Origin of the sequence: Halomonas sp. DP5N14-9 (assembly GCF_019802175.1) — a bacterium.
In the GTDB taxonomy this organism is placed as follows: domain Bacteria; phylum Pseudomonadota; class Gammaproteobacteria; order Pseudomonadales; family Halomonadaceae; genus Halomonas; species Halomonas litopenaei.
In genome coordinates this window covers 569,274-625,308 of sequence record NZ_JAHVHR010000002.1, presented here as the reverse complement: position 1 = coordinate 625,308, position 56,035 = coordinate 569,274, and the positions used below count along the sequence as shown (strand labels likewise).

The following is a 56,035-nucleotide window of genomic DNA, read 5'->3' as shown; positions in this document are numbered from 1 at the left end:
CCACTGGCCTTGCGACCCGCAAGCAGGTGCTGGGCGAGGAGCACGTGGCCCGCTCCACCCACAATGCCAACAGCCTGGACACTCCGTTTCAGCAGATGATCACACGGCTGGCCTGGGGCGAGCTGTGGTCCAACGACGACCTGACGAGACGCGAGCGCAGCATGATCACCACCGGCATTCTCGCCGCCCTGGGGCGCGAGGAGCTGACCTTGCACCTGAAGACCGCCCAGCGTATCGGCCTCAGCGAGGCGGAGCTGCGTCAGGTGCTGATGCACGTGGCCATCTATGCCGGCGTGCCGGCGGCCAATCATGCCTTTGCCCTTGCCAAGGAGCTGGGTTGGGGGACGGTCGAGCCCTGAAGGTTCGTCGTCATACGTTTGATGGAAGCCACTGAATGAAGGTGACGGGGAGCCCCATGTCTGGTGATGTCGGCCTGTGTCTGGCGGCTCCTTGTTCCGGCGTCAGCATCCCCGGCGCGAGCGTGCCTGATGCCGTCGTGAAACGGTGCGGACGTCAGTTCGGCGGTCCGCATCGGCAGACCTATCGTCAGTAGGACCCCGGTACCTGGCATCGCCTTCGAGCCTGCCACTATTCGCCTGCGGCATCTCGCTCCACTTGCAGGCCCACCGCCACTTCAAGGATGAGTTCGGGACCAATGTCGCCTGCCCGTCGTGGGGCTGCTCGTCTTGGTTTTTCCCATCTTTTTTGTGTTTCGATAACAAGAGAGGACACATGTCTACTCCCTGTATTATCTGTGTCGCCATCACTGGCAGCGTGGGCCGCAAGGAACATAATCCGGCCATGCCCGTGACCATCGAAGAGCAAGTCGAAAGCACCCAGGCGGCCTTCGAGGCGGGGGCCGCCATCGCCCATTGTCATGTGCGTAACGACGATCAGTCGCCCACGTCGGATCCGGAGAAGTTTGCCAGGCTGATGGAAGGCCTGAAGACCCATTGCCCGGGCATGATCATTCAGCTTTCCACCGGCGGTCGCTCCGGGGCCGGAGAGGCGCGCGGCGGCATGCTGCGCCTGAAGCCCGACATGGCAAGCCTCTCGGTGGGCTCCAACAACTTCCCCAACCGCGTCTACGAGAATCCGCCTCAGCTGGTGGAGTGGCTCGCCGATGAAATGCTCAAGTACGACGTCAAGCCCGAGATCGAAGCGTTCGACCTGTCGCATATCCATCAGGCGGTGGCGCTGTCGAAGCAAGGCAAGATCAAGGGGCCGCTTTACGTCCAGTTCGTCATGGGCGTCAAGAACGCCATGCCGGTGGACAAGCCCACCCTCGACTTCTACGTCGAAACGCTGAATCGGCTCGCACCGGACGCCCAGTGGTGCGGCGCCGGGATCGGGCCCAACCAGGCCCTGCTCAACGAGTGGTCGATCGCTGCGGGCGGGCATACCCGCACCGGGCTCGAGGATAACGTGCGCCTCGATCGTCATACCCTGGCTCCCTCCAATGCGGCCCTGGTCGAGCGCGTCGTGACCCTGTGCGAGAAGTACGAGCGGCCGGTGGCCACCTGGCAGCAGGCCCGCCGGATGCTCGACCTGACTGAATGATCGGGAGGCATCTTCAGCCTATGGAAGGCTGGCTCTCGGACTGGAACATCCGCCATAGCTGGCGATGGCCGTCTGGGCTGCTTCCCCATCGGTTCGTCTGCTGCTGATCGAGAAGCGCCAGTATTGGGGCTCAGGCTCCCTGAAGGGCATGCGCCGGCCCTGGCCAAGGAACTGGGCTGGGGAAGCGGCGAATCATCGGCATGAGGGACATGGTTTGCCGCTTGGGGTAAAAGAGTGGTAAATAGCTGACTCACGGAGCACAGAATCCTCCAGGCAGGCAGCAAGGCTTCCTGGCCTTTGGTGACTTGCCATGCCATAGGTGGCAGGGCAACCCTGCTGCTCCATTCGTGGATCCTCGGTCAGTTGCTAGACTTGGCAAAAGGAGAAGGAGAGGATTCCGTCAGGCAGGGAGTGCCCGATGCATGCCCGTTTCGGCAGCAAGAGGTCAACTATTGATGTGGTTCAAGACGTTTGTGGCGATACTGCTCGGCACCCTGATGGCGAATACGGCGTCGGCAGAGTGGCGCTACACCCAGGCCCACCAGATGTTCGGCGACGCCCCGGCGGCGCGAGTCGATGATGGCAGCGGTCATTCTCTGGCACTGGTGTGCTGGAACGGTGTGCCCATGGTATCGGTGGCCGGTTATGCCTCCCAGATGGGCGCCGATCGGCGCAAGCCGCTGGAGGTGCTGGTGGACGGCATCGGGTATCGCCTGGAGTCACGCCACTCCCCCCACGACGGCGTGTGGTTCGCCCCGTCTCCCCTCGGTTTGACCAAGACCCTGCAAGGCGGCAACGTGGCGGTGGTCACACCCCAGGATACCCGTCCCTCACGCTTCCCGCTGAGTGGCGCCGACGAGCCCATCGAGCGCGTGCTGGCAGCCTGTCGCTAGCGCTGTCGGCGTGGTGGAGGCTGACGAGGTGCCACGCCACGGCGCCACGCTGGACACCCGTCACGTCGCCAGATCGCAGGCCACCATGCTCAATCATCGTATCAAGCTGCGCCATCTCAACGCCTTCCTCGAGGTGTCGCGCAGCCGCAGCTTCGCCCGTGCCGCCGACGCCCTGGCGATCACCCAGCCGGGCATCTCCAAGGCCATCCGTGAACTCGAGGAGATCGTTGGCGCCAGCCTGTTCGAGCGTAGCGCCCAGGGCGTCAGTCTGACCCAGGCGGGACTCACCCTGTTGCGCCACGCGGGGCCTGCGCTGCGCGCCCTGGAAGAGGGCGTGGTGGCGCTGGCCGACGGCCATGGTGGGCAGCGTTGGCTCAGGGTCGGGGCGCTGTCGACGGTGGAATCGCGGCTGCTGCCGGCGGCGATTCAGCACTTCCAGGCCTCGCCGCTGGGCCAGGAGACCAGCGTGACCGTGACCACCGGCGCCAGCGCCTTTCTGCTGTCGCGGCTGGCGCTGGGTGAGCTCGACGTGGTGGTGGGGCGTATGACCGAAGCCCGCGAGATTCGTGACCTGGCCTTCGAACATCTCTACTACGAATCGCTGCGGCTGGTGGTGCGCCAGGGGCATCCGCTGGCCACCGCCTCGCCCTGTCCTCCCGAGGTCCTGAGCGACTACCCCTGGGCCGTGCCTCCCCCTCAGACCACCTTGCGTCAGCGGGTCGACAGCTTCTGTGTGCGTCACGCCATCAGTTTGCCCGCGCCCTGTCTGGAGACCCTGTCGCTGCCGGTCAGCCGGCGCTTCACACTGGACACCGATGCCATCTGGGTGGCGCCCTTCGAGGCGGTGGCCGAGGATCTGGAAAGCGGCCAGCTGGTCGAGCTGGCACTGTCCTTCGAGCACCAGGGTGGCTCGGTAGGGCTGTGTACCAACACCTCTTTGAGCCCCAGCCTGGCGCTGGAAGGCTTCGCCGAGTCGCTGCGCCAGGCCGCCGCGGCAAGACCCCAGTAGCGGCGCCGAAATATCTGGGGGCGAAGCAGCAGGCCAGGACGTACTCGTTCCTGCGATCCGACGCCCCGCGATCCGGTCATCATAACCCCTGGGTTATGATGACCGGCCAAGGTCTCAATTGGCAGCCCGGGTGTGGCTAGTCACACTGCAATCATCGCCTCGTGTCTCGAGGCGCGTGTGAACAACCAACAATCACGCCAGGACCTCTTCCCCCATGACCCTCAATCGGAACCTCAATCGTCGCTTCGTCGAGCGGGATCGCCAGTGGCACCCCGCCGCCTACACCCCCGGCTACAAGACCTCGGTGCCGCGCTCGCCCTCCCAGGCGCTGGTCAGCCTGCAGACCCCCAGCGTGTCGGAACTCACCGGCCCCGAGTTTAGCCGCCTGCGCATGGGACCCCATGACAACGACCTGCTGTTGAACTTCCGCGATGCCGATAGCCCCGGTCTGCCGGTGGGGGAGCGGGTGATCATGTTCGGCCGGGTCGTCGACCAGTTCGGCAAGCCGGTGCCGCAGACTCTGGTGGAGATGTGGCAGGCCAATGCCGGTGGCCGCTATCGCCACAAGAAGGACAGCTATCTGGCCCCGCTGGACCCCAACTTCGGCGGCGTCGGGCGCTGCCTCACCGACGACGATGGCTGGTATCACTTCCGCACCATCAAACCCGGCCCCTATCCCTGGCCCAATGGCATCAACACCTGGCGCCCGGCGCACATTCATGTGAGCGTCATGGGCCCGGCCATCTCCACCCGGTTGATCACCCAGATGTACTTCGAGGGGGACCCGCTGATTCCGATCTGCCCCATCGTCCAGACCCTGAAGGACGAGGAGGCCGTGGGCACCATGATCGGTCGACTCGACATGGCCCGCTCGCGTCCCATGGACGCCCTGGCCTACCGCTTCGACCTGGTGGTGCGTGGTGAACTGCAGACCTATTTCGAGAATCAGTGAACAAGAACAGGAACAACAGGTGCCGTGGTGCCCGAGTCGGCTCACGGCAGCGAGGAGACCTCATGCAACAGCCAAACCTTACCCCCACCGCGAACCTGATGCTGCGCGAGACCGCGTCCCAGACCGCCGGCCCCTACGTGCACATCGGCCTGGCGCTGGCCGTCGCCGGCCTGCCCGAGCGCGACGAGGAGATCTGGAACGAACTGGCCAAGGATAACGCCGAAGGCGAGCGTATCGAGGTGGCAGGACGGGTCATCGACGGCAACGGCGACCTGGTCCGCGACGCCCTGCTGGAGGCCTGGCAGGCCGACGCCAACGGTGACTATCAGACGGCGTTCGACCTCAAGGCGCCGTTCAACAGCTTCGGGCGTACCGCGACCACCGCCGAGGGCAACAGCGAGTGGCGCTTTGTCACCGTCAAGCCCGGCGCTATCGCCCGGCCCGACGGTCGCACCATGGCCCCGCACATCAACCTGACGATCTTCGCCCGGGGCGTGAACCTGCATCTGCAGACCCGGCTCTACTTCGATGACGAGCACAAAGCCAATGCCGGTTGCCCGGTGTTGGGTGCGATCGAGTCGCCGGCCCGGCGCCAGACGCTGATCGCCCGGCGTGAAGAGGGCGGGGAAGGCGGCCTGCCACGCTATCGTCTGGATATCGTGCTGCAGGGGGATGGAGAGACGGTGTTCTTCGACTTCTGATCGCGTTCGCCTGACCACACGGACGTCGTGGCGTGAACCGCGGCGTCCGTGTCGTTATTTGCCCGCGTTTGCACCGACGCTTCCATGGCCTATGCTAGCGGTCTTTTCCGCCCTGGCTTCGAGGCACCTCCATGGATATCCACCGCATCAATCCCACCCCCCGCTGGTCCGACATCACCGTGTTCAATGGCATGGCCCACTTCGTCGAAGTCGCCGAGGCGGACACCCGCGCCGATATCACCGGCCAGGTGGAGCAGATCTTCGAACAGGCCGAGGAGTCGCTGGCCAAGGTGGCCAGCGACAAGACACGGATCATCTCGGTGACCATCTACCTGACCGACTTTGCCCACTTCGATGCCCTGAACGTCGCCTGGGAGGCCTGGTTCGAGCCCGGCACCGCCCCCAGTCGCGCCTGCGTCAAGGCCGAGCTTGCCAACCCCGAACTGCTGATCGAGATGGCCTTCGTGGCAGCGGCGGGGGAAGAGTTTCGCTAACACCGCAGCGCTATCAACGCGCCGCAGGCAGGGCCCTGGCCCTGCCGCCCCTCGATATGTTTCACGGGTACTTGCCCGTCCTACGATTCTCCACCAGCACCTCGAGGATGGCGTTGGCCGCCTGCATGGTCGCGCTGGGCGTCTCTCCCCGGCGCCGGCTGCAGACGATCGGTGAGGTGATGTGCTTCTCTGCCAGGTACAGGTAGCGAATGCCATCGCGGTTCTGTCGCTTGACCTGCTCCGGCACCAGGGTGATGCCGAAGTCCGACACCACCAGGCCCAGCGCCGTCTGCATCTCGTTGGCCTCCTGCACCACCGTGACCTTGAGCCCTCGGCGGCGAAACAGCCCCAGCACCAGGTCGGCAAGGCTCGGGCGCGGGCTCGCCGGGTACAGCACCAGCGGGTAGCGGGCGAGCTCCTCCATGGTCGGGGTGGTGCCCACCAGCGGGTGGCCCTCCGGCACCGCCGCCATCATCGGTTCCTCGAACAGCACCTCCTGTTCCACGTCGGGATCGTCGATCCTCAGGCGTCCGAAGCCGATATCGATACGTCCTGCCTTCAGCGCCTGCACCTGCTCCACCGTGGTCAATTCGGCCAGGGTCAGCTCCACCTCGTCCTTTTGTCGCAACTCGCGCACCAGCAGCGGCAGCTGCCCGTAGAACAGCGAAGGCACAAAGCCGATACCGAACATTTCCTTGTGGCTTCGAGACATACGGCGTACCGCCGCCACCGTGGTATCGAGCTTCTCGAGCATCTGCAGGGCATGCTCATGGAAGAACTTGCCGGTGGGCGTCAGGGTCAGGCCCCGGGGGCCGCGAATGAATAACTGGGCCCCCAGTTCTTCCTCCAACTGATTGATCTGCCGGGTCAAAGGGGGCTGCGCCATATGTAGCCTGGCGGCCGCCCGGGTGATGTTCAGCTCTTCCGCTGCGGCACAGAAATAGCGCAGGTGTCGAAGCTCCATGATACCTCCAGGGTATTGCAATCTACCCAGACCATATTGGTTGTGCCCCTCAAAGACAATCACACTGCACTCAATCGCCGGATCAAGCGCCTTTCCGCCGTAGGTCTCTACCGATGTCGATGGCAGTGGTGCTTCGCATCGTAAGAGAAATCTTACCAAGGTATGGCTTGATCGCTTACGAGTCGCCGAGGCTTACAGCGCTTGCGGCTTTCCTCATCACCCAGTTCGCCACCCAGATCGCCAGCCCGTGGATGACAACGAGCTGATGGTAATCGCCGGAGCCACCATGACCGCCCTGATCGAAAGCGTCGAGACCCTGCTGGTCGACCTGCCCACCATCCGACCGCACAAGCTGTCGATGGCCACCATGGCCACCCAGACGCTGGTGATCGTACGCCTCAAGTGCGCAGACGGTATCGAAGGCATTGGCGAGGCCACCACCATCGGCGGCCTGGCCTATGGCCCGGAAAGTCCGGAGAGCATGAAGGTCAACATTGACACCTACCTGGCGCCGGCGCTGGTCGGCCTGGCGGCGGACAACGTCAACCTCGCCATGGCCCGGCTCGACAAGCTGGCCAAGGGCAACGTCATCGCCAAGTCAGCGCTCGAGACCGCGCTGCTGGATGCCCAGGGCAAGCGTCTCGGGGTGCCCCTGGCGACACTGCTGGGCGGCGCCCGCCACGATCACCTGCCGGTGCTGTGGACACTGGCCAGTGGCGACACCGACAAGGATATCGAGGAGGCCAGAAAGCGGCTCGAGCAGCGTCGCCATCGCGACTTCAAGCTCAAGATCGGCGCCAACGCGGTGGATCACGACGTGCGCCACGTTGCCGCCATCAAGGCCGCCCTGGGGGATCGCGCCAGCGTCAGGGTCGACGTCAACCAGGCCTGGGACGAGGCCACCGCGGTGCGCGCCATCGCCGCCCTCGAGGAGGCCGGGGTCGACCTGATCGAGCAACCCATTCCGGCCCACGAGCGGGCAGGACTGGCGCGGCTGGCCAATCGCTTCGAGGTCACCATGCTGGCCGACGAAGGCGTCCAGGACCTGCGTTGCGGGCTGGCGCTGATCGAGTCCGGCTTCAGCGGCGCCTTCGCCCTGAAGATCGCCAAGAGCGCCGGGCCGCGCGGCGCGCTGCGCCTGGCTCATCTGGCCGACGCCGGGGGCATTGGCCTCTACGGCGGCACCATGCTCGAGGGCACCATCGGTACCGCCGCTTCGCTGCACGCCTGGGCGACCCTGCCCGAGATGGCCTGGGGCACCGAGATGTTCGGCCCCTTGCTGTTGACCGATGACATCGTCACCACCCCCCTGCGCTACGACGACTTTGGCGTGGCGCTGCCGCAAGGCCCGGGACTCGGGCTCGAACTGGACCACGACAAACTGCGCGAGTACGCGCGCAGCTAAGCGACATCGCCATCAAACCGGCCGCGCGAGCCTCCAGGGCTGCATCGACGGCCCCCGATCGAGAGGAGAATCAGGATGCTGTTTCAGGTGGAAATGACCGTCAAGCTGCCGCCGGATATGGCGCCGGAGCGCGCCGCCGAGATCAAGGCCCGCGAGAAGGACTACGCCCAGGAGCTGCAGCGCTCCGGCAAGTGGCGCCATCTGTGGCGGGTGGCCGGCAGCTATTCCAACGTCAGCGTGTTCGACGTGGCCGACAACGCCGAGCTGCAGGAGCTGGTATCGAACCTGCCGCTGTTTCCCTACATGGAGATTCGCGTCAAGCCGCTGTGCCGCCACCCGTCCTCGATCCGCGATGACGACAGCTAGGGTCTGCCCCTGGCCAGCCAGACGTCGGGGCAGGGCGAATCGCCAGGCCCCGGCCAGTACCGCCAACAACGATAACGACAAGTACGCCACACCTGAGGACCGCCAGATGAACAGTCTCAATCCCACCACCAAGTCAGTGCGCATCTTCGACACCCCGGAAGTCCAGGACTTCCTCAATACCGTCGCTGGCTTCGACAAGACCGAAGGCAACGAGCGGGCCAAGGAAATCCTGCACCGTCTGCTGTCGGACCTGTACAAGCTGATCGATGACTTCGACGTCACCCCGGAAGAATTCTGGCAGGGCGTCAGCGTGCTCAACGCGCTTGGCGCCGAGACCCAGTACGGCCTGCTGGCCCCGGGTCTGGGCTTCGATCATTACCTCGACATGCGCATGGACGCCGAGGACGCCGCCCGCGGCCTTGCCGGGGGTACCCCGCGCACCATCGAGGGGCCCCTGTACGTCGCCGGTGCCCCGGAGTCCGAGGGCGAGGCGCGCCTGGACGACGGCTCGGACACCGACGCCGAGGTAATGTGGCTGACCGGTCAGGTACGCGATACCCAGGGCCAGCCGATCTCCCGGGCCAAGGTCGAGATCTGGCACGCCGACAGCAAGGGCAACTACAGCTTCTTCGACCCGTCCCAGGCCGACTTCCACCTGCGTCGTACCATCTACACCGATGCCGATGGCCGCTATCGCGCGCGCAGCATCATCCCCTCCGGCTACGGTTGCCCCCCGGACAGCCCGACCCAGCAGGTGCTGGACCTGCTCGGTCGTCATGGCCAGCGTCCGGCGCATATCCACTTCTTTATCTCGGCGCCCGGGTACAAGCACCTGACCACCCAGATCAACCTCGCCGGCGACCCCTACACCTACGACGACTTCGCCTTCGCCACCCGCGAGGAGCTGGTGGTGGACGCCAGGCGCATCGAGGACGCCAGCGAGGCCAGCGATCGTGGCCTCGAGGGGCCCTTCACCGAGGTGGTGTTCGACATCGAGCTTGCCGCCACCAGCGAGACCGAGCTGCAGCAGCGCCACAAGCGCCCCCGCGCCCTCGAGGACGGCTGAGCCGCCTGGACTCGCGACAACCCTGAACCGACCACCGAGTGTCACGGGACTCGCTGTGATGGACAGCCCTGTGGTGGGCAGTCCCGAGGTAAATCGCGCCGCGCCAAGCCAGACCAGGCCTGCCCTGCGGGCAGGCCGCCCCAAGGGGCCGGCGGGACGAGCGACTCGAATGAGCTGTCTGTGTGAGCCGCCCGTGTGAGCGGACCGTGATAGAGAGGAGAACAACGATGAGCAACAAACTCGATCAAATCGAAGCCCGCGTGCGTGGTGCCGTCGAGGATGACCCCGAACAGGGCGTCTTTCGCTGCCACCGCAGCATGTTCACCGACCCCGAGTTCTTCGAGCTCGAGATGAAGCACATCTTCGAGGGCAACTGGCTGTTCATGGCCCACGAGAGTCAGATCGCCGAGCCCGGTGACTACTTCACCCTGAACATGGGGCGCCAGCCGGTGGTCATCACCCGCGACAAGGAGGGCGAGCTTCACGCCCTGATCAACGCCTGCGCCCACCGCGGTGCCACCCTCTGCCGTCGTAAGCAGGGCAACAAGGGCACCTTCACCTGTCCCTTCCACGGCTGGACCTTCAAGAACGACGGGCGTCTGCTCAAGGCCAAGAACGAGAAGGCCGGCGCCTACCCGGACGCCTTCAAGCAGGACGGCTCCCACGACCTCAAACGCCTGCCCAAATTCAGCAATTACAAGGGCTTCCTGTTCGGCAGCCTGAGCGACGACGTCATGCCCATCGAGGAGTACCTGGGCGAGACCATGAAGGTCATCGACAACATCGTCGACCAGGCCCCGGAAGGTCTCGAGATCCTGCGCGGCACCTCGTCCTACACCTACACCGGCAACTGGAAGCTGCAGGCCGAGAACGGCGCCGACGGCTACCACGTCAGCACCGTGCACTGGAACTACGCCTCCACCATGGACCGTCGCAACTACGACGAAGGCGGCACTAAGGCGGTGGACGCCGACGGCTGGTCCAAGTCCAAGGGCGGTTTCTACTCCTACGAGAACGGCCACATGATGCTGTGGACCCGGCTGCTCAATCCCGAGGTGCGTCCGGTCTACGAGCACAAGGAGCGTATCGAGAAGGAACTGGGCGAGGCCCGCGCCGACAACATCGTCAACCAGACCCGCAACCTGTGTCTGTACCCCAACGTCTATCTGATGGACCAGTTCTCGACCCAGATTCGGGTGCTGCGTCCGCTGGCGGTGGATCGTACCGAGGTGACCATCTACTGCTTCGCGCCCAAGGGTGAATCGGCGGAGAACCGTCGCGTGCGCATCCGCCAGTACGAGGACTTCTTCAACGTCAGCGGTATGGGCACGCCGGATGACCTGGAAGAGTTCCGCGGCTGCCAGAACGGCTACAACGGTGCCCTGGCCGAGTGGAATGACCTGTCGCGTGGCGCCAAGCAATGGATCGATGGTCCCGACGAAGACGCCAGCGCCATCGACATGAAGCCGCTGAAGAGCGGTGCCTCGCCGGAGGACGAAGGCCTCTACGTGCTGCACCACCAGCACTGGGTCGAGGAAATGCTGCGCGCCATCGACAAGGAACGCAGCCAGTTCATCGCCACGGCCTCAGCCTGAATCCTGCGGAAAGGAGACGAATCATGAGCATCAGCTATCACGACATCCAGGCCTTTCTTTATCGCGAAGCACGCCTTCTGGACGAACGCGAGTGGGACGAGTGGCTGACCCTGTACCACAAGAAAGCCGAGTTCTGGATGCCCTGCTGGGACGACGACGACACCCTGACCGGCGACCCGAACAGCGAGATCTCGCTGATCTACTACCCCAATCGGGAAGGGCTCGAGGATCGCGTCTATCGGATCAAGACCGAGCGCAGTGGCGCCAGCACGCCGGAGCCGCGCACCACCCACCAGATCACCAATATCGAGGTGATGAAGGAGGAGGGCGACAGCCTGGAGGTGCGCTTCAACTGGCACACCCTGAGCCACCGCTACAAGCAGACCGACAGCTACTTCGGGGTGTCTTTCTACACCCTGGACGTGTCCGGCGACAGCCCGCTTATCACGCGCAAGAAGGTGCAGCTCAATAACGATTATATCCACCAGGTCATCGACGTTTATCACATTTAAGTCGGTGAAGGAGAACGACCATGAGCTTCACCATCGCGCTCAACTTCGAAGACGGGGTGTCGCGCTTTATCGACTGCAACGAGGGCGAGACCGTCCTCGATGCGGCCTACCGCAACAAGGTCAACCTGCCGATGGACTGCTCCGACGGCGTCTGCGGCACCTGCAAGTGCCACTGCGACCAGGGCGAGTTCGAGCTGGGTAACGAGTACATCGATGAGGCGTTGTCCGACGAGGAGCTGCACGAGGGGCAGGTGCTGACCTGCCAGATGGTGCCGTCCTCTGACTGCGTGCTGTCGGTGCCGGTGGCCTCGACCGTATGCAAGACCGAGGTCGACAGCCGTGCCTCCACGGTGGTCCACGTCGAACCCTTGTCCGAGGACTCCATCGAGCTTGCCATCGATATCGAAGGCGAGCCGCTGAACTTCCTGCCGGGGCAGTACGTGCACCTGGAGGTACCGGGCTGTGGTGAGCACAGAAGCTATTCGTTCAGCTCGCTGCCGGGGGAATCCCGCGCCAGCTTCCTGATCCGCAATGTGCCGGACGGGCTGATGAGCGGCTATCTGGCGGACAAGGCCAAGGCCGGTGACGCCATGGCGGTGACCGGCCCCATGGGCAGCTTCTACCTGCGCGCCATCCAGCGCCCGATCCTGATGCTGGCCGGCGGCACCGGGCTTGCTCCCTTCCTGTCGATGCTCAAGCAGCTTGCCGCGCTCGAGGCCCAGGGCGAGGGAGCAGGCCAGCCGATCCACATGATCTATGGCGTGACCAAGGACGATCATCTGGTCAAGTGCGAAGAGCTCGACGCGGCGGTCGAGGCGCTGCCCGACTTCGACTACCTGACGGTGGTCGCCGACGAGGACAGCAGCCACGAGCGCAAGGGCTACGTCACCCATCACATGGACCCGCAGAAGCTGCATGACGGCGACGTCGACGTCTACCTGTGCGGCCCGCCCCCGATGGTGGACGCGGTGCTAAAGCACTTCGACCAGCAGGGCATCAAGCCGGCGAGCTTTCACTACGAAAAGTTCACGCCCAACTGACGCGTCCTGCCCGGAACCAGATTCGGCGAGGGAGACCTTTCGCCCTTGCCGACAAGAGACAGCCGTCAGCCGACAACAGACAGCCGCAGGCCGGGGCGTCCGGTCGACCGAGAGCCCCGCAATCTCATAACGATAATCACAACCTGACGAGACATGATCATGGCCAAGCTCACTATCGATAAAAACCTCAATACCGATAACACGCCCAGCACCGATAACACGCCCATCACCGATAACACGTACAGCCGCCGCCAGGCTTCCCTGTCATCCCGGCGCCCTGGCCCGCTTGCACGTTCGCTGCAGGCCGCGACCCTGGCGCTGGCCGGCGCCGCCCTGTCCACCCAGGCCCTGGCCGAGCACGACGTCAAGCTCGGGCTGATGCTGCCGTACTCCGGCACCTACGCGGCACTGGGCGAGTCCATCACCAATGGGCTGAAGCTCGCCATCGAGCAGGAGGGCGGCAGCCTCGGTGGTCATGGCGTCGAGTACGTGACCCTGGACTCCGAGGCCAACCCCTCCAAGGCGCCCCAGAACATGAGCCGCCTGGTCAAGGGTGATGGCGTCGACGTGGTCATCGGTCCGGTCCACTCCGGCGTCGCCATGGGCATGCTGCGGGTGGCCAAGCAGACCGGCGCCATCACCATCATTCCCAACGCCGGACTCGAGGCGGCCACCAACCAGCTGTGCATGCCCAACGTCTTTCGCACCTCGTTCAGCATGTGGCAGAACAGCTATCCCATGGGGCAGGTGGCCTATGATCAGGGCCATCGCAAGATCGTCACCATCACCTGGGACTACGCCGGCGGCAAGGAAGACCTGGCCGGCTTCGAGCAGGCCTTCACCGATGCCGGTGGCGAGATCGTCGAGCAGATCCTGGTGCCGTTTCCGAGCACCGAGTTCCAGACCTACCTGGCGCAGATCGCCAGCATCGCCCCTGACGCCGTCTACACTTTCTTCGCCGGTGGCGGCGGGGTCGGCTTCGTGCGGGACTACGCCGCCGCTGGACTCAACGACAGCATTCCGCTGTATGGCTCGGGCTTCTTGACCGACGGCAACCTGGGGGCTTTGGGTGAGGCCGCCAACGGCGTGCAGACCACCATGCACTACGCCGAGACCCTGGACACCCCCCAGAACCAGGCCTTCGTCTCGGCCTACCAGGAAGCCTACGGCGAGGCCCCGGACACCTACGCGGTGCAGGGCTACGACGCCGGCAAGCTGCTGGCCCAGGCCTACGCATCGATTGACGGCGAGCCCGACCGCGAGGCGCTGATCGCGGCGCTGGAAGCGGTAGAGCTCGACAGCCCGCGCGGCCCGGTGAGCTTCTCGGCCTCCCACCACCCGATCCAGAACGTCTACCTGCGCGAGGTCAGGGACGGCGAGCACCACGTCACCTCGATCGCCAGCGAGCAGCTGGAAGTTCCCGATAGCGCCTGCCCGATGAAGAGCTGAGGCGACCTTCGTTCACCGCGTCAATGACCTCGCCGAGGCGCGCGCGAATACCGGGCGCTCTCGGGCGGGCCAACGCCAAAGGAGTTCTTCATGGACCTTGCCTTCTTCGGGGTGCAGCTGCTCAACGGCTTTCAGTACGGGCTGTTGCTGTTCCTCATCGCCAGCGGCCTGACGCTGATCTTCGGCATCATGGGCATCATCAACCTGGCCCACGGCGCCATGTACATGATCGGCGCCTACCTGGCCTTCGACCTGACCCAGCGCCTCGGCAACTTCTGGCTGGCGATCCTGATCGCGGTGCCCATCGCGGTGCTGCTGGGGCTGGTCATCGAGCGGCTGTTTCTCGACACCTTGTACAAGCGTGACCACCTCTACCAGGTACTTTTGACCTTCGGCCTGATCCTGGTGCTCAACGAGGCCCAGCGCATCATCTGGGGTGGCGACGTCCACTCGGTGGCGCTGCCGGAGCCCTTTACCGGCGCCATCGCCCTGACCGACAACCTGCAGTACCCGGTCTATCGGCTGTTCGTGGCGGCGGTGTGCCTGGTACTGGCGGGGGCCATCTACTGGATCATCCGCCACACCCGGCTCGGTATCGTGATCCGCGCCGGCGCCGTCAATCGCGAGATGGTCGAAGGGCTCGGCATCAATATCCGCACCCTGTTCACCTTGATCTTCAGTGTCGGCGTGGCCCTGGCGGCCTTCGCCGGGATGATGGCGGCGCCGCTGTCGTCGATCACGCCGGGCATGGGTGACTCGATCTTGATCACCTGCTTTGTGGTGGTGGTCATCGGCGGCATCGGCTCGATCAAGGGGGCCTTCTTCGGCGCGCTGTTGATCGGCATGGCCGAGACCTTCGGTCCGGTGCTGATCCCGAGTCTCGCCAGCATGCTGATCTACCTGATCATGGCGCTGGTGCTGTTGATCAAGCCGCGCGGCCTGTTCGCCTGAGACCCGACGACAATCACCCTCCGCTCGGGCATCCCTTGCCGCCTGATCGGACCCCTTTGCAGACGGGACACCCGTCTGGAGGAGAAACACCATGTTGCATCGATATCCCAAGCGCGTGACGGTCCTGCTGCTGGCGGGCCTGGCGCTGCTGATCGCCTATCCGGCCTGGGGGCCGGCGGTATTCGGGGAGTCCAGCGCCTTCTTCATGGAGAAGCTGACCCTGATGCTGATCTTCGCCCTGTTCGCCGTCAGTCTCGACCTGCTGGTCGGTATCCTTGGCCTGGTCAGCCTGGGCCATGCGCTGTTCTTCGGCCTGGGGGCCTACACCCTGGCGATGGCCAGCCCCGACTTCAGCGCCGCCTCGCTGTGGTGGATGCTGCCGCTGGTGATGCTGGTCTCCGGCCTGGTCGCCGCCATCGTCGGCCTGCTGGTGCTGCGTACCAAGGGCATCTTCTTCATCATGACCACCCTGGCCTTCGGCCAGATGCTGTTCTACACCGTCAGCACCTCCAGCATGACCGGCGGTACCGACGGCGTCTTCATCATGTTCCGCCCGAGCCTTGCCATGGGCGAGACGCCGCTGATCGACCTCGACAACCCGCTGACGTTCTTCTACTTCTGCCTGGCGCTCCTGGTGGCGGTCTACCTTATCCTGCGCGCCCTGACCCGTTCCCACTTCGGCCAGGTGCTCGATGGCATCCACGACAACGAGCACCGCATGCAGGCGCTGGGCTACGCCACCACCGGCTACAAGCTGATCGCCTTCGTGGTCTCGGCGATGATCGCCGGCGTCGCCGGCATGCTGGCGGCCATGCAGTACGGCTTCGCCAACCCGGCCCAGCTTGGCTGGCACCACTCCGGCGAGGTGTTGATGATGGTCATCCTCGGCGGCATGGGCACCATCTTCGGGCCGATCCTCGGCGCCTTCGCCTACGAACTGCTGCTGTACTTCTACGAGCACCTGACCAACCACTGGCCGATCCTGATGGGCCTGACCATCATCGTCGCGGTGCTGGTGCTGCCCAAGGGCATCGCCGGGCTGCTGCTCGACCCGCCGGGGCGAAAGGCCTCGCTGCTGGGGCGGCTTGGCGGTGGCAAGGACAATTTGGCGACGGGCAGACAGACTTCCGCCTCCGACAGCGACGGCAAGAACGTCGGCAAAAGTGCCGGGGGGGTGTCCTCATGAGCAGCATGCTCAAGACCCGCGGGCTGACCCGCAGCTTCGGTGGCCTGCTGGCGGTCAATGACGTCGACTTCGAGGTCGAGCAGGGCGAGATCCACGCCATCCTCGGTCCCAACGGTGCCGGCAAGAGCACCCTGATCAACCTGCTGTCCGGCGAGATTCCGCCGACCCGCGGCGAGATCGAGTATCGCGGCAGCGCGATCCAGGGCAAGAAGGCCCACCAGGTCGCCCGACTCGGTATCGGTCGCAGCCACCAGAAGACCAACATCTTTCCGCGCCTGAGCTGTCTGCAGAACTGCCAGCTGGCCGCGCGTATCCACCACGGTGGCGTCATCGGCAGCTGGCGCTCGCGCCGGCGGGCCCGCGAAGTCGATGAGCGGGCGCTGGCCGCGCTGGACACCTGTGGTCTGGTGACCCGGGCCCATACGGTGTCCTCCGGCATGAGCTACGGCGAGCAGCGCCAGCTGCAGATCGCCATGGTGCTGGCGACCCAGCCACAGCTGATGCTGCTGGACGAGCCGATGGCCGGCATGGGCCGGGAGGAGACCGACCAGGTCGCCGACCTGCTCAAGCGGCTGTCTCGCGACTACACCATCGTGTTGATCGAACACGACATGGACTCGGTGTTCCGCCTGGCCGATAGCATCACCGTGATGGTCGACGGTTGCGTACTGGAAAGCGGCGACACCGAGAGCATTCGTGCAAGCGAAACGGTGCGTGACGTCTATCTGGGACGTCACGACAGCAGCGAGGAAAGTCGCCCCAGCGATAGCGTCGATATCGGCAACGGCTCCAGCAATAGCGAGGTGACGTCATGAACGTGGCGATCAAGGAGGCAGGAACGCAACGGGTGGACGCTGCCGAGGATGTCGAGTCGCCGTTGATCGAGGCCACCGGCCTGCACACCTTCTACGGCGAAAGCCATGTGCTGCACGGGGTGGACCTGACCCTCAGGGCCGGCGAGACGCTGAGCCTGCTCGGTCGCAACGGGATGGGCAAGACCACCACCTTGAAGTCGATCCTCGGCTTCGTGCCGCCGCGCCATGGCGAGGTGCGGATCATGGGGGTGGATACCCGCAAGCGCCGTCCCTGGCAGATCATCCGTCAGGGCATCGGCTACGTGCCGGAAGGGCGGGGCATCTTTCCCGGTATCAGCGTGCGCGAGCATCTGGTGATGGCTGCACGTCCGGGGACTGACGGCAGTACCGACTGGGATATCGAGCGGGTGCTGGACACCTTTCCCCGGCTCAAGGAGCGCATCGGCCACGATGGTTCGCTGCTGTCCGGCGGCGAGCAGCAGATGCTGTCGATCGGTCGCGCGCTGATGCTCAACCCGCGGCTGTTGATCCTCGACGAGGCTACCGAAGGGCTGGCGCCGCTGATCCGCGACGAGATCTGGTCGATCCTGCGCACCATCAAGGCCTCGGGCATCGCCAGCATCATCGTCGACAAGAACATCGACAACCTGCTCGAGGTGGGCGACCGCCACCTGTTGATCGTCAAAGGCAAGGTGGTGTTCGACGGTGACAGCCAGGCGCTGAGGGCCGACCCCTCGATCCTTGATACCCACCTCGGTGTGGGCTGAGGCCACGCCGTGGCCACTTCACCCACCGCATCCGACAGCAGAAGGACAGCAACATGAAGCGATTCGAAGGACAGGTGATGCTGATCACCGGCGCCGCCCAGGGGATCGGGCGGCGTCTGGCCGAGCGGGCCGGTGACGAGGGCGCTGCCCTGGTGCTGGTCGATCGTGCCGAACATGTCCACCAGGTGGCCCGCGAGCTTGGCGAGCAGGGAGTCGAGGTCCTTGCCCTGAACGCCGATCTGGAGACCTGGGAGGGCGCCGAGAGCGCCATCAAGAGCGCCATCGAGCGCTTCGGGCGACTGGACGTACTGGTCAACAACGTCGGCGGGACCATCTGGGCCAAGCCCTACAGCCACTACAGCCCGGAGCAGGTCGAGGCCGAGGTGCGTCGCTCGCTGTTTCCGACGCTGTGGTGCTGTCGTGCGGCGCTGCCTCACCTGATCGATAGCGGCGGCAATATCGTCAATGTCTCCTCGGTGGCCACCCGCGGGGTCAATCGGGTGCCCTACGCTTCGGCCAAGGGCGGGGTGAACGCCATGACCGTGGCGCTGGCCATCGAGATGGCCGAGCACGGCGTACGGGTCAACGCCACCGCCCCCGGCGGCACCGAGGCGCCGCCCCGGCTGACGCCGCGCAACGCCGAGCCCCAGAGCGAACAGGACAAACGGTGGTACCAGCAGTTGATCGACCAGACCCTGGCGTCGAGCCTGATGCACCGCTACGGCACCCTGGACGAGCAGGTCGGGCCGATCCTGTTTCTGGCCTCCCGCGACGCCAGCTATATCACCGGCACGGTGGTGCCGGTGGCCGGCGGCGACCTGGGCTAGCCGGTTGATGCCGCGTGACGTGGACCCAGCTTGCATCCCGCTGTACCTGCGGGCACCGGGACGGCGTGGTGAATCTTGTATCCTCCTTGGCCTGGCCGCGTGCCGGGCCTTTTTTGTCTTCCGTCGACGTCGCCAGGGGACCCACCAGCTGACATTCCTGGCCGGACATCGACGCCATCATCAAGGAGCCAGCCCATGCGCCGGACCGACTCCGATACCGTAACCGCACCCCAAGGGGCGGCTGCGGGGTCGTCCCTTTTTCGTGACCTGTCGCTGTCGGCGGTGACGGCAGGCTTTGTCGCGGTGCTGATTTCCTACTCGGGGCCGCTGGCGATCTTCTTCCAGGCCGGTGCGGCGGCGGATATCTCACCCGAGATGATGACCTCCTGGGTGTGGGCCATTTCGTTGGGGGCGGCGGTGTCGGGCATCGTCCTGAGCCTGTGGCTCAGGGTGCCGGTGGTGACGGCCTGGTCGGCGCCGGGGACGGCGCTGCTGATCACCCTGTTCCCGGAGCTGTCGCTGGGCGAGGCGGTAGGCGCCTACCTGACGGCGGCGGTGCTGATGCTGATCATCGGTGTCACCGGCAGCTTCGACCGATTGATGGCGCTGATTCCGTCGGGTGTGGCCGCCGGCATGATGGCGGGCATCCTGTTCCAGTTTGGCCTGGGCGCCTTTGCGGCCATCGAGACCTCGCCCTGGCTCGCCGTCGGCATGTTGCTGGCCTATCTGGTGTTCAAGCGGCTGGCGCCGCGCTATTGCCTGATCCTGTTGCTGATCACCGGTGTGGTGCTCGCCGTGGTGCTGGAAGGCGCGAGTCTCGCCGGCGTCGGTGTGCACCTGGCGATTCCCCGCTTTATCGCTCCCGAGTGGACCATCACCAGCACCCTGAGCCTGGCGTTGCCGCTGGTGGTGGTGAGCCTGACCGGCCAGTTCCTGCCGGGAATGGCGATCCTGCATGCGGCGGGCTATCGCACCAGGGCTCGGCCGATCCTGACGGTGGCCAGCCTGACCTCCTTCGCCACCGCCTGCTTTGGCGGCATCACCACGGTGATCGCGGCCATCACCGCCGCGCTGTGCACCGGCAAGGATGCCCACCAGGACCCGGGTCGTCGCTACGTCGCCGGGGTCGCCAACGGCGTCTTCTATCTGGTCGGCGGGCTGTTCGCCGGCACTATTGTGGCGCTCTTCACTTCCTTGCCCGGCGCCTTTGTGGCGGTACTGGCGGGGCTTGCCTTGATCGGTGCGATCACCAGCAATCTGGCCGCCATGATCGCCGCCGAGGGCCACCGCGAGGCCTCGGTGATCGCCTTTATGGTGACGGCCTCGGGCATGAGTCTGTTCGGTCTTGGCGCGGCCTTCTGGGGGGTGGTGATCGGCATGCTGGCGGTCAGGTTGCTGCATGGTGGACGCGCCGCAGCCTGACGATGGCGGTGATGCATGGTCCCAGGCCGGATGGCGCTCGAGCGTCGCGAATTCATCGATGTCAGCACCGTCGGTGAGCCTGACCTGCGGCCGTCTGATACCGTCGGATTAGTGTGCTGAAACGATCGCGGCGTCAGGGTGGGAGCGCGGGGTGACAAAGTTGCCGGCTATCATCGGCGGAGCCCTATTTGGGCGCTGTCCGAAAAGTCGACGAGCGAAGGTTAGACAAGGCAAAAATCGGTGAGAAAGCGCAGTTTACGGAGTGTAAATGAGCATTTTGATCCGATTTTTAACGCCGTATTACCGAGTGCAGGCACTTTTCAGACAAGCCCTAGGCAAAGATGTCCGCTGTACTCGCTCGAATCACCAGGAAACCGCCGTGACCCCGTATTCAAGAAGTGCTCTCGCCTGCCATGCGCTGGCGACCCTGATTCTGATCGCCTTTGGTCTGGTCTATCTCGGCCGCAGCGAATTCATGCCCTACCATGCCGCCGCCATGGGGCTCGACTGGGAGTCGGTCGCTCCAGGCACCCGGCAGGTCCTGCTGGCGCTGATGCACGCCCTGGGGGGCGCCTGTCTCAGCGTGGCGATGCTGGTCGGTGTGCTGCTGTGGGGGCCGTTTCGGCGGGGGGCCGACTGGGCGACCTGGACGGTGCCGCTGGCCGGCTTTGTGCTGTGTGCGACCTCGCTCTACGCTCAGATCGGGGTCGCCCTCAGGACACCGGCGTCGCCTCCCATGCTGCCGGTCATCGCCGCCGGTGTCTTGCTGGCGCTGGGGCTGTGGCGGTCACGGCGCTGGCGCCAACGCGACGTCCCGTTGAATACCCGGTCGGACTCACGCTAGCGCACCGTACTGACGGTAACCGCAGGGTCAGTCTCCCTCCCACTTCTCCAGCAGCCGGTCATGATAGCGCCCCAGCTCAAGAAGCCGACTGGCACCTCGCCCGCTTTCGCCAAGCCGTGCGCGCAGAAGGCGCAGGCGTTTCTCGCAAGCGCTTCGCTCGGCGGCTTCCTGTGTCTGCGCCAGCAGGTCTTCCACCTCACGAATCTCGCGCTGAAGCTGAAGCTCCGGGGGCAGATAGCCTGAGTTCTTCAGCAGTCGGTAGCCTGCCCGCAGCGCCTCGGGAATCATGCTGTCGTCGTCGAGTTCGATGGGCTTGCCGTGATCCGGCAGGTCGTCGAAGGCGCCTTCCTGCTGCGCCTTCTGGATACGTGCCTCGGCCAGTTGATCGAGCAGGGACATGGGAGCACCTCGTGGCGTAAAGCGGTCCTGTTGACCCGACTTTAGGCCATCGGAGCGCTCCCATCACCCGCCAGCGGGAGCCATCAAGAGAAGGAAGGCGCGAGGGCTACAGCTCTGGATGTCGACGATGCCAGTCGGTGACCTGCTGGAAGGCCCAGCCAGCGCGTACCAGCATCGCTTCATTGAACATCGGTGCGATGAACTGGAAGGCGATGGGCCCGCCCTGCTGGCTGAAGCCCGCCGGCAGGGTAATGGTCGGGTGCCCGCTCAGGTCGAAAGGACAGGTATAGCGCAGCATGCCGGAAAACAGCGCTTCATCCTCGCCGAACTTCTCCATGAAGGCCATCGACGGGGCGGCGTAGGCGGTGACCGGGGCGATCAGCAGGTCGACACTGGCCAAGAGGCGATCGACCCGGCCCTTGAACTCGGCCCGGCGCAGCAGTCGTTGCTGGTGGTCCATGGCGCTCTGGGCGCGGCCCAGGTCGATCAGACCAGCAAGACCAGGGCCGTACGCTTCGCGCTGGCTGGGGAAGGTCTCGGCATGGGCGACGGCGGTCTCCACGCCGCACAGTGGCGCCCAGTCGAATACCGCCTGCTGGGTGTCGGGGAAGTCGATTTCCTCGATCACGGCACCGAGCTGTCCCAGCGTGGACACGACTTGTTCGAGGACGCCGCGGGTTTCGGTATCCACCGCTTCGATGGCCCAGCGAGGGTCGAGCCCGATACGCACACCCTTCAGGCCTCGCGTCATGCTGGCCAGGTAATCCGGCACGGCGAGGGGAACGGCGGTAGGGTCACGTTCGTCGGCACCGGCAATAACGCCAAGCAGCGCCCCTGCATCGGCGGCGCTGCGGGCGATCGGCCCGATGTGGTCCATCGAGGCCGCCAGCTCGAAGGCGCCGTGTCGGCTGACTCGGCCCCAGCTCGGCTTGAGGCCGGTGACGCCGTTGGCCGCGGAGGGGAAGCGAATCGAGCCACCGGTGTCGGTGCCCAGCGAGCCAAAGCACAGCCCGGCGGCGGTGGCCACGCCGGAACCGCTGGACGAGGCGCCTGACCACAAAGCCTCGCCCCAGGGGTTGGTGGGCGGCGTGATGTCGGGGTGGTGATCGGCGAAGGCGCCTTCGGTCTGCTGCAGCTTGCCTAGCAGCACGGCCCCGGCCTGGTCGAGGCGTGTGACCACGCTGGCCGTTTCCCGGGGCACGTGGTCACGGTGCAGGGGCATGCCGTGGGTCGTCCGGGTCCCCGCTGTCCACAGCAGATCCTTGACGGCCACTGGAACACCCTGAAGCGGCCCCTTGTGGATGCCAGCGGCCAGATCGCGGTCCGCCTGGGCGGCCTGTTCAAGTGCACTGTCGGCCATGACGGTGACAAAGCTGTTCAGGGTGGTATCGACGCTGTCGATGCGCTCGAGCATGGTTCGAGTGACCTCGACGGCGCTCAGTTCCCTGGACTGGATTCGACGGCCGACCTCGATAAGGCCGTCAAAGTGCAGCGGATGGTCTGTCATTGTTGTCATCCTGATGGTGAGAGAAGACGCTCACCTTCAGGGTAGGCAGGGCGTGGGACTCAGGTTTGCCTGAACGGGCCAAGCGGTGGCCCGAGAGGGCCAGAGCGAGCTGGTGGGGTCACATCGTCTCGGGTGCGTGGCGACCTGCTTGCAGCAAGGTAGAGGGCGGATGACCGTAGGCCTGACGGAAGCTACGGCTGAAATGGGAGACACTGGTGAAGCCATGCTCCAGGGCGACCTCGGTGACGCTGCGGATACCACCTGCCCGCAGGGTGGCGCGACTCTGCTCCAGGCGAATCGCCCACAGGACTGCCATGGGGGTGTGACCGTGCTGAGCGAACAGCCGGGTGAGGGTGCGCCGAGAGACATGGTTGTCCCGGGCGATGCGATCGAGGCTCAGGGACGGGTCCTGGTGCTGTTGTCGAAGGTAGTGGCAAAGGCGTCGGTAGAGCGCGTCATTGCGACTGTCGCCAGCGCCGCCCAGCCCCTCGAGCACCAGAGCCGCCAGATCGACCATCGCCTCGCCGAGCCCGATCGACGACGCTTCGGCGTCTAGCCGGGCGCCGTCTCGGATCAACGCCTTCAAAGAGGTGGCGCCGGGCAAGGTCGCCGGGATAGGTCGCGCGGTCAGCGGCTCGGTGGAGGTCAGGCGACGCATCAAGGGCGCCCGAGGAAGGCGCACCAGATGAAGCGCGCTGGCGCTCAGGCACCATTCGAACGGGCGGCAGGCATCGTACAGCACCAGGTCGCCGGGCCCGATGGCGATACGCCGCTGATCCTGGTCGAGTCTGGCCGTGGCGTTCTCGAGAAAGCCGAGCCACAGGTCATCGTCGCTGTCGCGGGACAGGTGGTGTGACTGCCGGCGCCAGCGGTGGGAAGAGGCGGCCATGGTACTGATGGCGACGTCGCCGTATTGCCTGACGTTGAGACTGCCATGGAAGGGCCGTTCGTCGAGGCATTGGCTGTCGGCTGGAATGCAGTGGCTGCAGACGACGTCGTGCCAGAAGGCGAAGCGCTCTCGGGAGTCGATCTGTCGGGTGGTAAAGGCGGCCGTCATGCGGGTGTCCTTCCGGGCGGGGCGGCCACAGGGTCTCAAAATGGACATTGATGCAGCCATCGTCCCGACACTATAGCGCAGGTATAGCACAGGCATAGCGCAGGCGGGTTTGGTGGCTGCATGCACGCCGGTTGGGCCCTTAGCGCAGGGGATAAGCACTGGTGACTGTTTGCGAGACGCAACAGCCCCCGCGAGATCGCTCTCGCGGGGGCTGTGGTCGTGGCGGGACCCCTTTCGATCAAGCCCTGCCAAGGGCTCTGGCGCTAGCTTGGGCTCAGGCGTCGGCCTTCTCCTTTTTCGCCTTGCGGCCAGCCGGCTTGCCGGTGGGTGTGCTCGCTTCGTTCCTGGCGTTCTGTCCGGCCTTTTCCGGGGCCTTGGCAGGGTCATCGGCAAGCGCCCGGGCCGGCGCGCGCGCTTCGCTCTTCTTGATCACGGTGGTGCCGGCGAAGATCTCGCCCTCCACATAGACCTCCCCGTAGTAGCACGCTCGCAGCACTTCCTTGAGCTCGCTGATCAAGGGGTAGCGCGGGTTGGCGCCGGTGCACTGGTCATCGAAGGCTTCCGCGGCCACTTCATCGAGCTTGGCCAGGAAGTCGGACTCGGGGACGCCGGCTTCCTTGATCGAGGCGGGGATGTCCAGCTCGCGCTTGAGCTCATCGAGCCAGTTGATCAGGCGCTCGACCTTCTGGGCGGTGCGGTCGCCGGCCAGGGACAGCCCCAGGTGATCGGCGATCTCGGCGTAGCGGCTGCGCGCCTTGGGCCGGTCGTACTGGGAGAAGGCGGTCTGCTTGGTCGGGTTGTCGTTGGCGTTGAAGCGCACCACGTTGGTGATCAGCAGCGCATTGGCCAGGCCATGGGGCAGGTGGAACTCGGCGCCGAGCTTGTGGGCCATGGAGTGGCACACGCCAAGGAAGGCATTGGCGAAGGCCATGCCGGCGATGCTGGCGCCACTGTGGACCTTCTCGCGGGCCACGGCGTTGCGCTCGCCCTCACGGTAGCTGGCCGGCAGGTATTGCTTCAGCAGCTTCAGCGCCTGCAGCGCGTGACCGTCGGAGAACTCGTTGGCCAGCACCGAGACGTAGGCCTCCAGCGCGTGGGTCACGGCGTCATAACCCCCGAAGGCGGTCAGCGAGCGGGGCATCTTCATCACCAGGTTGGCATCGACGATGGCCATGTCCGGGGTCAGCTGATAGTCCGCCAGCGGGTACTTGATGCCGGTGGCGTCATCGGTAACCACCGCGAAAGGCGTGACCTCGGAGCCGGTTCCGGAGGTGGTGGGGATGCACACCAGGCTGGCCTTTTCGCCCATGGTGGGGAACTGGTAGATCCGCTTGCGGATGTCCATGAAGCGCATCGCCAGGTCCTGGAAGTGCACGTCCGGGTGCTCGTACTTGACCCACATGATCTTGGCGGCGTCCATCGGCGAGCCGCCGCCGAGCGCCAGGATCACGTCGGGCTGGAAGCTGGCCATGGCCTCGGCGCCCTTGTCGACGATCGACATGGTGGGGTCGGCCTCGACGTCGTAGAAGGTGTGGACCTCCATGCCGAGGCCCTTGAGCAGGGCCATCAGCTCATCGGCGTAGCCGTTGTTGAACAGGAAGCGGTCGGTGACGATAAAGGCGCGCTTCTTGTCCTTGAGGTCGGTCAGCGCCACCGACAGGCTGCCGCGACGGAAGTAGATCGATTCGGGGAGCTTGTGCCACAGCATGTTTTCCGCCCGCTTGGCCACGGTCTTGGTGTTGATCAGGTGCTTGGGACCTACATTTTCGGAGATCGAGTTGCCGCCCCAGGAACCGCAGCCGAGGGTCAGCGAGGGCGCCATGTCGAAGTTGTACATGTCGCCGATGCCGCCGTGGGAGGTAGGGATATTGACCAGGATGCGCGCGGTCTTGAGGCGGTCGCCGAAGTAGCGGATACGCGACTGCTGGGTGTCCTGGTCGGTGTAGAGCCCCGAGGTATGGCCGATGCCGCCAAACTCGACCATGGTGCAGGCCTGGTCCACCGCGTCCTCGAAGGAACTGGCGCGGAACATGCCCAATGTCGGTGACAGCTTTTCGTGGGCAAAGGCGTCGTCGATGCTGACCCGTTCGCCCTCGCCGATCAGGATCTTGGTGTCGGCCGGCACCTCGATGCCGGCGAGTCCGGCGATGGTCGCCGCCGACTGGCCGACGATGGCGGCATTCAGCGCGACATTTTTCAGAAGCACCTGACGGACCTGGTCGGCCTCGTCGGCGGACAGCAGGTAGGCCGCGTGGGAGGCGAAGCGTTCACGCACCTCGTCGTAGACCTCTTCGAGCACGATCACCGCCTGCTCCGAGGCGCACACCACGCCATTGTCGAAGGTCTTGGACATCAGGATCGAGGCCACCGCCCGCTTGATGTCCGCGCTCTCGTCGATCACCACCGGCACGTTGCCGGCACCCACACCGATGGCCGGCTTGCCCGAGGAGTAGGCCGCCTTGACCATGCCGGGCCCGCCGGTGGCCAGGATCAGGTTGATGCCCTCGTGCTTCATCAGGGCCTCGGACAGCGCCACCGAGGGCTGGTCGATCCAGCCGATGATGTCCTGTGGTGCACCGGCAGCCACCGCCGCCTCCAGCACCAGCTTCGCGGCGGCGTTGGTGCAGTGACGTGCGCGCGGGTGGGGCGAGAAGATGATGCCGTTGCGGGTCTTCAGCGAGATCAGCGCCTTGAAGATGGCCGTGGAGGTGGGGTTGGTGGTGGGGATGATGCCGCAGATCAGGCCCACCGGCTCGGCGATGGTCATGGTGCCGGCTTCATCGTGGGTAGCGATGACGCCGCAGGTCCTGTCGTCCTTGTACTTGTTGTAGATGAACTCCGAGGCAAAGTGGTTCTTGATCACCTTATCCTCGAGCACGCCCATGGCGGTCTCTTCCACCGCCTGGCGGGCCAGCGGTATGCGGGCCTGGTTGGCGGCAAGCGAGGCGGCGCGAAAGATCGCATCGACCTTCTCTTGAGAGAAGCTGGCAAAGACCCGTTGCGCGGCCTTGACCCTGGCGACGAGAGCGTCGAGTTCAGCGAGGTTGGTAACAGCCATCATTGGCCTCCAGTAACATGACTAAGGAAAGAAAAAGCGACCTGCGAAACCTCCTTGGCGTGTGCAGCGCCTGTTGCTCGAAGCTGGGCATGTGCCTGGCTCGGGCGTCGGCGAGCTTGAGGAGCAAAGCGGCTTGAAAAGTGGCTTGATGTCTTCCCGTCGAGATTCAGTCTATGGCTGTCTCGATTCAGCTCTGCTGACAGGGGTCAGCTTTGTTGCCGGTATTCCGCTGATTCGAACATCATGATGATCGCAAGCATCAGCCCGGCCTATCCGTGGGCTGGGGTAGGGCGGGCGCTTCAGCCGAGCCCCACGTGGAGGAAGAGAGGTAGGCCCCACCTCGGTCAGGAGAGGCCATTGGCAATAATGTCAGGACACAAATCGTCACTCCGACGGGTCTTGCGACCCGAGTGGTGGTTGACTAGCCTTGTGTGACGATAGTTGGACGAAAGCTATACAGGACGAAAGGAGTCGTTATGTGGAGCCTCAAGGATCTTCATCTGCAGCCGATCGCCGGTGAATGGAGGGCTGGAAGTTCCGGCGAGTCGCTCAAGGTGATGGACCCCTACCACCAGAAACAACTGGTGGAGATCACCCAGGCAGATTGCTCCGACGTCGAGCGTGCCTTTGATGCGGCAGACCAAGCGCAACGGCAGTGGGCGGATACCAGCGCTACCCACAGAGCGGCTGTACTGCGCCGTGTCGCCGAACTGATGGAAGAGCGCAAGGATGAGCTGGTCGAGTGGCTCATCCGCGAGTCGGGCAGCACTCGCATCAAGGCCGAACTCGAGTGGAACAACGCCTGGGAGATGTCGCTCGAAGCCGCCGCCATGGCCACTCGCGTGCAAGGTACCACTGCCGCTTCGAGCGTCCCGGGCAAGGACCATCGGGTCTATCGCAAGCCTCTGGGCGTGATTGGCGTGATCAGTCCCTGGAACTTTCCCTTCCACCTGACCCAGCGCACCATCGGCCCCGCCCTTGCGCTGGGTAACGCCGTGGTGCTCAAGCCTGCCAGCGATACCCCCTTGACCGGTGGATTGCTGCTGGCACGGCTTTACGAGGAAGCGGGGCTGCCGAAGGGGCTCCTCAGTGTTCTGGTTGGTGCTGGCAGCGAGCTCGGCGACCCGCTGGTCGGACATCGGCTCGCCAAGCTTATCTCCTTCACCGGTTCCACCGAGGTGGGCCGACAGATCGCCAAGGGGGCGGTCGGCGGAGAACATATCAAGCCAGTGGCACTGGAACTCGGCGGCAACAGTCCCTTTGTGGTGCTCGATGACGCTGACATCGACCGGGCCGTACGGGCGGCGGTGGTCGGCAAGTTCATGCATCAGGGCCAGATCTGCATCGCCATCAACCGTATCATCGTCGATGCGTCGATCCACGACGCCTTTGTCGAGCGCTTCGTCGAGCGGGTCAAGGGGCTCAAGGTCGGGGACCCCTCCGACGCACATACCGTCATCGGACCGATCATCAACGATCAACAGCTAGACGGGCTGAAGGACACCATCGACAGGGCCCGTGAGTCTGGTGCCCGGGTGGCGCTCGAGGGCTCTCTTGAAGGCCCTTGCCTGCATCCCTGGGTGTTCAGCCATGTCAGCGAAGAGATGGACCTGGCCTGCAACGAGACCTTTGGTCCGATCGCCGGCATCATCAAGGCCGACGGTGAGGCCGAGGCGATACGCATCGCCAATGCCACCGAGTATGGTCTCTCCGCAGCGGTCTTCAGCGGTTGTCCGGCGCGCGGCGAACGGGTGGCACGCCAGATAGAGTCGGGAATGGTGCACGTCAATGACATGCCGGTGAACGACGAACCACACATGCCGTTCGGTGGAGAGAAGAATTCCGGGATCGGCCGCTTCAACGGCGACTGGGTGCTGAACGAGATGACAACCGTGCAATGGGTCAGCGTCCAGCACGAGCCTCGCGACTATCCCTTCTGATGGTTTCCCTCGGATACGGTGCGAAGCGCGTGCCGCCTGCTAGAGTCAAGTAGACTTAGGGTTGTGGATTGAACCCTCTGTGAGCGTCCCTGGACCCTGGCCAGGGTCAACCGACAGCGCTAGGGTGAAAGGGAATCACGACCAACGTCTTAGACAAGGAGATGTTATGAAAAACAGCATGATGCGTCGTTTCGGAATGGCTTTCGTGATCGCGATGATGGCGGGTGGTCTGGCCGCCTGCGAAGAGGAAGGCCCTGCCGAGCAGGCCGGCGAGGAAATGGATCAGGCGGTCGAGGATGCCGGTGAGTCCATGGAAGACATGGGCGAAGAGATGGAAGAGTCGGCCGAGGAAGCCACCAACTGATGTGACAGGCGTCACCGTCAGCGGCGCTATGCCGAGAGAGGCAGCGTGAAGGACGGGTCTGCTCACACTGACCTTGTGGGTCGGTGATGTCGCCTGTCTTCGCCGCTGAGGAGTATCAGGATAAGAGGTCTGTCCCCAGGGGCAGGCCTTTTCTGTGTGCAACGGAGTTGTTTCATGATCAAGCGGATCAAGATCGCGGCGGCACTGAGCGGCCTGATGATGTCCCAGGCAGTAATGGCCGCCGCGCCCGAAACGTCACACTGGTCCTACACGGGAGACACGGGACCTGCCCACTGGGCTGACATCGACAACGACTTCAGTATGTGTGGTCTGGGTCGCAACCAGTCGCCCGTCGATATCGATAGCGCTATCGATGCCGAACTTCCACCGCTACAACTTGATTACGCGACCACCGGGACCAGGGTCTTCAACAATGGCCACACGGTGCAGGTAGCCTCCCCCGAGGGCAACACGCTGACGCTTGATGGGGATCTCTTCACCCTGCAGCAGATGCACTTTCACGCGCCTTCCGAGCACACGGTAGACGGACAACGTTTCCCGCTGGAAGCGCACCTGGTGCACAGCGACAAGGACGGCAATCTGGCGGTGGTCACGGTGCTGTTCGAGGAAGGCGAGGAAAATGCAGCATTGCGCTCGCTTGCCGATAGCCTGCCGGATACCGCCGGTGAACATGCCGACGTAGCCGATACCGTGAACTTCACGCAGATGTTGCCGGCCCAGCATGACTACTATCGCCTGAACGGTTCCTTGACCACTCCACCCTGCTCCGAAGGCGTCCGCTGGGTGATCATGCAGAGCACGCAGGATATTTCATCTGAGCAGGTCGAGTCGTTCTCTGCTGCGATCGGGGACGCCAATAACCGGCCGCTGCAGCCTCTGAATGCCAGAGTGCCACTCAAGTAGTTCCGTCTCTCGACAACACCTTGTCACATGGTGATAAGCATCGCTCCCGGACGTCGTCGGCGCTGCTGCGCTGGGTCCGGGCCGGCACTTGCATGGCATCATTGATGCCGTCGGTACTAGCCAAGTCGCGATTGTCACTCTAATGTAAACGGGGAAGTTACAAATTTTTCTCCTGGAGGTGCTTCATGAAGCAAGGAATGTTTCGTCGTCTGGCCCTGGCCAGCGCTGTGGCGTCCATGATGCTGGTACTGGCGGGTTGCGAGGACGACGCGGCCGAAGACGCTGGCGCTCAGGTGGACGATGCACGCGAAGCGGTGGAAGAGCAGGCGCAGGAGACCGCCGCCGAAGCGGAGCAGTTGGCCGAGGACGCCGGAGAGGCGATGAGCGAGACCGCCGACGATGCCGAGCAGGCGATGGATGAAGCCGCCGCCGAAGCGGAGCAGCAGGCCGAGGACGCCGGAGAGGCGATGAGCGAGACCGCCGACGACGCTGAGCAGGCGATGGATGAAGCCGCTGCCGATGCCGAACAGCAGGCCGAAGAGGCGGAGCAGGCGATGGATGAAACTGCTGCCGACGCTGAACAGGCGATGGATGAAGCCGCTGCCGATGCCGAACAGCAGGCCGAAGAGGCGGAGCAGGCGATGGATGAAACTGCTGCCGACGCTGAACAGGCGATGGATGAAGCCGCCGCCGATGCCGAGCAGCAGGCCGAGGACGCCGAGCAGGCGATGGACGAAACCGCTGCCGATGCCGAACAGCAGGCCGACGAGGCTGCCGCAGGAGCCTCCAACCTGGTCGACGACGCTCAGGAAGCGCTGGGTGATGCTGCCGATGCCGTGCAAGAGCAGGCCAACGAGGCCATGGAGGGCATGAGCAATCTGGCAGAGGACGCCCAGAATGCCCTGAGCGATATGGCCGGTGACGCCGAACAGGGGGCCGATGCGGCTGCCGAAAGTGCGGGTCAGGCGGTCGAGGAAGCCGGTGACGAGGTCGAGCAGGCGACCGATGAGGCGGCCCAGTAAGTCGAACCTTCTGGTCGGGGCTTTTGCTCCGGGCGTCGGTTCTACAGGCTCGGTTTGGTCAGGCTTGGCGCCTTCATGGCGCCTTCAGAAGCACCCACCGGCCCTTGAGCCCGTCAGAAACACAAAAAGGCCGAGATCCAGGATCTCGGCCTTTTTGCGTTGCCTATCTGTGGGCTGGGTGGCCATCACTGCCCGCCGCTGAGGGCGGCAGGCAGCGACGATGATCAGCCGTTCTGCTCGATGCCCTGGATGTACCAGGGGGCATCGTCACGCATTTCGCGGATCAGGTGCCAGGTCTCGTTGAACTCGGTTTCGCTGCCGTTTTCCTTGAGCACGCCGTGGAACAGCACCCGCGCCTCGGCCTGGTTGGCGAACTCCTGAACGCCGCCGAGCTCCGCAAACAGGCGCACGATTTCGGTCTGGTTGTTGGCCGGCTCCTGGGCCCGCTGTTCGCGCAGCAGGTTGTAGAGTTCCGGCGTCACGTACTCCTGGATGCGCGGCAGGTCGTTGTTGTCCCAGGCCCGCTGAAGGGTCATGAAGTGCTCCTTGGCGCCGCCGAGGAAGCGTTCACGGTCGAACCAGGCGGGGTCTCCCTGAGGCCCTCCGGTCTGAGTGCCTGCGCTGTGGGCACCAAGACCTCCCGCGGAGCCCGGCATGTTGAACGGTGAGCTCTGGTGCTGTTCACGGTGCATGCCGGATGAACCGCCTCCCGCCGATGCGGTGGCCGTGCGCCGCCGTGCCAGCAGCTTGAACAGCAGGAAGGCCGCGCCTGCCATCAGCAGCAGGTCGACCATGCCGAGGCCATCGAAGGCGCCGCCGAAGAACAGCGCGCCGAGGAGGCTGCCGGCCAGCAGACCGCCGAGCATACCGCCCATCAGGCCGCTCTTCTTGCCGGCGGTCGGGGCGGCGTTGGGACGAGCGGTGTTCTGTGACTGGGTCGCACTGGGGCTGGCCTGGCGCGAGTAGGAACCAACACTCTTGCCGCCACCCAGGCGGCGGGCGTCGGCGCTGTCGACGGCAAGGCCGAAGCCCATCACGCCGACAAGGATCATCACGAGAAGGTGACGCATCGAAGACATCTCCGTAGTTCGGCCTGCATTGGCCAGTCTGGGCCTTTGACCCTGGTGGTCAGAGGCACGTCGCTCGTCCATTCTAGCGATAACGGGCGCCGCGGGAAGCCGTGTACAACGAAAAGTCGAGGAGACCCCATGCTGATCGAACGTAGTGACAGTCTGCTGCTGGTGGTCGACGTGCAGACGGCATTGATGCCGGTGGTGGAAAGAGGGGATCAGGCGATCACCGAGATCGGCTGGCTGGCGGCCGTGGCAGAGCGCCTGGAGGTGCCTGTGTGGGTGACCGAGCAGTATCCTCAGGGGCTCGGGGCGACCGAGCCGCGACTGAAATGTGCCCTGCCACAGAGCACCCGCTGGTTCACCAAGAGTCACTTCAACGCCTGCCGGGAGCGCGATATTGCACAGGCCTTCGAGGCGGCTGCGCCGCGTCAGGTCGTGATTGCCGGGGCCGAAGCCCATATCTGTGTGCTGCAGACGGCACTTGGCCTGCTGGAACGGGGTGTCGAGCTGTTCTGGCTGGTCGAAGGCTGCGTCAGTCGCCGCAGCGATGAAGCGAGACTTGCCGGCGAGCGCGCAAGACAGGCCGGCGCCTGGCAAGTCAGCGCCGACATGGTGGCCTACGAATGGCTGGAACGCTGTGACGACGCGACCTTTCGCGAGGTGCATCGTGAACTGCTGCGCCCCAGGGCGTCCCGGCCGCTGCGGCTGGCGCCCTGAGGATCACAGCTGGCGCGCCAGCCAAGCCAGACAATAAAGCCACGCCTTCATGATCGCTGAAAGGTGGCACCGTGCACCATCTGCGGCGCACGGACGAGATGCTACCGGCGTAGCGGCAGCGCGACTCAGGCGGGGTTGTCGCGGGTGAACACCAGGGTGCCACCCTCGGACTCGGCGGCATTGAAGCGGTACCCGGCCATGTCGAAGTCCTTGAGCCCTTCCTTGTCGTCCAGGCGTTGCTGGATCATCCAGGCGGCCATCAGTCCCCGGGCCTTCTTGGCGTAGAAGCTGATGATCTTGTAGCGATCGTTCTTCCAGTCCTTGAACACCGGGGTGACCACTTCGGCCTTGAGCTTTCTGGCATCGATGGCCTTGAAGTACTCGTTGGAGGCCAGGTTGACCAGCACAGGTGTTCCGCTCTGTGCCACCGCCCGGTCGAGCTCCTCGGTCAGCAGCGGCTTCCAGAAGGCGTAGAGGTCCTTGCCCTTGGCGTTTTCCAGACGGGTGCCCATTTCCAGGCGATAGGGCTGGATCAGATCCAGCGGGCGCAGCAGGCCATAGAGGCCCGACAGGATGCGCAGATGATCCTGGGCGAAGCGGTTGTCGGCTTCATCGAAGGCGTCGGCCTGCAGGCCGACGTAGACGTCGCCCTGGAAGGCCTGGGCGGCGACCTTGGCGTTGTCCGGAGTGAACGGGGTCTGCCATTGACCGAAGCGCGCCGCGTTGAGTCCGGCGATCTTGTCGCTGACGCCCATCAGCTCCGAGATGCGGGCCGGGCTGTAGTCGCGCAGGATGTCGATCAGCTCGCGGGAGCGGTCGAGGTAGTCGGGCTCGCTGTGGATATCGGTGGTGGCCGGGGTCTCGAAGTCCAGCGTCTTGGCCGGAGAGATCACGCTGAGCATGGGCGTGCTCCTGATGTCAGGTAGGGAAAATTGGCAAGTGGCCGTCATTGTACCAAGCCCCGCCGCCGCTCGGGACGAGGGCGAGGCTATGGACGCCATAGTAAAGAGGGCATGCCTGCCGGCAAGGGCAGGCGCTGTTCTCTACTTGAGGCCGGGGCTGGGGGGCGAGGCCGCTTCAGGGGCTGGGGTTGGGCAGCCTGTGATGGATGGCCTCGATGCCTTCGATGACTTCGTCGGCCAGCACCAGGGACTCCGAGGCGAGGTTGCTCTCGAGCTGCTCCATGGTGGTCGCGCCGATGATGTTGCTGGTCAGGAAGGAGCGCGAGTTGACGTAGGCCAGCGCCATCTGGGCCGGGTCCAGGGCGTGCTCGCGGGCCAGTTCGACGTAGGCGCGGGTGGCATCGATCGCCTGATCGGAGCTGTAGCGGCTGAAGCGGTCCCACAGGGTCAGGCGGGCGCCGGGCGGACGGGCGCCGTCCAGATACTTGCCCGACAGCACGCCGAAGGCCAGCGGCGAGTAGGCCAGCAGTCCTACCTGTTCGCGGTGAGCGATCTCGGCCAGCCCCACCTCGAAGGTCCGGTTGAGCAGGTTGTAGGGGGTCTGTATCGAGGCGACCCGCGGCAGGCCCAGGGACTCGGCCAGTTGCAGGCAGCGCATCACGCCCCAGGGGGTCTCGTTGGACAGACCCACGGCACGTACCTTGCCTGCATCGACCAGTTCCTTGAGGGCCGACAGTGTCTCTTCCAGATCGGTGGCCTGCTCTTCCTCGTCGTGGGTATAGCCCAGGCGACCGAAGAAGTTGGTCGAACGGTCCGGCCAGTGCAGCTGGTAGAGATCGACGTAGTCGGTGTTCAGGCGTGCAAGGCTTGCGTCGATGGCCTCATGAAGATGGGCGCGAGTCAGGCGAGGTCCGCCGCGGATGTGCTTGATACCGGGGCCGGCAGCCTTGGTGGCGATGACCACGTCGTCGCGGCTTTGGCGGCCCTTGAGCCAGGAGCCTACATAGCTCTCGGTCAGTCCCTGGGTTTCGGCCTTGGGTGGCACCGGGTACATCTCGGCGGCGTCGATGAAGTTGACGCCGAAGGCCACCGCGCGGTCGAGCTGGGCATGGGCCTCGGCCTCGGTGTTCTGCTCGCCGAAGGTCATGGTTCCAAGGCACAGGCGACTGACGTCGATGCCGGTGTTGCCAAGGGGACGGATCTGCATGGGGACTCCTTTTGGTAGGCCTTTGTCAGGGGGGCGCAGCGCCGCCGCCGGACCGTTTTTGCTGCAAAGCATCGAGATGGTACCTTTGGCCGATAGGGGTCGCCAAATCCCGGGGGTTGAGTCCGTATCGGGCCAGGCGTATGCTTGCCACCCCGTTGCCGCGGAGGAGTCCGTGGCACCGTCGATTCAACAGGAGATCGCCCGCGACACAGGAGGTGTCCGGTCCGACTTCCATCCTTTGGACTCAAGGTTGTTGCCATGCAGCAGGCATCGTCACTGAAGACGCGGCTCGAGTACCGTCTGGCCCAGCAGTTGTTTCACACTCGCTGGTTGCCCCGCTCGCCGCGAACCCAGAGGCTGACCATGCGTCTGTTTCAACGCTGTGCGGACGCCGGGCACCCGGCAGCACTGTCGTTGTACGGGCACATGCTGTTTCACCGGTCACGGGCACCCCAGGACAAGGCACGCGGCGCTCGCTACGTGCTGCAGGCCGCCCATGGCGGGGACGTCAGGGCGCAGTACCAGGCAGGCCAGATCCACGAACATGGCTGCGCGCTGTACCCGGCGCGCCACGACCACGCCGTGACCTGGTACGCCCGGGCCGGGGAAGCGGGTCATGCGTTGGCGGCGGCGCGCCTGGAGCGCGCCTACCGGGATGGTGAGCTGTCGCTACCGGTGGATCCAGAGCGTGCTGCCTACTGGGCGGTGCTGGCTTCTGCAGGGCAGGCCTCGCCAGGTTCGGCCAATAGCGCCCTGGCCAATGGACAGCCTGTTCCGGGGCAGTCCGCCAGGCAAGACGGTGTCACGCTGGACAAAGCGGAAGCCCAACAGCGACACTAGAGGTATCAGGCGCGGCGGTTGGGTCGCGCACGGGTCCCGGTGAGGCCGAGACGAGCGGCGGTTCAGGATTCCCTGGCCGCCGCTGGTAGTTTGGGCCTCGGGTACGGTTTTCGTTGTCGGGTGACGTCGGGGAGGCGTTTTGGCCGACTGTCACGACGAGGTTTGCTGCCTGTGGTGTTACCGACTCTGCTGGATATCGAAGCCTCTGGATTCGGGCGCGGCAGCTACCCGATCGAGATCGGCCTGGCGCGGCCGGACGGCAGCTGCTGCGCCTTTCTGATTCAGCCCCTCGAGGAATGGACCCACTGGGATCCCAAGGCCGAGCTGCTGCACGGGATATCCCGGGCCCGGCTCGAGCGCGAGGGCTATCCGGTACGTCACGTCGCCCGTTGGCTTAACGATGAGCTGCACGATATCGGCATCGCCTACAGCGATAGCTGGGGGTACGACAACACCTGGATGTCGCTGCTGTTTCACCACGCCGGCATGATCCCCGCCTTCCGCCTGGAAGCGCTGCGGCGGTTGCTCGACGAGACCCAGATGGCGATGTGGAGCGACATCAAGGAGTCGGTGATCGAGGAGCGGGGCATCCAGCGCCATCGCGCCGGCGAGGACGCCCGGCTGCTGCAGTTGACCTTCGCCCGCACCCAGGAGCTCAGCGCGCGCCGCTGACGCTCACTGTTTATCGCTCTCGCTGACGCTCACTGTTTATCGCTCTCGCTGACGCTCACTCTTTCTCGCGTTCTTTCTCGCACTCTTTGCCGCGTTCTTTGCCGCGCTCTTTGCTTCGCCATGGCGCCGCTCTATGTGGCGCCGCTCTCTATGGAGCTGTTGGGAGCCTGCCTACCTGAACAGTTACCCACAGCCGGTCCGACTGACCGTCTGTGGATAACGTGCGCTGGTGTGAACCTTCAGGGAGCGAGATCAATCGGCGGCGACACGCAGCAGCAGCTTGCCGGTGTTGGCATTGTCGGCGAGGTGCTGGTGGGCGGCCTCGACCTCCTCGATGGGCCAGTCGGCGTCGATCAGCGGAGCGAGTTCGCCGCGCTCGAGCCTTGGCCATACGTGGCGAGCGAGTTCACCCAGAATCCTGCCCTTGTCTTCCGGTGACCTGGCCCGCAGGGTCGAGCCGATCAGGCGCTGGCGCTTCATCAGCAGGCGGCCGATATCGAGCTCGGCGTGGCGTCCGCCCATCAGCCCGATCACCACCATTCGTCCATCGGCGGCCAGCACCCGTTGATTGTCGGCCAGATAGCTGGCCCCCACCGGGTCGAGGATCAGGTTGACCTCGCCGAATGCCTTGACCGCCTCGACGAAACTGCCCTGGTGGCGGTTCCAGCCCGCCCTGGCACCCAGCGACAGGCAGCGCTTGAGCTTTTCATCGCTGCCCACGGTGACAAAGCAGGGGTGACCGAACTCGCGGCACAGCTGGATCGCGGCGGTACCGACGCCGCTGGCGGCGGCGTGCAGCAGCACCTGTTCGCCTTCGGCGAGTTGGCCTTCGATGAACAGGTTCAGCCAGGCGGTGGCGTAGACCTCCGGCAGGGCGGCGGCCTCGCGCAGGCCAAAGCCATCGGGCACCGGCAGCACCTGGCGTTCGTCCACGCAGACCTTCTCGGCGTAGCCGCCACCGGCGAGCAGCGCGCACACTTGCTGCCCAACCTGGAGCTTTTCGACCTCGGGGCCGAGCGCCACCACGCTACCGCTGACTTCCAGTCCCAGCACCTCGGAGGCGCCTGGGGGCGGCGGGTACTGACCGGCGCGCTGCATCAGGTCGGCGCGATTGACGCCGGCCCAGGCCACCTCGATATGCACTTCTCTGGCCTGGGGGGCGGGGAGATCGTCGGTGGACCGCCAGATCAGGCGGTCGCCGTCTTGCTGCATGGCGTACATCGGACATCCTCCATGATGAAATGAGAGGTCGACGAGGCGGCTGAGAAGCCGCCTGGACGCAGGAGCCTAGCGCTTGTCCAGGCGGGCCTCGAGCGCCTCCAGCAGAGCGTCGGGGTTGGCTGCACTGATCAGGGTATCGAGCGTGGCGGTGTCGAGAAAGCCCTGCTCCACCCCAGCGTGGAGGAACGTAAGCAAGGGGCGATAGAAGGCGCAGGTGTCGAGAATGCCGATGGGCTTGGCGTGCAGCCCCAAGTAGCGCCAGGTCCAGGTCTCGAAGAATTCCTCCAGGGTGCCGATCCCGCCCGGCAGCATCACGAAGGCGTCGGCGTTGGCCGCCATCTGGGCCTTGCGCTCGTGCATGTCGCCGACACGAACCAGTTCGGTCAGGCCATCGTGGGCCAGCTCCCGGTCCACCAGGTGGTGGGGCATGACCCCGATGACCTGGCCTCCGGCCTCCAGGGTGGCATCGGCCAGCGCGCCCATCAGGCCGACACTGGCGCCACCGTAGACCAGGCCATGGCCGCGTTCGGCCAGGCGCCGGCCGAAGGCGCGGGTATCTTCGAGAAAACGGGGATCTTCGCCCTGGCGTGAACCAAGATAGACACAGATCTGGGCCATGGAACGTTCTTCCTGTCGCGGCGTGAAGGGGGAGAGCGCTTGTCTGCGAGCAGCTCAGGGCAATAGATCGATGATGCCGTAGTGCTCGTCGACCCACTGGCCGATCACATTGTTGCCGCACAGGTGATGGGCGTACTGGGTGTGCAGGCAGCGCACCTGATCGTGGTTGGCGATGCCGCCGATGCCGCGTTCACGCAGCACCTTGTCATAGCCCAGACGCTCGACCTCGGCACGCTGCTCGGCGCTCATGTGCGCCCAGCGGGTGGCGATGTAGTCCTGGTGGCTTGCATGGTAGGCCGCACGGAAGTCGTCATCCTCCTTCAGCCGGGCTTCCAGCGACTTGATCACGCCGGCTGCCTCGATCCGTGACAGCTCCACCTTGAGCAGCTCGGAACTCAGCCAGAACAGGGTGGGAAACGGCTTGCCGTCGACGATCGGGGCCATGCGCAGCACCAGCGGAGTGCCTTCGCCGTCGGTGGCGGCAAGGGCCTCGATGCCGCGGGGCTCGCGACCGAGCTGCTCGGCGATGATCGCCGTCTGGGCGGCATCGGGGGGCGTGTCAGGACGGATCACCATCGGGGTTGTCTCTTACGAATTTGGTGGAGCGCCCCACCGCGCGAAAGAAGGCACGATTGAGCTGTTCCGGGGTGGGGACGTAGGCCTGCTCGCGCTCGATGAACTCGGCGCCGCGTGCGATCAGCACGTCGTAGAGGCGATTGAACGGGGCATCATAATCGTAGGGATCGGCGCCGAACAAGCGAATGTGCGGATAGTCGGCGAAGCGCTCGAGGAAGAAGGCTTCCAGGCTGGCCTCGGCGGCGCGATGGCGGACCTTGTCGTCCGGGTCCAGCCACAGGGTGTAGCGGATCGCCATGGGCACCTCTGGTGTCGATATGGCTCCACCCTAGCATTTTTGCCATTTTGACGCTTGTTCGGCCGGTTTTTAACCGGGAACGGGGCTGTCTCGAAGGGCTAGCTCGAAAGGCTGTCTCGAAGCGCTATCTCAAAGCGCTATCTCGCCAGCGCCACCACCTGGGCATCGGTCAGCGCGATCAGGTCGTCCGGGGCCAGGGTGATTTCCAGGCCGCGGCGTCCGCCGCTGACGTGGATCTGGCTGTGGCCGTGACAGCTGTCATCGATAAAGGTGGCCAGACGCTTCTTCTGACCCAGCGGGCTGATGCCGCCGACCACATAGCCGGTGGCTCGTTCGGCCGCTTCGGCCTCGGCCATGGCGGCCTTGCGACCCTCGGCCGCCTTGGCCAGGGTCTTGAGGTCGAGCTTGCGCGATACCGGCACGATGGCCACCACCAGGCGCTGGCCATCGATGCTGGCCAGCAGGGTCTTGAACACCGCCGCGGGGTCCAGCCCCAGCGCCTCGGCCGCCTCCTCGCCGTAGGCCGGCGAGCGCGGGTCATGCTCGTAGCTGAGGGTGGAAAACGGTCTGCCGGCCTTTTCCAGCGTCTTGACGGCAGGGGTCATGGTCAGGCGATCTCCGGTTCGTGAAGGTGCTCCATCAGGGCTTCGCGCAGCTCGCCTTCAATCGGCACTGCCTTCTTGGTCTGGTGGTCGAAGTGCACCAGCACGGTGTGGCCGAGATTGGTCAGCTCGCCCTTCTGGTGGGCTTCCTGGGTCACGGTGAAGGAGCTGTTGCCCAGGCGTGACAGGTAAGTGCGAACCTCGATGTCATGGCCATAGTGGAGTTCGGCGCGATAGTCGATCTCCATGCGTGCCATGATCAACCGCCACTTGGCCGGGTCCAGGTCCGGGGTGAACAGGCGGAAGAGGTCATTGCGTGCCAGCTCGAACCAGGCCGGCAGGCGGGTATTGTTGACGTGACCGAGGGCGTCGGTGTCGTAGAAGGCGGGCTCGATGGTGCGGGTCAGCATAGGGCGTTCTCGTTTGTTGTGGTGGCGATGTGGTGATGTCAGGGTTTCAGGATTATCCCAAGCAAGCGCTAGGTCAAGATGCGGGCGTCGGCGCGCCCGTCTTGGCTCAACGCTTGGCTCAGCCTTTAGCTCAGCCCTTGTCTCTCAACTTCGGCGGCCTGCCCACCACTGCTGCACACGCATCCACGACAACAGCCACAGGGTGGCGGCGGCGAAGCCCAGCAGGGTGCCTGGCCACAGGCCGAGGCTTGCGTAGGTCAGTGACACCACCAGGGCGTAGCACAGAAGCGAGCCCAGGCCCGCAGGATAGTGCTTGATGACCGTGGCCACTGGCGCTGCCCCCTGGGTCAGGTGGAGGATCACCAGGAACGGGTACATGGTCACCGGGAACGCCGCCATGACCCCGGCCCAGGCGCTCGGCACCACATGGGCGAGGCCGGTGATCAGGAAGATGATGCCCGCGGCGAGCCCTGCCCGAAGCGCCAGCGCCGGCCAGGAGAAACCGCCCTTGGGGGTGGCCTTGACGTCGGGGACCCGGCGATAGAGCCAGGTGAAGACGATGATGGCGGCCAGGGTGGTGAGGGTGCCACCGAGGCGGCTGAAATCGACCTGGGTCAGCAGGCTGCTGGCGGCGAGCCAGGCGGCAAGGCCTCCCGCGGTTCCCTGGGCCACGCCCTTGAGCCCGTCACCGCGTGCGGCCAGCAGGTAGCCGCCGCCCAGTGCCAGGGTCGCGGTGAAGCCGGCCAGGGTGTGTACGGCGCTGTCGCTGGCGAACTGGGGCGACAGCTCCAGGCCAATGAAGAACAGTGCGATGGCGGTGCCCAGCGGGTAGCCGGAGAGCAGGCCGGCGACCCGGGTGCTGACCCGCTCGGCGATGACCGACAGGCCGAGCACGACGCCGACGGAGATAAGCAGTTTGGCCAGTTGCCAGTGAAGGGGGACGTCCATGAGGGGAGGGGGTTCCTTGGGTTATCGTAGGTATCTGGTGACCAGGTTCAAGCGAGATGACCATGACCGAGCTGTCGCCGCCCCCGAGGCCAGAGCGCTGCGAGCTGTGCGCGCGAGGGGCGCCCCTGACCAAGCATCATCTGATACCGCGTTCGCTGCACGGCAAGGCGCGCTATCGCAAGCGCCACGATCGCGTCGAGCGCCTGACGACGATCCTGTGGGTGTGCCACGGCTGCCACCGCCATCTTCACGCGCTGCTGAGCGAGCGTGAGCTGGCCGACCATTATCGCAGCCGCGAGGCGCTGCTGGCACATCCGGAGATTCGTTCCTTCGTCGAATGGCTGTCGACCAAGCCCGACGGCTTTCGGCCGAAGCGGCCGACCCGGCGGCGTCGTTAGTGCGGTGCCTAGACCAGCCTGAGCCCCTGGCGATCAACCCAGGCGGCGGTCACCGCGGCAGCCAGCGGTTGGCGAAGGTGTTCCGGCAGGGCGTCGACGGCGGCGTCGCGGCTGTCGAAGGCGCGATTGCGCAGCCAGCAGTAGGCCCAGGCGCAGGCCTCGGGCTCATCGCCGGGTGTCGGCCGCGCAGGCATCTGGACCAGCAGGAACAGCGCGGTACGCACCGCCCAGTGGGGTGGGATCTCGTCGTTGTCGGCGGCGGCCCAGCACTCCAGTGTGGCGCCGTCCGGGGTCTCTCCCGGGTCGCCGAGGCCGGCGACCCGGGCGGTTTCTGCCAGGATCAGCGCCAGGCGATCGGGGTCGCCGCGTCCAAGCGCCAGCCACTGGCCGATCAGGGCAGGCATTCCTCGGCATACCTTGGCGAAGAATCCGTGATGCGGCATGGTGCTTGTCATGGGGGAAGCGTCCTTCAAGTGCTTGGCCAGGGTATCCTGGCAACCGACCAGCCATCGTCAGGGAGATGACCATGAAACCCGATTTTGCCACGCCGATCGATCGACGACAGCCCCGCGGTGATGATCGTTCGCCACATTGGCCGTCACAGAAGTGGCACCGCCACGGTGATGACGTCCTTCCGCTGTGGGTCGCGGACATGGACTTCCGCTCGCCCGAGGCGGTGGTCGAGGCGCTGTCGGCGCGCATCGATCACGGCGTCTTTGGCTACGGTCTGGTGGCGGAAAGTCTGGAACAGACGCTGATCGACTGGAGTGCCACCCACTATGGCTGGGACATCGAGGCCCGCTGGCAGCACTGGCTGCCGGGGGTGGTACCGGCGTTGCACCTGGCGAGCCTGGCCTTTACCGAGCCTGGCGATGGGGTGCTGACGGTGACGCCTATCTATCCGCCGTTCTTGCAGGTGGCCAGGCGCACCGGGCGCCTGCCCCAGCAGGCAGCCATGCGCCCGCCCCAGGCGCCGGGCGAGCCCTGGACGCTGGACCTCGAGGCGCTGGAGGCGGCGATCACCGAGCGGACCCGGCTGCTGTTGTGGTGCCAGCCCCACAACCCCACCGGACGAGCCTGGCGCCGCGACGAGCTCGAAGGACTCGCCGAACTGGTCGAGCGTCATCAGTTGATCGTGGTTTCAGACGAGCTGCACTGCGACCTGCTGCTCGACGAAGGAGCGCGCCACCAGCCCCTGGCCGCCGCCTTCCCGGCGCTGGCCGATCGCATCATCACCCTGTGGGCGCCCTCCAAGACCTTCAATCTGGCTGGGCTGACTGCCGCCTGCGCGATTTGCCCCGACGCCGGCCTGAGAAAGCGCTTTCGTGATACCGCCAAGGGATTGATGCCGGACGCCAATGTGCTCGGGCTGGTGGCGGCTGAGGCCGCCTATCGCCACGGCGAGCCCTGGCGCCAGGAGTTGTTGACGGTACTGCGTGGCCACCGCCAGACGCTGGTCGAGCGCGTCGCTGGCTGGCCCGGCGTGGGCTTCAGCGCCCCCGAATCGACCTATCTGGCCTGGCTCGATCTGCGCCAGTCGACCCTGGGTGGCGAGGAGTCGCCGGCCAAGGCATTGCTCGAGCGAGCCGGGGTCGCGCTGTCGGATGGCGCCGACTTCGGCTGGCCGGGCTTTGCGCGGCTCAATTTCGGCACCACGGCCACCCAGCTTGACGAGGCGCTGGCGCGCCTGGACCAGGTGCTGGGCGGCTGAGTGGCGCTGGCGTAATAACCTCAACAACGAAAACGGGGCCCTCGAAGGGGCCCCGTTTTCATCTTTTTTAGGCGATGAGCGGCAAGGCGCTCGACGTCTCGATCCCCTCAGTAGAGCAGGGCGAACAGCTTGCGGCGGTAGCTCACCGTCAGCGGATGATCGGCGCCGAGTGCGTCGAACACCCGCAGCAGGGTCTTGCGCGCCAGGTCGTCACCGTAGGCACGGTCGCGCTTCATCACTGCCAGCAAGCCTTCCAGGCCGGGTTCATAGTCACCGTCGGCCACCTGGCGCAGCGCCCTCAGATAGTTGGCCTCGCTGTCGTCACGCCCCTCCAGGGCGGCCAGGGTCTCGGCGTCGGGCGCTTCTTCGCCGAACTCGATGCTGGCACGAACGCCGCGGGCCTCGGGACCGTCGCGGTCTTCCGGAGGTAGCGCGTCAAGCAGGGTGCGCGCTTCGTCATTGCGACCTTCCGCCACCAGCACTCGGGCCATCTGGATCTGGTAGGCCAGGTGGTCGGGGTACTGCTGCGTCAGCTGCTGCAGGATCTCCAGCGCGGTGGCGGTGTCGCCCGCCGCCAGGGCCTGCTCGGCCTGTTCTTCGGGGCTTGCCGGAGCATCTTCCGGGGCCGGGAAGTAGCGGCCCAGCCACTCGCGAATTTCCTTTTCCGGCAAGGCGCCCTGGAAGTGGTCCACCAGACCGCCCTGACTGATCAACTTGACGTCGGGTACCGAGCGTACGCCGAGCTGGCCGGCGATGTCCTGGTTGTCGTCGATGTTGAGCTTGGCCAGCAGGAAGGTGCCGGCGTATTCGCGGGTCAGCTTTTCCAGCACCGGCATCAGGTTCTTGCAGGGCTCGCACCAGGGGGCCCAGCAGTCCAGCAGCACCGGGATGCGCATGGACAGCTCCAGCACCTGCTTAATGTTGCTGCGGTCGACGTCGAAGATCAGGTCGCTGTCGGCCGGCCCCTGGGACGCCGCGGCGGCACCCTGGGCGGGTTCGCTGCTCGGATCGCTGCTCAGAGGTTCGCCTGTACGAGGGTCGACGATGGGCATGGGACACAACCTTGTCAAAAGTGAATTGCCCTAAAGATGCGGGCGACGGCCACCGACTTCAAGGCGCCTGCCGATACGCCGGAGCATGCCTGGAATCGATGACTGGCCAGCGGTGTGCCCAAGACGCGGTAAAGGGCTGCGGCGACGGTCGATTCTTGACCGACTCGGGTTGATCGAGGTCAGCTCTTCGACGAAAGAAGGAGGGGGGGATGGCTAATCCGGGGACACGGAAGCGCCAAAAAATATCGAATTGGCACAGAAAAATTAAGATTTAATCAGGGGGCGGGCTTCGCAATACAGGGATGCCGCAATGGCGTCTAGTGGCGAAGCGCTGGCCTCGGCCACCACCGGACAGCCAACAAAAAAACGAGGCAGTCCCGAAGGACTGCCTCGTTTTCGTATTTGGTAGCGGGGACCGGATTTGAACCGATGACCTTCGGGTTATGAGCCCGACGAGCTACCAGACTGCTCCACCCCGCATCAACGAGGACGTAGTATACGGATAATTCTGGCTGCGTCAACCCTGTGCGATTTCGGGTGTGATGGGTCGTGCCGTTCGGGCGCTGTGGTCCATACTGGAGGGGCTGTCATGCAAATGTCAGTGCTAGACGCTAGCCTGGTGGATAGTCGTTGTGGACGTTGATTCGACGCAGTACCACGACGAAGGCCTGCCGAGGTAGGCAGGTGGGGCTGGGCGTCGCAGTGGCAGGAGGCCACCCGCGATCGCTCTGGGCCCGAGGTTCCTGGTTGCGCGAATGCGCAGCACCAGAGCATCCACTGCTATACATGCTTGCAACAACAAGTGCCGTCGCCAAGCGGCGGCGTGAAGGACAATCAGGGAGGTCGTCTATGACTCAGCAAAAGCCCGTCGCGTGGGTCACCGGTGGTACTGGTGGTATCGGAAGCTCAATCTGTCGCGAACTGGCGGATGCCGGCTATCAGGTAGTGGCCGGTTACAACAATCCTGACAAGGCCAAGACCTGGCTGGAGACCCAGAAGTCGGATGGCTATGACAATATCGACATCACCGGCATCGATCTGACCGATTTCGAGGCCTGCCAGAATGGCGTCAAGGCGATCGAGGACCAGCATGGGCCGATCGCAGTGCTGGTCAACTGTGCTGGTATCACCAAGGATGGCACCTTGAAGAAGATGTCGGCGGACCAGTGGAACGTGGTCATCGACACCAACCTCAACAGCGTCTTCAATACCTGCCGCAGCGTGATCGAGAGCATGCTGGAGCAGGGCTACGGACGGATCATCAACATTTCGTCCATCAACGGCCGCAAGGGGCAGTTCGGCCAGGTGAACTATTCCGCCGCCAAGGCCGGCATGCACGGTCTGACCATGGCGCTGGCGCAGGAAACTGCGACCAAGGGCATCACCGTCAACACCATCTCGCCTGGCTATATCGCCACCGACATGATCATGAAGATTCCGGAGAAGGTGCGCGAGGCCATTCGCGAGACCATCCCGATGAAGCGGTACGGCACGCCGGAAGAGATCGGCCGCCTGGTCAATTTCCTGGCCAGCAAGGACAACGGTTTTATCACCGGTGCCAATATCGACATCAATGGCGGTCAGTTCATGGGCTGACAGACGTCGCGCCGGGCTCACGAGGCTCGGCGATGTACATTTCGCCAGAAACCACGATGCGAGGCCAAAAGGCCTCGCATCGTGGTTTTCAGGGGTTGAAAGAGGGGGGGAGGCACGGCAAGCCGTGCATCGCTCAGGGTGGTGGCAGTTGACTCAGCCCATCCAGCAGGGCGTCGAGCTCCTGTACCTCGCGCTCCCACTGCTGGCGCGACACTGGACCGGTGGCCAGCAGCCCACACAGTACCGAGATCAGCTCGTCTTCCCGGCTCGGCGCCTGGCCAAGGCTGTCGTTGAGGCGGTCGACCTGGATCGCCAGGCGCAGTGGCTCGTCCTGGTGGCCGATCGGATGGCCCGCCAGGAGCGCCAGGTGTACCCGCAGTCGTGCCAGACGCTCGGCGACTTCCTCCGCTGGAGCAGGATCGCGTCGTGCGGCGTTGCGCTGTGCGTGGGCCTGTTTCAGCGCCGGCGGCAACGATAGCGCGGCGGGAATCTCCACATCACTGCAGAGGCGACCGGCGAGGCAGTCATCGTCGGCCTCAAGGTGCTCGAGAATCAGGGGTTTGACCTCGCGCCAACGACCGACGACCTCTGCCACGGAGAGCCGTTCCAGGCGCTCGCGCCGAGCCCGTACGATGCCGGTCCAGCGCTTGCGCATGCCTTCGGTGCGCCGGCCCGATGGCAGCGGTTCCAGCGCGCTGGCCTCATCCACCGCCTTGTCCAGCCAGTCGGCCTCGCTGCTTGCCGCGGGTTGCCAGGCATCGATGCGGTCGATCAGGGCCTGCATCTGTTCCAGCCGCTCGCGAGCACGCTGGGCACGATCATCGCGCTCGGCGTCACGCTGGGCGAAGATCTGGTCGCATAGTTGGCGGAATTCTCGCCACAGGGTCTGCTCCTCGCCCTTGGGCGCGCGCCCCAGTTCGCGCCAGCGCTGTTGCAGTGCCTTGGCCTGGTCGGCTCGCTGGCGTGCCGGCAGTCGTGCATCGACCAGCGCTCGGGCCTGGTCGATCACCTCACGCTTGGCGTCGGCGATCTCGTTGGCGCGGCGATCGATCAGCGCCTGCAACTGATGCCGGATGCGGCCGAAGCGTCGTCCGATGGCCTCAGCGTGATCGCGCGGGACAGGGGCGGTGCGGCGCCACTGTTCCCTGGCCTGGTCGCGGATCTCGCGCAGCGCGTCGGGGTCGGCCTGGGCGGCGGGCTGCTCCAGAAGGGCCTCGATCTGCTCGCACAGCGCTTCGCGTTCTGCCAGGTTGGCCTCGCGCAGGCGCTGTTGTTGTTCACGCCAGGCCTTGAGCGACTCGCGAATACGTTCGGAGGTTGCCCGAAAGCGCTCGGACTGCTCGCGGTTGGCCGCGGCGTCGCCCAGTGCCTTCCACTCCTTGACCAGCTGGCGATGGCGGCGGTCACGGTCACGGTCGGTGAGGGTGGCGTCCTGCTCCAGGGCCTCGATGGCCTGGCACAGTTGCTCGCGCTTGGGACCGGCGACGAAGCCGCGCCAGTCACGCAGTTCGGCGAGTCGTGCGCCGAGGCGCTTGAGTCGAGACTGCTGGGCACCGGCCGAGGACGGCAGCTGATCGGCGAGGTGGCGAAGCCGCTGGTGCAGGCGGCTTGCTCCCTTGAAGGTACCCTCGTCGAGCAGCGCCTCGAGACGATCCAGTTCCTCATCGAAGCGTGTGAGCTGGGACTCCGACGGTTCGTCTCCGGAAAGATCCTTCTCCAGGCGAAGATGGTGTCGGGCACGTTCGAGCCTCGGGTCTGGCGGCAGACCTTCGGGCCACTTGCAGTCGCTCACCAGCTGCTTCAGCGCAGCCTCGTCGCCGGCCCTGATGGCTTCCTCCAGCGGCAGGGCGCGCTCGACCAGGCGCTGGTGGGCCTGGTTGATGGCGTCGTAGTTCTTCAAGGCCTTGTCGTAGCGCTGGCGCAGGCCGTCGTCGGCGAGGTGGATCTCGGACAATGCCTGCCAGCGGTTGGCCATCAACTGCTTCTGAGCTCGCAGGCTGGCCAGGTCCTGTTCACCGACATATTCGCCCTGGTAGAGCGCGGCCAGGCTTTCTTCCAGCGCCATGACCAGTGCCTCTCGGTCCTGATCGGCCTGCTCGCGGCGCTGTCGGTCGGCACGCAGGGCGTGTTCCTGGGCCTCGTGATCGTGAATCACCTTGCGACAGCGCAGGCTGGCCTCCTGGTAGCGCTGCTCCTGCCCGGCGTCGGGCAGATCCGCCAGTCGAGACCACTCGCGCTCCAGATGGCGGAAGCGCCCAGCGTAGAGAGGCTCCCAGGTGGCGCGGGCGTGCTGCTCGAGACTGGCCAGCAGTTGCTCGCGTCGTTCCCGAGCCTGTTCCACGGCGTCGGCGTCGGCGCGCAGTCGACCCAGGCGTTCCTTGGCGTCGCGCACCACGTGGCGATCCCGGCGGGCCGCCTGGGCCAGCTGCTTGAGACCTTCCTCGGAGGTGACCCGCTCGGCGGCGGCGTGACGTACGGCGGCGATGCCGTTGTCGCAGGCCTGGCGAATCAGGGCGGCCTCGTCATCGAGCCTGGCCAGGGCGGCGAGTCGCAGCTGCTGGTTATCGCCCTGGAGGGCGATCTCCTCGAGCATCGCCGCGTCGTCCAGGGACTCGACGATCTGCTGGCGGCGGCCAAGTTCGATGCCGCCCTGGCGACCGATCAGCAGCGCGATGAGCTGACGATCCAGCTCGCGTGATCCTTTACCCTCAACGCGCAGCTCCAGCAGTCGCTGTGGGTCGTCCAGGCGTCTCGCCGCGGCGAGACGGACGTCGGGCTCGGTGTCCTGGACCAGGGTCTCGAGGGCCTCGCGTTGGCTCTGGGGGTCGAGCCGTTCGGCGGCATCGCGTCGGACCTGTGGATCGGGATGTCGCCAGCGTGGCGAGAAAAGGCGGCGGAGGAGTCCGGGCATGGGGCTTCCTGCAAAGAAATAAAGAAAGGTGGCGAAACGGCTTCACCATCTTGTTATTGCGCCAGGCAAAGCCGGGCGTCGAGATAGAAAGTTTATCTAAGCATGCGCGCCACCATCAGAAAAGGCCTCAGCGCAGGGCTGTGGCTGATTGGAGACACTGACAGGAGGACAATTGAGGCTTATGATCGGTTGCAGGACCGGGGGCTCTGACTTAGCTTGAGATCATCCCCCGACCAACACCCGACGTGGAGTTCGGCAATGAGCCTCAAAGTGGACAGGGACAGCATGGCGTTTACGTTCAAGGGTGGGATGCTGCCCATGACGGTGATGGAGCTTTCCAGTGCGGATCCCGAGGAAATTCGCGATCAGCTCGCGGGCAAGCTCTCGCAGTCGCCAGCCTTCTTTCAGCACACCCCGGTGGTGCTCAGCGTCGAGAAGCTCGACGAACCTCACCTGGCCCTGGAACGTATCTGTGCGGTGTGCCGGGCGCACAAGCTGCTGCCGGTAGCGGTGCGTGGTGGTGCCGATCCGGTCAAGCAGTCCGCCTGGGCGCTCGGACTTGGCTGGTTCCCCCCCCAGGATGCCGCTCGTGCGCGTACCCTGGAAAGCGTTCCGGTGCAGGAAGACGAAGACGTCACCGTGGTCGAGGAAGTGGAGGCTGACGCGCCTCATGGCGGACGTATCTTTCGTGGCACCGTGCGTTCCGGCCAGCAGATCACCGCTCCCGACGGCGACCTGACCGTGATCGGTGCGGTCAATGCCGGGGCCGAGGTGCTGGCGGCGGGCAATGTCCATGTCTACGGTGCCCTCAGGGGGCGTGCCCTCGCTGGCATTCACGGCGACCACCAGGCAGGCATCTTCTGCCGTGAGCTGCATGCGGAGCTGTTGTCGGTGGCGGGCAACTACAAGCGTCTCGAAGATCTCGACCCCCAGCTGCTCGGCTCCTCCGTCCAGGTCGTGCTGACGGACGATCAGTTGGGGATCACCGCGTTGAAGTGAGCCTTCAGCCGGGCTTGTGAAGCGCCTTCAGCGGGGCATTGCCGCATCAGCGGGCGCTTTAGCGCGGGACAGCGATTTTTATAAGGCCGTGCCTGGTCACTGCGGTGACCACACAGGACCAACAACTTTACGACGACAGGATGCGACACTTGGCCAAGATCATCGTAGTGACCTCCGGTAAAGGCGGGGTCGGCAAGACAACCAGTGCGGCAGCCATTGCCACCGGGCTGGCACTCAGAGGCAACAAGACGGTAGTGATCGACTTCGATGTCGGTCTACGGAACCTCGACTTGATCATGGGCTGCGAGCGCCGTGTGGTCTACGACCTGGTCAACGTCATCCAGGGCGAGGCCGGGCTGAACCAGGCGCTGATCCGTGACAAGCGCGTGGACAACCTGCATATCCTTCCTGCCTCCCAGACTCGGGACAAGGATGCCTTGACCCAGGAGGGCGTCGAGAAGGTGCTGGACACCCTGACCAAGGACTTCGACTACATACTGTGCGATTCACCCGCCGGTATCGAACGTGGTGCCCAGCTGGCCATGTACTTCGCCGACGAAGCCATCGTGGTGACCAACCCCGAGGTGTCTTCGGTGCGTGACTCCGACCGTATCCTTGGGCTGTTGTCATCGAAGACCCGGCGGGCCGAGCAGGGCAAGGACCCGATCAAGGAGCATCTGCTGATCACCCGCTACAACCCCGGACGGGTCGACCAGGGAGACATGCTGAATCTCGAGGACATTCGCGAGATCCTGGCCATCAACCTGGTAGGTTTGATTCCCGAGTCCGAGGCCGTGCTGAGAGCCTCCAACCAGGGGGTCCCGGTCACCCACGACGACAGCAGTGACGCTGGCCAGGCCTATATGGATACGGTCAGCCGCCTGATCGGAGAGGAGGTGCCCTTGCGCTTCCACGAGTATCAGAAGAAAAGCCTGCTGAGCCGCATGTTCGGAGGAGGAGGTCGCCGGTGAAACTACTCGATTTCCTGAAGCGCGAACGCAAGAAGTCCGCGTCTGTCGCCAAGGAGCGGCTGCAGATCATCGTGGCGCACCAGCGTAGCCAGCGGGGACAGCCTGACTTCCTGCCGATGCTGGAGAAGGAGTTGCTTGAGGTCATCCGCCGCTATGTCGAGGTGGACGACGATGCCATCAATATGTCGCTGGACAGCGAGGACAACTGCTCGGTGCTCGAGCTCAACGTGACCCTGCCGCGCAGCAGTTGATGCAGCGTCTGGTGTTGCTTGAACGTCGTGATATCGTCGATGCCACATCGCCGATGCGATATCGACAATGCCAGCCATCAAGATGACGCCCCTTGGGCGTCTTTCGTGTATTTCCTTCCCGCGCCGGACTCGACCTGTGATCGTGCAGGCTGAGCCCGGCGTTGGCCTGTGCTAGGCTGACGGGCCTTTGACGTACGCGTGGAGACCGCAATCCCATGGCGCAGCCGAAAGCCGCTCCGCTGACCTTTCTGTGGCACGACTACGAGACCTTTGGTGCCGATCCTCGGCGCGATCGTCCCTCGCAGTTCGCGGCCATCCGTACCGACGCCGAGTTCAACGAGATTGGCGAGCCGGTGGAGCTGTTCTGCAAGCCCGCCGATGATGCCTTGCCGCACCCGATGGCCTGCCTGATCACCGGTATTACGCCCCAGCAGGCGAGGCGCAACGGTGTGCCCGAAGCCGAGTTCGCCGGCGCCATCGTCGACGAGATGAGCGTCGCCGGGACCTGTGCGGTGGGCTACAACAGCCTGCGCTTCGACGATGAGGTCAGTCGTCACCTGTTTTACCGCAACCTGATCGACCCCTATGCACGGGAGTGGCAGAACGGCAATTCGCGCTGGGATCTGATCGACGTGGTGCGCGCCTTTCACGCCTTGAGGCCAGAGGGCATCGAGTGGCCAAGGCGCGAGGACGGCAGTCCCAGCTTTCGCCTGGAAGACCTGACCGCGGCCAACGGTATCGAGCATGCCGGCGCCCACGACGCCCTGGCCGATGTGCGCGCCACCATCGCCCTGGCGCGACTGTTGCGTGGCGCCAATGCCAACCTGTTCGACTACCTGCTGTCGCTCAGGGCCAAGCGTGAGGTGCGCAAACGCCTGGATACGACCCAGCGCAAGCCGGTGGTGCATATCTCCCGGCGCTATCCGGCCAGCCGTGCCTGCGGGTCTCTGGTGATGCCCCTGGCCGAACACCCGACCAATCCCAACGGCGTCATCGTCTACGACCTGTCGCTGGACCCTGCCGACATGCTCAGTCTCTCGCCCCAGGAGATTCGTGCTCGGGTATTTGTCAGCAATGACGACCTGGCCGAGGGGGAAAGCCGGATTCCGCTGAAGGTCGTGCACATCAACAAGTGCCCGGTGATCTTTCCGCCCAGTGCGCTCAAGGATGTGTCGGGGCCCCATCAGGGCGAGTACGGCGAGATCGTGGCGCGCATGGGGCTCGAGATGGACGCCTGTCGCGGTCACTACCAGCGGCTGGCCAAGGACCCCGATATCGTCGCCAAGGTGCAGGAGGTGTTCGCCGAGCCACCGCCGGAGCCGCCGAGGGATCCGGACCTGATGCTCTACTCCGGCGGGTTCTTCTCTCCTGCCGACCGCCAGCAGATGGAGCGCGTGCGTGCCATGGATCCCTGGGATCTGGTCGACGCCAGCTTTGCCTTCCAGGACCCGCGCCTGGAGGAGATGCTGTTTCGCTACCGCGCCCGCAGCTATCCGGACACCCTGACCGGCGAGGAGCAGGCGCGCTGGGAGACCTTCCGGTGGGAGCGGATGAACGACTCGGCGCTGGCGAGCCTGACGCTAAAGGAATTCGCGCGTGAAATCGAACGTCTGAACCAGACCTCGCTGAGCGATCGCGAACGCCAGATCCTCGAGGAGATGGTGATGTTTGTGGAGTCGATCATGCCCGCCCAGGCGTTCGGCTAGGGGACCAGCCTGGCGCAGACGCACGGCGTCGCGCTGGCCGTGTCGGGCATCATCAATATGGCGCCATGAATCAGGTGCCATGAATCAGGTGTGATGAAGCGGGTGAAACGACAAGGCCCGACCGGCGATGCCGGTCGGGCCTTGTCGTCACTGCTGTCGGCGGCGGCGTCGCCAGCCGAGCGGGATCGCCCCCAAGCAGGGGGCGATGGGGTGGGCCAGGGCCTTTTGGCAGAGCCCTGTCAGGGTTTGGCCGCCTGGGCGCTGGTGTCCGCCGGCGTCGGTGACAGCGCTTCTTCCTCGTCACCGGGCAGGGCTTCCAGGTCGCCTTTCAACGCCATGACGTCGCTGGGTGCGGCGCCCGGATCGAAGGTCACGTCCACCACTGCGGCGCCACCCAGAAGCTGCCAGCTGTCCTTCAGGCTGGCGGCGTCGACCTCGAGCACCGCGGCGGCCAGCCGCTCACGCCTATCGAAGTCGGTGTCGCCGTAGGACAGCGCCTGCCACAGGCGGGTGGTGCGCTCCTCGAGGCCTGAATCACGCTGGGTAATCTCGTCGTGGACCGCCTGGCGATAGGTGGCCAGGGTGTCGTCATCCAGGCTGTCCAGACGCTCGGGCACACGGTCGAGGAAGTCGCTGACCCTGGCCTTGAGCTCGTCGCTTTGGGTGGAGGGAGACTGCACCAGCAGGCTGATGCCCGGAGCGTGCAGCAGCGGTGAGTAGCCTGCGCTGACGATGTACCCGAGCTGCTGTTCGGTACGCAACTGCTGGTAGAAGGGGGTCTCGAGCAGCTTGCCGAGCACCGCGATGCGGGCCTGGGTGGCGATACCCTGGTCCGGCCCCTGCAGGTAGCGAATCAGCAGCGACTCGTCTCGGCTGGAGTCCGGCGTCAGGCTCGGCAGATCCACTGCCTTGAGTACCTGCAGGTCGGTGATGGCGTCCGCGCCAAGGCTGGGCTCAAGCGCCGCGATGGCCTGCTCGGCCTCGTCGCGTGCCAGCGACTCTTCCAGGTTGCCGACCACCAGCGCCTGCAGGTGCAGCTCGTCGAGGAAGCGCTCGCGGAAGTCGCGCAGGTCCTGGGGCTCGAGGTCGGACAGCGCCTCCAGCAGTACCTGGGGGGACCACTGGGGCCGAATCAGCGCCTCGGACAGGGTGCGTTGACCCTGGTGATAGAGCGGATTGCGTGGTGCATTGCCCCATTGCTTTTCCAGGCCGTAGCGCACTCGGGCAACGCTTGCGTCGAGGATCTCACCCTGCTTGAGCTGGTCGATCACCTCCCGTATCACCCTGTCCTGGCGGTCACGCCAGCCGGTGAAGGACAGCGTCATGCCACGCGAGTGGGCATAGGCTTCATACTTCTGTCCCGCCAGACGTGCGGCGTAGAGCTTCTCGTTGAGGCTGTCGTTGAGCCAGCCGGCCAGCAGTTGTGTCAGCACGGCCTGGCGCGGGGACTGGCTGGCGCCAGGGTGCTGCAGGCTGAAGCGCCAGGAGGCCTTGGGCGTATCGTACTCGGCATCGGCCTTGTACCAGGCGTCGGCCTCGGGGGTGTCGATCAGCAGTGAGGGGCGCTCGTCGTGGGCCTCAAGCAGCGCCAGGTCCTCGGCGATAAAGGGATTGGGCTCGGGCAGTGCCAGCCCCGCCAGGGGGGCGGCTGCGGTATCGGCCAATGGCGTCTCCTGCCAGGCGGTGTCGTAGTAGCGGCTACGTTGGTCGCCTTCGACCTCGGGGCCGGTGTACAGGCGGATCATGTTGTCGGGGCGCAGCGCATCGAGCCAGCGACGCACTTCCTCTGCGTCGAGCCCGTCCATGCGGTAGCCGGCGCGGTTGACGTCCTCGAGCGGGTAGTGGGTCAGGCTCATGGACAGGCGCATGGCCTCGTCCAGGGCGTTACCGTGCTGCTGGAACTGGAACGCCTGCTCGGACAGGCTGGCCTGCTCGTCGTAGCGTTCCTCGCTGATGCCCTGTTGGCGAATCTGCTCGATGGTGGCAAACAGACTGGCCTGGATGCGATCGAGCTGCTCGCGCCCCTCAGGGGTCAGGCTGACATCCACGGCCAGCAGTGCATGGCGGCCGTCACCTCGGGTGACGCCGGCGGACAGGCCGTCGGCCCAGCCGGCCTCGCGCAGGCGGCTCAACAGGCTGCCGGGCCCCTCATGACCGATCAGGTTGGCGATGTAGCTGGCCGGCTTGTGGCGATAGCTGAGCACGGGGTCGGGCACCGGGAACAGAAAGCTGACGCGGCGAGCGTCGCGCAGCGACTGGGCCTCGGCGGCCAGCGGCAGGCGTGAGCGATCCACCAGTGGGGTGTCGATGACGGGTGCCTCGAGGCCGCGATCGGGCACCTCGGCGAAGCGTTCGACCACCAGTGTCTGCAGTTGATCCAGCGGCATCGGCGCCACTACCGCCAGATGCATGACGTTGGCGCCGTAGTGGTTGTCGTAGAAGTTCATGACCCGCTCGCGCAGGCTGGGCTCCCCTTCGGGCCGCTCGGCCAGGGTCTCCTTGCTGCCCACCGAGAAACCCACGGTGGGGTTGGCCTGATTGAGCAGGGCGTCGAGGACCTCGTTCTCGCGGCGTGCGTCATCGCGCAGGCGCGCCTGATATTCGGAGTGCACCACGTTGCGCTCGCTGCCCAGGCGGTCGGCGTTGAACAGCGGGTCGATGAAGAACCGACTGAAGCGATCCAGAGCGCCTTCGAAGGCCTCGGGTTCCACATCGAAGAAGTAGTTGGTGTCCAGCGAGGCGGTGAAGGCGTTGTGGCGCCCGCCGTGGCGGCTGATGTAGCCCTGGTAGGCGTCGGGCTCGGGGTAGGCCTCTGTGCCCAGAAACAGCATATGTTCGAGCAGGTGGGCGAGCCCCTGCAGGTCATCGGGATCCTGGGCGCTGCCCACCGACACATTGAGTGACGCCGCCGCCTTGTCGGCCTCGGGATCGCTGACCAGCAGGACGTCGAGGCCGTTGTCCAGGGTCAGTACGCGATAGTCGCGATCATCGTGGGGGCTGACGATCGGCGTCGTGGCGGTGGCCACGTCGGCGTCGGCCTGAGCCGTGGGCGGTTGCTCGCTGGTAGCGGTCGGGGCCGCGGAAGCCTGAGCCAGCGGTAGCCACAGGCCGATCAGGGTGGCGACGAGGGCGCTGGCGCCGCGTCGTGTGAGGGTCGAAGCCATCACGTCTCCTTGGAAGTCTGGCGCCACATCTTGCCGATGGGGTGGGCACAGGATGGGTCTTGCTCTTGAGGATTGTTCACTCGTCTTGATACCGGAAAAGCGC

The 56,035-nt window shown here is 65.1% G+C and carries 54 protein-coding genes, 1 tRNA gene and 1 pseudogene (2 of these 56 only partly in view); 35 read left to right on the top strand and 21 right to left on the bottom strand.

Translation table 11 applies throughout. From position 1 onward, the window contains the following. The 7 genes from KUW00_RS04435 to KUW00_RS04405 all read left to right on the top strand — a co-directional run. Positions 1–359: the 3' portion of an alpha/beta fold hydrolase gene (locus KUW00_RS04435; protein ID WP_222568307.1), read on the top strand. 820 nt of this gene lie to the left of the window's left edge; only the last 359 of its 1,179 coding nucleotides appear in the window; its start codon lies beyond the left edge, outside the window; the stop codon is at positions 357–359. A 373-nt stretch (positions 360–732) separates the two neighbouring features. Next, positions 733–1,560 (top strand): 3-keto-5-aminohexanoate cleavage protein, encoded by an 828-nt coding sequence (locus KUW00_RS04430; RefSeq protein ID WP_213230046.1) that lies wholly within the window; start codon positions 733–735, stop codon positions 1,558–1,560. Between the two features lie 455 nt (positions 1,561–2,015). After that, on the top strand, positions 2,016–2,453 hold the full coding sequence (locus tag KUW00_RS04425; RefSeq protein ID WP_045991427.1) for a hypothetical protein: 438 nt from the start codon (positions 2,016–2,018) through the stop codon (positions 2,451–2,453). 28 nt (positions 2,454–2,481) lie between these two features. Then, positions 2,482–3,462, top strand: a complete 981-nt coding sequence (gene pcaQ / locus KUW00_RS04420; protein WP_287163351.1) for a pca operon transcription factor PcaQ — start codon at positions 2,482–2,484, stop codon at positions 3,460–3,462. A gap of 214 nt (positions 3,463–3,676) precedes the next feature. Beyond that, entirely contained in the window at positions 3,677–4,414 is a 738-nt protein-coding gene (gene pcaH, locus KUW00_RS04415) for a protocatechuate 3,4-dioxygenase subunit beta (protein WP_045991428.1), read from the top strand. A 62-nt stretch (positions 4,415–4,476) separates the two neighbouring features. Then, entirely contained in the window at positions 4,477–5,115 is a 639-nt protein-coding gene (pcaG, locus tag KUW00_RS04410) for a protocatechuate 3,4-dioxygenase subunit alpha (protein ID WP_222568306.1), read from the top strand. A gap of 131 nt (positions 5,116–5,246) precedes the next feature. Next, positions 5,247–5,609, top strand: coding sequence for a RidA family protein (locus KUW00_RS04405; RefSeq protein ID WP_222568305.1), 363 nt, complete (start codon positions 5,247–5,249; stop codon positions 5,607–5,609). Between the two features lie 61 nt (positions 5,610–5,670). On the opposite strand, the gene KUW00_RS04400 is transcribed toward KUW00_RS04405, so the two are convergent. Beyond that, on the bottom strand, positions 5,671–6,573 hold the full coding sequence (locus tag KUW00_RS04400; protein WP_045991431.1) for a LysR family transcriptional regulator: 903 nt from the start codon (positions 6,571–6,573) through the stop codon (positions 5,671–5,673). A 286-nt stretch (positions 6,574–6,859) separates the two neighbouring features. Here KUW00_RS04400 and KUW00_RS04395 point away from each other — a divergent pair, with 286 nt between their 5' ends. The 14 genes from KUW00_RS04395 (at position 6,860) to KUW00_RS04330 (ending at position 20,818) form a co-directional block, all read left to right on the top strand. Next, a complete protein-coding gene (locus KUW00_RS04395; RefSeq protein WP_222568304.1) occupies positions 6,860–7,978 on the top strand; it encodes a muconate/chloromuconate family cycloisomerase in 1,119 nt (372 codons plus the stop codon). 75 nt (positions 7,979–8,053) lie between these two features. Continuing rightward, the gene (catC, locus tag KUW00_RS04390) at positions 8,054–8,344 is read left to right on the top strand and encodes a muconolactone Delta-isomerase (RefSeq protein WP_045991433.1); all 291 of its coding nucleotides are present in this window, start codon (positions 8,054–8,056) and stop codon (positions 8,342–8,344) included. 106 nt (positions 8,345–8,450) lie between these two features. Further along, a complete protein-coding gene (gene catA, locus KUW00_RS04385) occupies positions 8,451–9,410 on the top strand; it encodes a catechol 1,2-dioxygenase (RefSeq protein WP_213230054.1) in 960 nt (319 codons plus the stop codon). Between the two features lie 227 nt (positions 9,411–9,637). Further along, positions 9,638–11,005: a Rieske 2Fe-2S domain-containing protein gene (locus KUW00_RS04380; protein WP_222568303.1), complete on the top strand. Its 1,368-nt coding sequence runs from the start codon at positions 9,638–9,640 to the stop codon at positions 11,003–11,005. Positions 11,006–11,028: 23 nt separating this feature from the next. Further along, on the top strand, positions 11,029–11,517 hold the full coding sequence (gene benB, locus KUW00_RS04375; protein ID WP_108131177.1) for a benzoate 1,2-dioxygenase small subunit: 489 nt from the start codon (positions 11,029–11,031) through the stop codon (positions 11,515–11,517). Positions 11,518–11,537: 20 nt separating this feature from the next. Next, the gene (gene benC, locus KUW00_RS04370; protein ID WP_222568302.1) at positions 11,538–12,557 is read left to right on the top strand and encodes a benzoate 1,2-dioxygenase electron transfer component BenC; all 1,020 of its coding nucleotides are present in this window, start codon (positions 11,538–11,540) and stop codon (positions 12,555–12,557) included. Positions 12,558–12,716: 159 nt separating this feature from the next. Beyond that, positions 12,717–14,006 carry an ABC transporter substrate-binding protein gene (locus tag KUW00_RS04365; protein ID WP_222568301.1) on the top strand — a complete coding sequence of 430 codons (1,290 nt, stop codon included), beginning with the start codon at positions 12,717–12,719 and terminating at the stop codon, positions 14,004–14,006. Between the two features lie 90 nt (positions 14,007–14,096). Continuing rightward, positions 14,097–14,957 carry a branched-chain amino acid ABC transporter permease gene (locus KUW00_RS04360; RefSeq protein WP_045991438.1) on the top strand — a complete coding sequence of 287 codons (861 nt, stop codon included), beginning with the start codon at positions 14,097–14,099 and terminating at the stop codon, positions 14,955–14,957. A gap of 91 nt (positions 14,958–15,048) precedes the next feature. Continuing rightward, positions 15,049–16,143: a branched-chain amino acid ABC transporter permease gene (locus KUW00_RS04355; RefSeq protein WP_222568300.1), complete on the top strand. Its 1,095-nt coding sequence runs from the start codon at positions 15,049–15,051 to the stop codon at positions 16,141–16,143. Beyond that, positions 16,140–16,958: an ABC transporter ATP-binding protein gene (locus KUW00_RS04350; RefSeq protein WP_222568299.1), complete on the top strand. Its 819-nt coding sequence runs from the start codon at positions 16,140–16,142 to the stop codon at positions 16,956–16,958. Before KUW00_RS04355 ends, KUW00_RS04350 begins: the two co-directional genes overlap by 4 nt. Then, a complete protein-coding gene (locus KUW00_RS04345) occupies positions 16,955–17,725 on the top strand; it encodes an ABC transporter ATP-binding protein (RefSeq protein WP_222568298.1) in 771 nt (256 codons plus the stop codon). The genes KUW00_RS04350 and KUW00_RS04345 overlap by 4 nt, the downstream gene beginning before the upstream one ends. Before the next feature lie 53 nt (positions 17,726–17,778). Then, the gene (gene benD / locus KUW00_RS04340; protein ID WP_222568297.1) at positions 17,779–18,552 is read left to right on the top strand and encodes a benzoate diol dehydrogenase BenD; all 774 of its coding nucleotides are present in this window, start codon (positions 17,779–17,781) and stop codon (positions 18,550–18,552) included. Positions 18,553–18,747: 195 nt separating this feature from the next. Beyond that, positions 18,748–19,974, top strand: a complete 1,227-nt coding sequence (locus KUW00_RS04335; protein WP_222568296.1) for a benzoate/H(+) symporter BenE family transporter — start codon at positions 18,748–18,750, stop codon at positions 19,972–19,974. 379 nt (positions 19,975–20,353) lie between these two features. Beyond that, positions 20,354–20,818, top strand: a complete 465-nt coding sequence (locus KUW00_RS04330; RefSeq protein ID WP_222568295.1) for a hypothetical protein — start codon at positions 20,354–20,356, stop codon at positions 20,816–20,818. 27 nt (positions 20,819–20,845) lie between these two features. Here KUW00_RS04330 and KUW00_RS04325 read toward each other — a convergent pair whose 3' ends face one another. The 4 genes from KUW00_RS04325 to adhE form a co-directional block, all read right to left on the bottom strand. Next, positions 20,846–21,217 carry a DnaJ family domain-containing protein gene (locus KUW00_RS04325; protein WP_108448480.1) on the bottom strand — a complete coding sequence of 124 codons (372 nt, stop codon included), beginning with the start codon at positions 21,215–21,217 and terminating at the stop codon, positions 20,846–20,848. Positions 21,218–21,323: 106 nt separating this feature from the next. Beyond that, positions 21,324–22,724: an amidase gene (locus KUW00_RS04320; protein WP_222568294.1), complete on the bottom strand. Its 1,401-nt coding sequence runs from the start codon at positions 22,722–22,724 to the stop codon at positions 21,324–21,326. 118 nt (positions 22,725–22,842) lie between these two features. After that, on the bottom strand, positions 22,843–23,781 hold the full coding sequence (locus KUW00_RS04315) for a helix-turn-helix domain-containing protein (RefSeq protein WP_222515717.1): 939 nt from the start codon (positions 23,779–23,781) through the stop codon (positions 22,843–22,845). A 274-nt stretch (positions 23,782–24,055) separates the two neighbouring features. Further along, positions 24,056–26,839, bottom strand: a complete 2,784-nt coding sequence (gene adhE / locus KUW00_RS04310) for a bifunctional acetaldehyde-CoA/alcohol dehydrogenase (protein ID WP_222568293.1) — start codon at positions 26,837–26,839, stop codon at positions 24,056–24,058. 476 nt (positions 26,840–27,315) lie between these two features. Between adhE and KUW00_RS04305 the strand changes: the two genes are divergently transcribed. The 4 genes from KUW00_RS04305 to KUW00_RS04290 all read left to right on the top strand — a co-directional run bounded on the left by KUW00_RS04305 (position 27,316) and on the right by KUW00_RS04290 (position 31,089). Continuing rightward, positions 27,316–28,779, top strand: a complete 1,464-nt coding sequence (locus KUW00_RS04305) for an aldehyde dehydrogenase family protein (RefSeq protein WP_222568292.1) — start codon at positions 27,316–27,318, stop codon at positions 28,777–28,779. A 166-nt stretch (positions 28,780–28,945) separates the two neighbouring features. After that, the gene (locus tag KUW00_RS04300; protein WP_045991360.1) at positions 28,946–29,143 is read left to right on the top strand and encodes a hypothetical protein; all 198 of its coding nucleotides are present in this window, start codon (positions 28,946–28,948) and stop codon (positions 29,141–29,143) included. A 174-nt stretch (positions 29,144–29,317) separates the two neighbouring features. Next, entirely contained in the window at positions 29,318–30,067 is a 750-nt protein-coding gene (locus tag KUW00_RS04295) for a carbonic anhydrase (protein WP_261391962.1), read from the top strand. A gap of 185 nt (positions 30,068–30,252) precedes the next feature. Continuing rightward, entirely contained in the window at positions 30,253–31,089 is an 837-nt protein-coding gene (locus tag KUW00_RS04290) for a hypothetical protein (protein ID WP_222568291.1), read from the top strand. Positions 31,090–31,313: 224 nt separating this feature from the next. On the opposite strand, the gene KUW00_RS04285 is transcribed toward KUW00_RS04290, so the two are convergent. After that, positions 31,314–32,159 carry a Tim44 domain-containing protein gene (locus tag KUW00_RS04285; RefSeq protein WP_045991358.1) on the bottom strand — a complete coding sequence of 282 codons (846 nt, stop codon included), beginning with the start codon at positions 32,157–32,159 and terminating at the stop codon, positions 31,314–31,316. Between the two features lie 138 nt (positions 32,160–32,297). On the opposite strand from KUW00_RS04285, the gene KUW00_RS04280 reads away from it, so the two are divergent. Further along, positions 32,298–32,879, top strand: a complete 582-nt coding sequence (locus KUW00_RS04280; protein WP_045991357.1) for an isochorismatase family protein — start codon at positions 32,298–32,300, stop codon at positions 32,877–32,879. Positions 32,880–33,004: 125 nt separating this feature from the next. Here the strand turns inward: KUW00_RS04280 and yaaA are convergent, their stop codons facing one another. Together yaaA and KUW00_RS04270 are read right to left on the bottom strand one after the other, a co-directional pair. Further along, the gene (gene yaaA / locus KUW00_RS04275; protein ID WP_222568290.1) at positions 33,005–33,781 is read right to left on the bottom strand and encodes a peroxide stress protein YaaA; all 777 of its coding nucleotides are present in this window, start codon (positions 33,779–33,781) and stop codon (positions 33,005–33,007) included. 175 nt (positions 33,782–33,956) lie between these two features. Continuing rightward, on the bottom strand, positions 33,957–34,988 hold the full coding sequence (locus KUW00_RS04270; protein WP_222568289.1) for an NADP(H)-dependent aldo-keto reductase: 1,032 nt from the start codon (positions 34,986–34,988) through the stop codon (positions 33,957–33,959). A 258-nt stretch (positions 34,989–35,246) separates the two neighbouring features. Here KUW00_RS04270 and KUW00_RS04265 point away from each other — a divergent pair. Both KUW00_RS04265 and KUW00_RS04260 read left to right on the top strand, forming a co-directional pair. After that, positions 35,247–35,702: pseudogene (locus KUW00_RS04265) on the top strand (tetratricopeptide repeat protein); the annotation flags it as partial. A 291-nt stretch (positions 35,703–35,993) separates the two neighbouring features. Beyond that, positions 35,994–36,500: a hypothetical protein gene (locus KUW00_RS04260; protein WP_108131597.1), complete on the top strand. Its 507-nt coding sequence runs from the start codon at positions 35,994–35,996 to the stop codon at positions 36,498–36,500. A gap of 252 nt (positions 36,501–36,752) precedes the next feature. Here KUW00_RS04260 and KUW00_RS04255 read toward each other — a convergent pair whose 3' ends face one another. From KUW00_RS04255 to KUW00_RS04225, 7 genes are all read right to left on the bottom strand, one after another. Further along, positions 36,753–37,721 (bottom strand): NAD(P)H-quinone oxidoreductase, encoded by a 969-nt coding sequence (locus KUW00_RS04255; protein ID WP_222568288.1) that lies wholly within the window; start codon positions 37,719–37,721, stop codon positions 36,753–36,755. Positions 37,722–37,787: 66 nt separating this feature from the next. Beyond that, positions 37,788–38,339, bottom strand: a complete 552-nt coding sequence (locus tag KUW00_RS04250) for a TIGR00730 family Rossman fold protein (RefSeq protein ID WP_108131194.1) — start codon at positions 38,337–38,339, stop codon at positions 37,788–37,790. Between the two features lie 54 nt (positions 38,340–38,393). Beyond that, a complete protein-coding gene (locus KUW00_RS04245; protein ID WP_045991352.1) occupies positions 38,394–38,915 on the bottom strand; it encodes a DUF501 domain-containing protein in 522 nt (173 codons plus the stop codon). Further along, positions 38,899–39,213, bottom strand: coding sequence for a hypothetical protein (locus KUW00_RS04240; RefSeq protein ID WP_045991351.1), 315 nt, complete (start codon positions 39,211–39,213; stop codon positions 38,899–38,901). Before KUW00_RS04240 ends, KUW00_RS04245 begins: the two co-directional genes overlap by 17 nt. 137 nt (positions 39,214–39,350) lie before the next feature. After that, complete coding sequence (gene ybaK, locus KUW00_RS04235) at positions 39,351–39,818, bottom strand: Cys-tRNA(Pro) deacylase (protein ID WP_222568287.1); 468 nt, start codon at positions 39,816–39,818, stop codon at positions 39,351–39,353. A 2-nt stretch (positions 39,819–39,820) separates the two neighbouring features. Further along, positions 39,821–40,225 (bottom strand): acyl-CoA thioesterase, encoded by a 405-nt coding sequence (locus KUW00_RS04230; protein ID WP_045991349.1) that lies wholly within the window; start codon positions 40,223–40,225, stop codon positions 39,821–39,823. Positions 40,226–40,369: 144 nt separating this feature from the next. Beyond that, a complete protein-coding gene (locus KUW00_RS04225; protein WP_045991348.1) occupies positions 40,370–41,173 on the bottom strand; it encodes a hypothetical protein in 804 nt (267 codons plus the stop codon). Between the two features lie 62 nt (positions 41,174–41,235). On the opposite strand from KUW00_RS04225, the gene KUW00_RS04220 reads away from it, so the two are divergent. After that, positions 41,236–41,571, top strand: coding sequence for a hypothetical protein (locus KUW00_RS04220; RefSeq protein ID WP_261391961.1), 336 nt, complete (start codon positions 41,236–41,238; stop codon positions 41,569–41,571). A gap of 8 nt (positions 41,572–41,579) precedes the next feature. Here KUW00_RS04220 and KUW00_RS04215 read toward each other — a convergent pair whose 3' ends face one another. Beyond that, complete coding sequence (locus KUW00_RS04215) at positions 41,580–42,014, bottom strand: hypothetical protein (protein ID WP_222568425.1); 435 nt, start codon at positions 42,012–42,014, stop codon at positions 41,580–41,582. 83 nt (positions 42,015–42,097) lie between these two features. Between KUW00_RS04215 and KUW00_RS04210 the strand changes: the two genes are divergently transcribed. Next, positions 42,098–43,282, top strand: coding sequence for a MalY/PatB family protein (locus tag KUW00_RS04210; RefSeq protein WP_222568285.1), 1,185 nt, complete (start codon positions 42,098–42,100; stop codon positions 43,280–43,282). Positions 43,283–43,389: 107 nt separating this feature from the next. Here the strand turns inward: KUW00_RS04210 and KUW00_RS04205 are convergent, their stop codons facing one another. Further along, a complete protein-coding gene (locus tag KUW00_RS04205) occupies positions 43,390–44,334 on the bottom strand; it encodes a thioredoxin family protein (protein ID WP_222568284.1) in 945 nt (314 codons plus the stop codon). Positions 44,335–44,737: 403 nt separating this feature from the next. Further along, positions 44,738–44,814, bottom strand: a tRNA-Met gene (locus tag KUW00_RS04200). A 369-nt stretch (positions 44,815–45,183) separates the two neighbouring features. On the opposite strand from KUW00_RS04200, the gene phbB reads away from it, so the two are divergent. Beyond that, positions 45,184–45,930 (top strand): acetoacetyl-CoA reductase, encoded by a 747-nt coding sequence (gene phbB, locus KUW00_RS04195; RefSeq protein ID WP_222568283.1) that lies wholly within the window; start codon positions 45,184–45,186, stop codon positions 45,928–45,930. Positions 45,931–46,063: 133 nt separating this feature from the next. Here phbB and KUW00_RS04190 read toward each other — a convergent pair whose 3' ends face one another. Beyond that, complete coding sequence (locus tag KUW00_RS04190) at positions 46,064–48,841, bottom strand: DUF349 domain-containing protein (protein WP_045991344.1); 2,778 nt, start codon at positions 48,839–48,841, stop codon at positions 46,064–46,066. 258 nt (positions 48,842–49,099) lie between these two features. Here KUW00_RS04190 and minC point away from each other — a divergent pair, with 258 nt between their 5' ends. The 4 genes from minC (at position 49,100) to sbcB (ending at position 52,768) form a co-directional block, all read left to right on the top strand. Next, positions 49,100–49,840 (top strand): septum site-determining protein MinC, encoded by a 741-nt coding sequence (gene minC, locus KUW00_RS04185; RefSeq protein WP_222568282.1) that lies wholly within the window; start codon positions 49,100–49,102, stop codon positions 49,838–49,840. 149 nt (positions 49,841–49,989) lie between these two features. Next, positions 49,990–50,811 (top strand): septum site-determining protein MinD, encoded by an 822-nt coding sequence (gene minD, locus KUW00_RS04180; protein WP_045991342.1) that lies wholly within the window; start codon positions 49,990–49,992, stop codon positions 50,809–50,811. Beyond that, entirely contained in the window at positions 50,808–51,062 is a 255-nt protein-coding gene (minE, locus tag KUW00_RS04175) for a cell division topological specificity factor MinE (RefSeq protein WP_045991341.1), read from the top strand. The genes minD and minE overlap by 4 nt, the downstream gene beginning before the upstream one ends. A gap of 215 nt (positions 51,063–51,277) precedes the next feature. Next, positions 51,278–52,768 (top strand): exodeoxyribonuclease I, encoded by a 1,491-nt coding sequence (gene sbcB / locus KUW00_RS04170; protein ID WP_222568281.1) that lies wholly within the window; start codon positions 51,278–51,280, stop codon positions 52,766–52,768. A 239-nt stretch (positions 52,769–53,007) separates the two neighbouring features. Here the strand turns inward: sbcB and KUW00_RS04165 are convergent, their stop codons facing one another. Both KUW00_RS04165 and KUW00_RS04160 read right to left on the bottom strand, forming a co-directional pair. Then, on the bottom strand, positions 53,008–55,932 hold the full coding sequence (locus KUW00_RS04165; protein ID WP_222568280.1) for an insulinase family protein: 2,925 nt from the start codon (positions 55,930–55,932) through the stop codon (positions 53,008–53,010). After that, positions 55,932–56,035, bottom strand: partial view of an SOS response-associated peptidase gene (locus tag KUW00_RS04160; RefSeq protein ID WP_222568279.1) — the 3' portion only. 580 nt of this gene lie beyond the right edge of the window; only the last 104 of its 684 coding nucleotides appear in the window; its start codon lies beyond the right edge, outside the window — the gene reads right to left on this strand; it ends in the stop codon at positions 55,932–55,934. Before KUW00_RS04160 ends, KUW00_RS04165 begins: the two co-directional genes overlap by 1 nt.

Bases quoted from the DNA above. Each gene is read 5' to 3' on its own strand.
- KUW00_RS04430 (WP_213230046.1), top strand. From the start codon at position 733: ATGTCTACTCCCTGTATTATCTGTGTCGCCATCACTGGCAGCGTGGGC.
- KUW00_RS04425 (WP_045991427.1), top strand. From the start codon at position 2,016: ATGTGGTTCAAGACGTTTGTGGCGATACTGCTCGGCACCCTGATGGCG.
- pcaH (WP_045991428.1), top strand. From the start codon at position 3,677: ATGACCCTCAATCGGAACCTCAATCGTCGCTTCGTCGAGCGGGATCGC.
- pcaG (WP_222568306.1), top strand. From the start codon at position 4,477: ATGCAACAGCCAAACCTTACCCCCACCGCGAACCTGATGCTGCGCGAG.
- KUW00_RS04405 (WP_222568305.1), top strand. From the start codon at position 5,247: ATGGATATCCACCGCATCAATCCCACCCCCCGCTGGTCCGACATCACC.
- KUW00_RS04400 (WP_045991431.1), bottom strand. From the start codon at position 6,573: ATGGAGCTTCGACACCTGCGCTATTTCTGTGCCGCAGCGGAAGAGCTG.
- KUW00_RS04395 (WP_222568304.1), top strand. From the start codon at position 6,860: ATGACCGCCCTGATCGAAAGCGTCGAGACCCTGCTGGTCGACCTGCCC.
- catC (WP_045991433.1), top strand. From the start codon at position 8,054: ATGCTGTTTCAGGTGGAAATGACCGTCAAGCTGCCGCCGGATATGGCG.
- catA (WP_213230054.1), top strand. From the start codon at position 8,451: ATGAACAGTCTCAATCCCACCACCAAGTCAGTGCGCATCTTCGACACC.
- KUW00_RS04380 (WP_222568303.1), top strand. From the start codon at position 9,638: ATGAGCAACAAACTCGATCAAATCGAAGCCCGCGTGCGTGGTGCCGTC.
- benB (WP_108131177.1), top strand. From the start codon at position 11,029: ATGAGCATCAGCTATCACGACATCCAGGCCTTTCTTTATCGCGAAGCA.
- benC (WP_222568302.1), top strand. From the start codon at position 11,538: ATGAGCTTCACCATCGCGCTCAACTTCGAAGACGGGGTGTCGCGCTTT.
- KUW00_RS04365 (WP_222568301.1), top strand. From the start codon at position 12,717: ATGGCCAAGCTCACTATCGATAAAAACCTCAATACCGATAACACGCCC.
- KUW00_RS04360 (WP_045991438.1), top strand. From the start codon at position 14,097: ATGGACCTTGCCTTCTTCGGGGTGCAGCTGCTCAACGGCTTTCAGTAC.
- KUW00_RS04355 (WP_222568300.1), top strand. From the start codon at position 15,049: ATGTTGCATCGATATCCCAAGCGCGTGACGGTCCTGCTGCTGGCGGGC.
- KUW00_RS04350 (WP_222568299.1), top strand. From the start codon at position 16,140: ATGAGCAGCATGCTCAAGACCCGCGGGCTGACCCGCAGCTTCGGTGGC.
- KUW00_RS04345 (WP_222568298.1), top strand. From the start codon at position 16,955: ATGAACGTGGCGATCAAGGAGGCAGGAACGCAACGGGTGGACGCTGCC.
- benD (WP_222568297.1), top strand. From the start codon at position 17,779: ATGAAGCGATTCGAAGGACAGGTGATGCTGATCACCGGCGCCGCCCAG.
- KUW00_RS04335 (WP_222568296.1), top strand. From the start codon at position 18,748: ATGCGCCGGACCGACTCCGATACCGTAACCGCACCCCAAGGGGCGGCT.
- KUW00_RS04325 (WP_108448480.1), bottom strand. From the start codon at position 21,217: ATGTCCCTGCTCGATCAACTGGCCGAGGCACGTATCCAGAAGGCGCAG.
- KUW00_RS04320 (WP_222568294.1), bottom strand. From the start codon at position 22,724: ATGACAGACCATCCGCTGCACTTTGACGGCCTTATCGAGGTCGGCCGT.
- KUW00_RS04315 (WP_222515717.1), bottom strand. From the start codon at position 23,781: ATGACGGCCGCCTTTACCACCCGACAGATCGACTCCCGAGAGCGCTTC.
- adhE (WP_222568293.1), bottom strand. From the start codon at position 26,839: ATGGCTGTTACCAACCTCGCTGAACTCGACGCTCTCGTCGCCAGGGTC.
- KUW00_RS04305 (WP_222568292.1), top strand. From the start codon at position 27,316: ATGTGGAGCCTCAAGGATCTTCATCTGCAGCCGATCGCCGGTGAATGG.
- KUW00_RS04300 (WP_045991360.1), top strand. From the start codon at position 28,946: ATGAAAAACAGCATGATGCGTCGTTTCGGAATGGCTTTCGTGATCGCG.
- KUW00_RS04295 (WP_261391962.1), top strand. From the start codon at position 29,318: ATGATCAAGCGGATCAAGATCGCGGCGGCACTGAGCGGCCTGATGATG.
- KUW00_RS04290 (WP_222568291.1), top strand. From the start codon at position 30,253: ATGAAGCAAGGAATGTTTCGTCGTCTGGCCCTGGCCAGCGCTGTGGCG.
- KUW00_RS04285 (WP_045991358.1), bottom strand. From the start codon at position 32,159: ATGCGTCACCTTCTCGTGATGATCCTTGTCGGCGTGATGGGCTTCGGC.
- KUW00_RS04280 (WP_045991357.1), top strand. From the start codon at position 32,298: ATGCTGATCGAACGTAGTGACAGTCTGCTGCTGGTGGTCGACGTGCAG.
- yaaA (WP_222568290.1), bottom strand. From the start codon at position 33,781: ATGCTCAGCGTGATCTCTCCGGCCAAGACGCTGGACTTCGAGACCCCG.
- KUW00_RS04270 (WP_222568289.1), bottom strand. From the start codon at position 34,988: ATGCAGATCCGTCCCCTTGGCAACACCGGCATCGACGTCAGTCGCCTG.
- KUW00_RS04255 (WP_222568288.1), bottom strand. From the start codon at position 37,721: ATGTACGCCATGCAGCAAGACGGCGACCGCCTGATCTGGCGGTCCACC.
- KUW00_RS04250 (WP_108131194.1), bottom strand. From the start codon at position 38,339: ATGGCCCAGATCTGTGTCTATCTTGGTTCACGCCAGGGCGAAGATCCC.
- KUW00_RS04245 (WP_045991352.1), bottom strand. From the start codon at position 38,915: ATGGTGATCCGTCCTGACACGCCCCCCGATGCCGCCCAGACGGCGATC.
- KUW00_RS04240 (WP_045991351.1), bottom strand. From the start codon at position 39,213: ATGGCGATCCGCTACACCCTGTGGCTGGACCCGGACGACAAGGTCCGC.
- ybaK (WP_222568287.1), bottom strand. From the start codon at position 39,818: ATGACCCCTGCCGTCAAGACGCTGGAAAAGGCCGGCAGACCGTTTTCC.
- KUW00_RS04230 (WP_045991349.1), bottom strand. From the start codon at position 40,225: ATGCTGACCCGCACCATCGAGCCCGCCTTCTACGACACCGACGCCCTC.
- KUW00_RS04225 (WP_045991348.1), bottom strand. From the start codon at position 41,173: ATGGACGTCCCCCTTCACTGGCAACTGGCCAAACTGCTTATCTCCGTC.
- KUW00_RS04220 (WP_261391961.1), top strand. From the start codon at position 41,236: ATGACCGAGCTGTCGCCGCCCCCGAGGCCAGAGCGCTGCGAGCTGTGC.
- KUW00_RS04215 (WP_222568425.1), bottom strand. From the start codon at position 42,014: ATGCCGCATCACGGATTCTTCGCCAAGGTATGCCGAGGAATGCCTGCC.
- KUW00_RS04210 (WP_222568285.1), top strand. From the start codon at position 42,098: ATGAAACCCGATTTTGCCACGCCGATCGATCGACGACAGCCCCGCGGT.
- KUW00_RS04205 (WP_222568284.1), bottom strand. From the start codon at position 44,334: ATGCCCATCGTCGACCCTCGTACAGGCGAACCTCTGAGCAGCGATCCG.
- phbB (WP_222568283.1), top strand. From the start codon at position 45,184: ATGACTCAGCAAAAGCCCGTCGCGTGGGTCACCGGTGGTACTGGTGGT.
- KUW00_RS04190 (WP_045991344.1), bottom strand. From the start codon at position 48,841: ATGCCCGGACTCCTCCGCCGCCTTTTCTCGCCACGCTGGCGACATCCC.
- minC (WP_222568282.1), top strand. From the start codon at position 49,100: ATGAGCCTCAAAGTGGACAGGGACAGCATGGCGTTTACGTTCAAGGGT.
- sbcB (WP_222568281.1), top strand. From the start codon at position 51,278: ATGGCGCAGCCGAAAGCCGCTCCGCTGACCTTTCTGTGGCACGACTAC.
- KUW00_RS04165 (WP_222568280.1), bottom strand. From the start codon at position 55,932: ATGGCTTCGACCCTCACACGACGCGGCGCCAGCGCCCTCGTCGCCACC.